Raw genomic sequence first — 54,828 nt, 5'->3', positions numbered from 1 at the left:
CCTTCTCCGGGTCGTACTTCACCGCCGCCACGATGACCAGCAGACCGGCGATGCCGTACGCGACGCCCTTGGCGATGTATCCAGCCATGCCCAGCCGGCGGGCGAGCTGGCGGGTCTTCGGGCTCATCTCGCCGGTCTTGAGGTGCTTCTCGAACTTCTTCAGGGCGCCGTAGATCACCAGACCGATGCCGATCGCGGCGACCACAAGCCCGGCCAGGCCGACCAGCCAGCGGCCACCGCTGGAGGTCATCAGCTTGCCGGTCAACGCCTCCTGCTTGTCGGCGCTGTTCGACCCGGCGTCGGAGAAGACCTTGAAGGCGGTCCAGGCGAAGTAGAGGTAGACGATGGTCCGGCCGGCCGAGGCGAGCCGTTCAGTGATCCGCTCCTTGCCGCGCTCGGCGCGGTGCCCGACCGCCGCCTCCAGCGCCTGCCAGATCGCCATCGCGAGCAGGCCGACAGCGACGGCGATGACCAGGAACTTGCCGAGGGGCTGTGCGGAGAGGGTACGCAGCGCGCCGGACTGGTCGCCGTCGTCGGACGACGTGCCGAACGCGATCTGCAACGCCAACCAGGCGAAGAGGAGGTGGACGATGCCGTAGCCGATGAAGCCGGCCCGGGCGAGAAGTTCCAGCCACCGGCTGTCCGCCGTTCGGGAGGCGGTGGCTTCGGCGCTACGGGTGAGTGACATGGCGTCACAATCTCCGATTCTGAAGATTCCCAAACGTCGGCCACCGCCACCCGCCCAGGTCAGCTGCCCGGGTTGCGCGCTACGCGAACCTTGACCTGTTGGTCGGTCACGCTGTCCAGGGTGACCGCGAAGCCCCCGGCCTCGGCGGCCTGCTGGCCGGTGGTGAGGGTGAGCTGCTCACCGGCGACCTCGACGGTCACCTGGTCACCCTCGGCACCGACCAGCTTGGCCTCGACGCCCAGGATGGTTGCGCTCGCGTCGACACCCCGCTCGAAGGTGACAGTGCAGGCGTCCAGCCCGCAGTCGGTGGAGGCGCCCTGGGAGCTGCACCCGGCGAGCACGGCGAGGCCGAGCGCCAGACCGGCGAAGAGACCGGCGGCGCGGCGGACGGTGGGAATGGGCATGGTGGCGGGTCGGTTCGTCACCCCGCCAAGAGTACGAGACATCCGCGACGTCACCGCCCAACGGTGATCACCTGGCGGCCGACCAGGGTACGAGGAGGACCGGCTAGGGTCCGGGACATGCCGTTCGACATCGCCCGCACCCGGGCCGCCTACCCCGCCCTGACCGAGGGCTTCGTCCACTTCGACGGTGCCGGCGGCACCCAGACCGCGGCCGGTGTGATCGACGCGGTCACCGACGCCATGCGGTCGGCGGTGGGCAATCGCAGCACCGCCAACGTAGCGGGTCGCCGGTCGTTGGAGTTGGTGGCCGAGGCACGCTCGGCGGTGGCCGACCTGCTCGGCGCCGACCCGGCCGGGGTGGTGCTCGGCCCGAGCGCGACAGCGCTGACCTACACCCTGGCCCGCACGCTCGGCGCGGCCTGGCGCCCGGGTGACGAGGTGGTGGTCTCCCGGCTCGACCACGACGCGAACGTGCGGCCGTGGGTGCAGGCCGCCGAGGCGGCCGGCGCGACGGTGCGCTGGGCCGAGGTCGACCGGCACACCGGTGAGCTGCCCGCGGCCCAGTACGCGGACCTGGTGAATGAGCGGACCCGGGTGGTCGCGGTGACCGCCGGCAGCAACGCCATCGGCACCATGCCGGACGTGTCGGCGATCGCCAAGACCGCGCACGCGGTCGGCGCGTTGGTCTACGTCGATGCGGTGCACTCGGTGCCGCACGGGCCGACCGACCTGGCCTCGCTCGGCGCCGACGTGCTGGTCACCAGCGCGTACAAGTGGTCCGGCCCGCACCTGGCGGCGATGGTGGCGGACCCGGCCCGGTGGGCGGCGTTGCGCCCGGCGAAGCTGGTGCCGTCCTCCGACGCGGTGCCGGACCGGTTTGAGTACGGCACGCCGAGCTTTCCGCTGCTGGCCGGCGTGGCCGCCGCCGTGGATCACCTGGCGGGGCTGGACCCGGACGCTGTCGGGGACCGGCGGGCCCGACTGCGGGTCGGGCTGGCCGCCGCCCAGGCGCACGAGGAGGCACTGCTGGACCGGCTGCTCGCCGGGCTGGCGCAGCGGCCGGCGATCACCGTCTACGGCTCGCCGGCGCGGCGCTGCCCGACGGTCTCGTTCCGGGTCGCCGGCATGTCCCCGGCGGCCACCCAGGAGGCGTTGGGCGCCGCCGGGTTCTGCCTCTCCGTCGGCGACTACTACGCCTACGAGTTTTTCCAAATGATGGGTCTGCGCGACAGCGGCGGCGCGGTGCGGGCCAGCATCTACCACTACAACACGGCCGACGAGGTGGACCGGTTGCTCGGCGAACTCGACGCGCTGGCCGAGCGGGCGGGGAGAATGGCCGGATGAGCACCCTGGTCGAGGACAACCCGGCGAAGCACCGCTTCGAGATCCTGGTCGACGACGCGCTGGCCGGCTTCACCGCGTACGTGCCGCGCGGTGAGGTCCTGGTCTTCACCCACACCGAGGTGGACCGGGGCTTTCAGGGCAAGGGGGTGGGCGGCGCGCTGATCCGCGGCACCCTGGACCAGCTCCGGGCACGCGGCACGACACTGGTGCCGCAGTGCCCCTTCATGGCCGCGTTCATCGACAAGCACCCCGAGTACGCCGACCTGGTCGCCGACCTCCCATAGCGCGGGCCGGTCAGCGGGCGCCGGCGAGCACCTCGGCGGCGGCCTGTCCGCTGGCGCGGGTGGCGCCGTGGGTGGCCAGGTGCACCGCCCCGGTGACCAGCTCGGGCACGCCCAACTCGACAACGACGGCGTCCGGCCGGGCGGCCAACGCGCGGTGCACGGCGGCGCGCATCCAGTCGTGCCGGTGCTGGTCGCGGACGACCAGGACCAGAGGGCGGCTGCCCGCACCGGCGCCCGGGTCCGCCGGCACGTCGGGTTCGGCGTAGCGGACCGTGCTGGTGCCGGGCAGCAGCTCGGTCAGTGGTCCGCCGATGCCCCACGGGGTCTCGGCGCCGATGGCGATGTTGCGCAGCGGCTCGAACTCGACGACGTGCGCCGCGCGGGTCAGGGGCAGCGCGACAGTCGTACCGGGGGCGGCGGTGACCCGGACGGCCCGGCGGGCGGCGACCAGCCCGACGTCGGCGGCGGCGCGCCCGCCGGCCGAGCCGGCGCTGCGGGCGGCCACCGTCCAGGCGGCGAGTTGACCGACGCGCTTGGCGGCCTCGGCGAGACGTTCCTCGGGCAGCTCACCGGAGACGACGGCGGCCACGATGGCGTCGCGCAGCTCGCGGGCGGCCTGCTCGTCGGCCCGTTCGCCACCGATGCAGATGGCGTCGGCCCCGGCGGCGAGGGCACGGACTGTCGCACCGGCGAAGCCGTACCTGTCGGCGACCGCGCGCATCTCCACCGCGTCGGTGACCACCACGCCGGAGAAGCCCAGCTCGTCGCGGAGCAACCCGCCCAGGATGCGCTGACTGAGCGTCGCCGGCAGGTGCGGGTCGAGCGCGGGCACCAGCAGGTGGCCGGTCATCACCGCCTGCACCCCGGCGGCCACGGCGGCGCGGAACGGGGCCAGTTCGCAGGCGTCCAGCCGGTCGCGGTCGGCGGTGATCCGGGGCAGGTCGTGGTGTGAGTCGACCCGGGTGTCGCCGTGCCCGGGGAAGTGTTTGGCGCAGGCCGCCACGCCGCCGGCCTGGAGCCCGCGGACCCAGGCGGCGGTGTGCCGCGCTACCAGCACCGGGTCGGCGCCGAAGGAGCGCACGCCGATCACCGGGTTCGCCGGATTGGAGTTGACGTCGGCGTCCGGGGCGTAGTTGAGGGTGACCCCCGCCCTGGCCAGCTCGGCGCCGAGGTCCCGGGCGACGGCCTCGGTCAGCTCCGGGTCGTCGACAGCGCCGAGGGCGAAGTTGCCGGGCCGGGAGCTCCCGTGCACCGACTCGAGCCGGGTGACGTCGCCGGCCTCCTCGTCGATCGCCACGATGACGTCCGGCCGTTCCGCGCGCAGCGTCGCGGTGAGTGCGGCCACCTGCTCGGTGTCGACGACGTTGCGGGCGAAGAGCACCACCGAGCCGAGACCCTCGCCGAGCCAGCGGCACACCCATGGCGGTGGGGTGGTGCCGACGAAGCCGGGTTGCAGGACGGCGGCGGCGAGCGCCGGGAGGTGCTCGTTGGTAGTTGTCACTCCGCCCCCTTGCCGTGATCGACGTCGATCACCGGCGACGGTGCGCCCCCGTCGACCCGCTGGTTGCGCTCGCTCATGCGGCCCCCGTACCCCATCTCTCGCGCGCCCTCGGCGCACCGCCACCGGCAGGCGGTCCTGCCATGGTCACACTGAGCGATTCAATAGTCAATAAACCTTACAGTTGCCTGGCGGCCCGCTCCCCGGGGAGAGTGCGGGGATGGATCCCGTCCTGCTGGCCGACGCGACGAGCCCGGCCGACATCCCCGGCGTACGCCTGCTCGGCCTGGTGGTCGGCGCCCTGCTGCTCCTCGCCGCGATCCGGGCGATGTTCGGTCGACGCTGATCCGCCCCGCATCGACAACCGGTGTGACCGGGCGTCGCCGGGGTACGGCTTCCCCCATCAGCAGGTCCGCGTGCCGAAGGGGTAAGCCATGAAGACCGGATACTTTCTGTCCAGCGAGGAGTTCACGCCGGCCGAGTTGGTGGAGCAGGCGCGCGGTGCCGAACGGGCCGGCTTCGAGGCACTGTGGATCTCCGACCACTACCACCCCTGGGTGGACGCACAGGGTCAGAGCCCATTCGTCTGGTCGATGATCGGCGCGCTCAGCCAGGTCTGTTCACTTCCGGTGACCACTGCGGTGACCTGCCCGACCGTACGGATCCACCCGGCCGTGATCGCGCAGGCGGCGGCGACCAGCGCGGTGCTGCACGGCGGGCGGTTCGTGCTCGGCGTCGGCACCGGCGAGGCGCTCAACGAGCACATCTTCGGCGACGCCTGGCCGCAGGCCGACGTCCGGTTGGAGATGCTGGAGGAGGCCGTCGAGGTGCTGCGCGCGCTGTGGGCCGGCGGCTTCGTCAGCCACCACGGCAAGCACTACACAGTCGAGCAGGCCCGGATCTACACGCTGCCCGACGCTCCCCCGCCGATCTACGTCTCCGGCTTCGGGCCGAAGTCCATCGACCTGGCCGCGCGGATCGGCGACGGCTACGTGAGCACCATGCCCGACGGCGAGATGGTCCGGCGCTTCCGCGAGAACGGCGGCGGCGACAAGCCGTGCCAGGCCGGCTTCAAGGCGGCGTACGCGGACAGCGAGGAGGAGGGGCTGCGCATCGCGTACGAGCGCTGGCCCAACGCGGGGGTGCCGGGTGAGCTGTCCCAGGTGCTGCCCTCGCCGCGGCACTTCGAGCAGGCCGCCGAACTGGTCAGGCCGGAGATGCTGAAGAAGGCGTTCGTCTGCGGCAACAGCGCCGACGCGCACCTGGAGATGATCGACCAGTACGCCAAGACGGGCTTCGACGAGGTCTACGTGGCCAACACCGGCCCGCACTACCAGGGTCTGTTCGACCTCTACCAGCGCGAGGTCCTGCCCCGGCTGCGCTGAGTCGGCGATCAACGAGCTCATGATCGTCCGAACGCGTTTCGACGGTCATGAGCTCGGGTACCTCCGGCCCTCGATGAAACTGTCCACGCACTCGATGACGTTGCGCCGCGCGGCCCGCAGCCTTTTCGGCTGGAAGGCGCTTCGGCCCAACCAACTGGCCGCGATGCGCGCGGTGATGAAGCGCCGCGACGCCCTGGTGGTGTTGCCCACCGGTGCCGGCAAGTCGGCGATCTACCAGATCCCGGCCAGCCTGATACCCGGCCCCACAGTGGTGATCTCCCCACTGCTGGCCCTCCAGCAGGACCAGATCGCCTCCCTCAACGAGCGACAACGCCCGGAGCTGCGGGCGGTGCGGATCAGCTCCAACGAGTCGGCCAGCCAGCAGGCCGAGGCGATCACCGAGATCCGCGAGGGCCGGGCGGAGTTCCTGTTCATCACCCCGGAACAACTCAGCAATCCCGAGCGGATGGCCGAGGTGGCCGCGCTGAAGCCGGCTCTGGTGGCGATCGACGAGGCGCACTGCATCTCCGCGTGGGGGCACGACTTCCGCCCCGACTACCTGGCACTCGGGCACCTCATCGAGGGCATCGGCCGGCCGCCGGTGGTGGCGCTGACCGCCACCGCCTCCCCGCCGGTACGTGACGACATCATCGCCCGGCTGCGGCTGCGCGACCCGGACGTGGTGGTCTCCGGGCTGGACCGGCCCAACCTCTTTCTCGAGGTGGCGCACTGCCCGGACGAGGACTACCGCTGGCGGCGCCTGATGACACTGCTGCGCGACGAGGGCCGGCCGGGGATCATCTACGTGCCGACCCGCCGCGCCGCCGAGGAGTTGGCCACCCGGTTGACCGACGCCGGCTTCCCGGCGCAGTTCTACCACGGTGGGATGCCGATGGGTGCCCGCGCGGAGCTGCACGAGGCGTTCCTCGCCGACCAGGTCCCCATCATGGTGGCGACCTCGGCGTTCGGCATGGGCATCGACAAGCCGAACATCGCCTGGGTGGCGCACATGGCACTGCCCGACTCGCCGGACAGCTACTTCCAGGAGATCGGCCGGGCCGGCCGCGACGGGCAACCGGCCCGGGTGCTGCTGCTCTGGCGGGCCGAGGATGTGGGCCTGCAACGGTTCTTCAGCGGCGGCCTGCCCGACGTCGAGGAGCTGCGCGACCTGGCCGCGCTGCTGCGCAAGAAGGCAGCCACCAAGACCGAACTGCGCGAGACCACCGGCCTGGGGCCGCGCAAGCTGGGCCAGTACCTCTCCCTGTTGGAGCAGGTCGGGGCGGCCGAGCCGCGTGCCCGGCAGCGCATCGGCGCCTCCCGTTACTCCCCGAACCCGACCGACGCCGCCGCGGCGGCGTTGGCCGAGGCGGAGCGCCAGCAGACGGTGACCCGGTCCCGCACCGACATGATGCGGGCCTTCGCCGAGACCCGGGCCTGCCGGGGGCAGACCCTGCTGGCCTACTTCGGCGAGCAGATGACGCAGGTCTGCGGCCACTGCGACAACTGCCACAACGGCACCAGCGTGGCCGACCAGGGTGCGGTCGGGCCGTTCCCGGTGCACAGTCAGGTGCGTCACCCGGAGTGGGGGCCCGGCCTGGTGCTCTCGTACGAGGAGGACAAGATGACGGTCCTCTTCGATGAGGTCGGGTACAAGACGTTGTCGGTGCGCGTGGTGTCCGAACAGGGCCTGCTGACCCTGGACTAGCCTGACCCGGGCGCCCGTTCCGGGCCCGGTGGATCGACCAAGCAGAGCATCGATTGACCAAGCAGAGCAGTGCGGAAGGGGCGTTGTCGTGATCGAGCAGCCGGCGTACACCGGGTTCGGTTTCTCCGACGAGGAGTGGGGGTTGCTGGTCGGCCTGCCGCAGTCGGTGCTGACCGCGGCGAGCGCCGCCGAGTCCGACGGCACCCGCCGGACCATGGCGGAGAACGCGGCCGGACTGGAGACCATCGCCGCCGGCCGGGAGTCGGCCAGCCCGCTGGTCGCCGCCGTGGCCGGCGAGATCGTCACCCGGGTCGGTGACCCGGACACCGGTGAGGAGTTGCCGGCCATCGCGCCCGCCGACCCCGTGGCGTACATCGACGACGTGCTGCTGCGGGCCGGCGAGGCCGGCGCGTTGCTGGCGGCGCGGGTCGACGAGGGTGAGGCCGGCGCGTACAAGCACTGGCTTGTGAAGATCGCCGAGCAGGTGGTGGGCGCCGCGTCCAGCGGTGGGTTGCTGGGCATCGGCGGCGAGTCGGTCAGCGACTCCGAGCGGCGTTTCCGCGACCGGCTCGCGCACGTGCTCATCGACTGACCGACGACAACGAGGTGTCGGCCGGACCGGTCGGCTCGACGGCCGGCGCCGTGGAGTCGGCCGGTCGGACGCCGCGCAGCGCGACCAGCGCGGTGACCGCGCCCAGCAGCATCACCGCCATGGCGGCGTACGCGGCCAGGTGCAGCCCGTCGGTGAACGCGAGCCCGGCGGCGTGCCGCACCGCGTCGGCCAGCTCCGCCGGCAGCCCCTGAGCGACCGCGAGCGCACCGCCGAGGGTCTCCTGGGCCGCGGCGCCGGCGTCGGCGGGCAGCCCGGCCGGCAGGCCGTCGACGATCTCGCGGCGGTAGACCGCCGCCCCCACGCTGCCCAGGATCGCCATTCCCAGCGCACCGCCCAGCTCGCTGCTGGACTCGGTGAGCGCCGACGCGACACCGGCCTGCTCGGGCGGCGCCGCGCCGAGGACCAGCTCGGTGACGAGGGACATCACCATCACCAGGCCACCCGCGTAGACACTGGCGCCGACGAGCAGCAGCCACAGCGGCGTCTCCGGGGTGACCCGGGTCAACACCACGAAGCCGACCACGGCGATTCCGAACCCCGCACCGATCAGGTACGCCCGTTCGACGCGCTGGGCGAGGGCGGCGGCGGCCGGCGCGACTCCGCCCACGGCGAGGGACGGTACGAGGCTCCACAGTGCCGCCCGCAGCGGGCTCAGGCCGAGCACCAGTTGGAGGTGCTGGGTGGTGAAGATGGCGAAGCCGACGATGGCGAACATCGCCAGCAGGTTGACAGCGAGCGACCCGGCGAAACCGCGACGGCGGAACAACGCGAGATCGACCATCGGGTACGCCCGGGTCCGCTGCCGGTGCAGGAAGAGCCCGCCCACCAGCAGACCACCGACGATGGCGAGGAGCCGCGCCGGGCTGAGGCCGTCGCGGGCCATCTCCTTGATGCCGTAGATCACCGGCAGCAGCGCGCCGAGCGACAGTGCCGCGCTGACCAGGTCGAACCGCCCGGTCGCCGGGTTGCGGAACTCTTGCACCAGGAGCGGGACGAGCAGGAGCAGCATCAGCATCGCCGGGATGTTGATCAGGAAGATCGAGCCCCACCAGAAGTGCTCCAGCAGGATGCCGCTGAGCACCGGGCCGATCGCGATGCCGCCGGTGAGGGTGGCGGTCCAGATGCCGATGGCGGTGCCGCGCTGCTTGGCGTCGTGGAACATGTTGCGCACCAGGGCGAGGGTCGAGGGCATCAGGGTGGCCCCACCGATGCCGAGCACGGCACGCGCGGCGATCAGCGTCGCGGTGCTGTCGGCGTACGCGGCCAGCAGCGACGCCGCCCCGAACGCGGCGGCGCCGATCAGCAGGAGTCGGCGTCGACCGATCCGGTCCCCCAGCGCGCCCATGGTGATGAGCAGCCCGGCCAGCACGAAGCCGTAGATGTCGAAGATCCAGAGCTGCTCGGTGGCGCTGGGGCGCAGCTCCGCGCTGATGAACGGGACGGCGAAGTAGAGCACCGACACGTCCATCGAGACCAGGAGCAGCGGCAGCATCAGCACCGTGAGCCCGATCCACTCCCGCCGGCCCGCTCGCGGCGCCGGTGTGGTGGTGACCATCATGATCAGTTTCCCTTCTGTGTATAACGTACGCTGTTATGCGTAGACCATACGCAGAACTAGGATGGCGAAGCAAGGAGGAAAAGTGGCGGCGAAGACAGACGACAGCGGGCCCGTACTCCCGCCGGCCATCGAGAGCGCGTGGGGGCTGCGGGAGCGGCCACCCAAGGGCCCCCGGCCGGGAATGAGCGTGCCCACCATCGTGGACGCCGCCGTACGCGTGGCCGACGCCGACGGTCTGGCGGCCGTCTCGATGAGCCGGGTGGCCAGGGAGTTGGGCGCCGCGACCATGGCCCTCTACCGGTACGTCGGCTCGAAGGACGAGCTGCTGATGCTCATGGTCGACACCGGGTACGGCCCATCCCCCGGGCCGCCCCCGCCCGAGGTCGACTGGCGCGCCGGCCTCACCCGGTGGGCCTGGGCCGAGCACGAGGTGCTGCGGCAACGGTCCTGGCTGCTGCGCGTGCCGATCAGTGGCCCGCCGATCACTCCGCAGCAGCTCGGCTGGATGGAGGACGGGCTGCGTTGCCTCGACGGCACCACCCTCGGCGAGGGCGAGAAGATGTCGGTGCTCCTGCTGATCACCGGGTACGTCCGCAACGAGGCCACCCTCACGTCGCAGATCGCCGAGGGCAGCCGGGCGGCCGGCGTCGAGCCCAGCGAGATGATGCCGGTGTACGGCCGGCTGGTGGCCCGGCTCATCGACCCGGCCCGCTTCCCCGCGCTGCACCGGGTGCTGAGCGCCGGCGTGCTCTACCAGGACGACGACCCCGACGACGAGTTCGTCTTCGGCCTGGACCGGATCCTCGACGGCGTCGAGGCGCTGATCCAGCGTCGAGCGGGCTGAGGGAGCACCGATGTTGCCAAGAGATTCCATCGACACCACGGTCCTGCCACCGGGCGAACGGTTCGGCATGTGGCTGGACCTGGTCGCGCGCACCTCGGCGCCGCTGCGCATCAGCTCCGCGCACAGCGACGACTTCGCCGCCCGCGCCGACTTCGTCGACCTCGGCCCGATCCAACTGGTGCAGTACGAGTACCCGTCGCTGGACGCCACCCGGACCCCGAAGCTCGTCCGTCAGTCCGACCCGGAGCTGTACATCCTCGCCCTCACCACCGGCGGCATCGGCACGTCCAGCCAGGACGGCCGCCGCAGCGAGATCCTGGCCGGCGAGTTCACCTTCTATGACGGGTCCCGACCCCACGACGTGTGCCACCACGCGACCGATCCCGAGCGGGACCAGGCCACCTCGATCATCACGCTGATCCCGCACGCCGCGCTGCCGCTGCCACCACAGCGGATGGCAGCGCTCTACGGCGGTCGGATGTCCGGCAGCGAGGGGATCGGGGCGCTGCTCGCCCAGTTTCTGCTCCAGGTGACCGGGCACCCCGAGCAGTACCATGCCGCCGACGCCAGCCGGCTCGGCGCGGTGGGCCTCGACCTGGCCACCACCATGCTCGGCCGGCACCTCGTCGCCGAGGACGCCGTGCCCACCGAGGTCCGCCGCCGGGCGCTGCTCACCCAGGTGCAGGCGTACGTCCACCGCCACCTCGGCGACGCGGACCTCGGCCCACAGGCCGTCGCCGACGCCCACCACATCTCGGTGCGGTCCCTGCACCGGTTGTTCGAGGCCGAGGACGCCACAGTGGCGTCGTACATCCGGGAGCTGCGGCTGGCCCGGTGCCGGCGCGACCTCACCGACCCGGCGCTGCGCAACCTGCCCGTGCAGACCGTCGCGGCGCGGTGGGGTTTCTCCGACAAGGCCCACTTCAGCCGGGCATTCCGGGCCGCGTACGGCACCACCCCGCAGGAGCACCGCGACAGCGGCTCGGATGTGGCGCGGATCGTCAACCGCCGGGCGTCCACGGTCAACTCGCTGCCGGCAGACTGACACCAACGCGGCCAGCCGTCACCTGGTGGGCCGCCAACGGGGGCCGTGGCGAGGCGCCCGCCGCGCGAGCGGCGGGCGGCCGCCCGGTGGCACCCTGCGCACGCCCGAGGCTCCGGTCCCGTCGCGCTTCCCCCCAGATTCGCCGACGGGGCCGGTCAGGACTTCTGCAGCAGCTCCAGGACGACCCGCTCCGCCTCCTCGCGAGTTGCCTGCGGATCGACCGACGCCACCACCCCGTCGTGGTAGAGGTCGACCACCCGGGGGTCCACGTACGACGCGCGAGCCACCGTCGGCGTGTTGCCCAGCAGATCCGCCACCGCACGCATCACCGCGACCACTGCCCTGCGCCGGGCGGTCACCGAGCGGGCCGGCGCGGCGGTGGCCAGCTCAGTGGCCGCGAGCACCGTGGCGTGCCAGGTACGGAAGTCCTTCGCGGTCATCTCCCCACCGCTGGCGTCGCGCAGGTAGCCGTTCACCTCGTCACTGCGCACGTCGCGCCACTCCCGGCCGTCCCAGTAGCCGAACAGCCGCTCCGCCCGTCGCCGACGACGGCGCAGATTGGCCAGCACCTGGCACAGCTCCGGGTCCTCGATCCGGCGTACCTGCTCGATGCCCCCCTTCGCGGGAAACACGAGCACCACGCAGTCGCCACGGGACCGGGCATGCTCGGGGCGCAGGGTGGCCACCCCGTACGTCGGGTCGTCGCCGGCCGCGTACTGGTCGCTGCCGACCCGGAACATCCCCATGTCCAGCAGTCGGGCCACAGTGGCCAGCACCCGGTCCCGGCCCAGTCCGCGCCCGTCCAGGTCCCGCCCCACCCGTTCGCGCAGCGCCGGCAGCCGCCGGGCCACCTCCAGCACGCGGTCGAACTTCGCCTCGTCCTGCTTCTCCCGCCACCGCGGGTGGTAGACGTACTGCTTGCGTCCGGCCGCGTCGATCCCGATCGCCTGGATGTGCCCGTTCGGGTGCGGCGCGATCCAGACGTCCTGCCAGGCCGGCGGGATGACCAACTCCCGCAGCCGGGCCAGCACGTCCGGATCCCGCACCGGAGCGCCGGACGGGTCGACGAAGAGCCAACCCCGTCCGCGCCGACGCCGTCCGTACCCCGGTCGACCCGGGTCGCTACGCCGCAACCGCACCGGAGACCCGCACCACCCTCTCCACCTCAGCCACGGCGGCCAGCACCTCGTCGAGGCGCAGAGCCGCCATCGTCGGGTGGCTTCCTACCCCATCCCACCTGGGCCAATCCGCCTCGCCGGCCCAGAGCACCCGGTGCCGTGGCCGGTCCGGCGGTGGCCCCCAGTGCGCCGGCGGCACCGGTCCGAAGAGGACCACCGACGGGGTGCCGTACCCGGTGGCCAGGTGGGCGATTCCGGTGTCCCCGCTGACCACCAACCGGGCGTCGGCCACCAGCGCGGCGAGCGCGCCCAGGTCGGTCCGGCCGGCCAGCACCGCGTCCGAGCTCAACCCCGCCGCATCGGCCACCCGGGCCGCCAACGCCCGTTCGTCGGCCGAGCCGGTGAGCAGCACCCGGTGCCCCTGGTCGGTCAGCGCCCGGGCCAGCGCGGCGAACCGCTCGGCCGGCCACCGCTTGGCCGGGATCTTGCTTCCCGGGTGCAGCAGTGTGACACCCTTGGGCAGCTCCGTCGGCCCGGGCCGACGCAGACCGAGGTCGGCGCGGTCGGCCGGGATGTCGTACCAGGACAGCAGCCGACACCACCGGTCCACCTCGTGCTCGTCGACGGCCCAGCGCGGGCCGTCGGCGCAGCCGGCGTCCGGGCTGGCGAAGGCGAGCAGCCGACCGGGCCGGGTGGCCGCGAGCAGCCGGTGCGACTGCGGGCCGCGCCCGTGCAGGTTGACAGCCACCCGCGGGGCCGAGGAGACCCGGAGGGGTCGCTCCAGCCCGGCGGTGTCCACCAGCCGGTCGACGCCACCGACCAGGTCGACCAGCGGGGCCAGCCAGCCGGGCGCGGCGAGCGCCAGCTCCCGCGACGGGTACGCGGCCCGCAGCGCCCGCAGCACGGGCACCGCGGTCACCAGATCGCCGACGCCGAGGGCGCGCAGCACGAGGATCACGGGTACGAGGTCTCCTGCTCGGCGCAGACCACCATCTCGCGCACCGCACAACCGGGCGGTTGGTTGAGCGCGAACATGATCGCGGTGGCGGTGTCGGCGGGCTCGTTGAGGATCGCGTCCGGCCCCGGCTTGTACTGCGGGTCACGTTCGTCGAAGAACGCGGTGCGCATCCCACCCGGGATGAGCAGGGTGACGCCGACCTGACCGGCCAGCTCGGCGGCGAGGGCTCGGGTGAACCCCACCACGCCGAACTTCGCCGCGCAGTACGCGGTGGCGTCGCTGACCGCCTTGACGCCCAGGGTGGACGCGACAGTGACGATGCGGCCGCGGGAGGTCAGCAGGAACGGCAGCGCGGCCCGGATCACCGCCGCGGTGGCCAGCAGGTCCACGGCGACGATCCGGTCCCAGGTCTCCCCCGGCAGGTCGGCGAGTCGGCCCGGCACGTCGGTGCCGGCGGCGGTGACCACCGCGTCCAGGCCACCGGCCTGCTCGGCGAGGTGCTGGGTGGCGACCTCGGCGGCTCGTGTGTCGGCCAGGTCGCACTCGGTCCAGGACACCCCGTCGACCGGCGGCTGCCGGTCCAGCACGAGCGGTCGACCACCGGAGGCGGCCACAGCGGCGACCACAGCGGCGCCGAGGCCACTGGCGCCGCCGGTGACCAGGACGGTGGGCCCGGCACCGGGCCGCGTGGCGGTCATCGGGTCCGCTCCGCAAGTGTGCGGACGATCAGGTCGGTGGTGGACCGACCGTCCAGATAGGGCACCACCACCGTGTTCCCACCCCAGCGGCGCAGGACCTCCGCCTCCGGCAGGGTGGCGCTCGCGTCCCCACCGCCGGTGGCGTAGTCGCCGCCCTTGACCCAGACGTCGGGACGTACCCAGGACAGCGCCGTCTCCGGGGTCGGCTCGTCGAAGATGAGGACGGCGTCGACGCAGCTCAGGGCGGCCAACAGCCGGCTCCGGTCAGCTTCGGACTGCACCGGCCGATCCGGTCCCTTCAACCCGGCCACGCTGGCGTCGGAGTTCAGGCAGACGATCAGGCAGTCGCCGAGCTGCCGGGCCGCCTCCAGGGTGGCCACGTGCCCGGCGTGCAGCAGGTCGAAGCACCCGCCGGTCGCCACCACAGTGCCACCCGCGGCGCGTACCTCACCCAGGAGCGTGGCCACAGCGGCCACCCCCACCCGGTCGGCCACCGCAACACCTCGTGGTGCCGGCTGGAGGGCTCGCCGCCCCGGCGCCCCCCCGGCCCGCACCGCAGGCGCCGACGGGGGCAGCGCCGTGGCCACTCCCCCACCGGCCACGTACGCGGACGCCTCGGCGACCGCCACCTGCACCGCCTCGGAGACCAACGCGCCCTGCGCCAACGCGAGGCTGGCCGCCGCCGCGAACCGGTCGCCGGCACCGCAGGTGTCCCCCTCGGCGCTACCCGGCGTCGGCACCACCAGCGGAGTCGACCCGGCGTGGCAGAGCAGAGCGCCGTCGCCGCCCAGCGTCACAGCGACCGCGCCGGCCCGCCAGCGCCGCCGTAGCCCCTGGGCGCCGCGCGACGCGGCGGCCAGTCGGGAGGCGCCGGGCAGCGCGGGGACCAGCTCGCGCACCTCGGACTCGTTCGGGGTGGCCAGGTGTACGCCGGGCACGGCCGCCGGGCCGCGCGGATGCGGGTCCCACACCACCGGCGCGCGGGTGGCGGCCAACGCGTCGCGCAGCGCGGGCTGCCGGGCCACCCCCCGGCCGTAGTCGCTGACCAGCACCGCCGACGCCGCGGCGATCACCCGGAGCACCTCGTCGGAGGGCTGACCCGGCTCCCCGAACGCGCTGCCCCGGTCGTGGCGCAGCAGCACCCGCCCCCGGGCCCGCAGCCGGATCTTCTCCGGCGTCGCGCCGGCAAGGGCCAGTGGGTACACCTGCACGCCGGCGGCGGCGAGCAGAGCGCTCAGCCGGGCCCCGCCGGCGTCGTCGGCGAGCGCTGTCACCAGCACCACCTCGGCGCCCTGCGCGGCGGCGAACACCGCCGCCAGCCCGGCGCCCCCCGGTCGGTCGGTGGCCGCGGTCTCGTCGAGCACCGGCACTGGGGAATCCGGGCAGAGCCGGTTCACCACACCTTCCACATCCCGGTCGAGCAGGGTGTCCCCGAGCACCACCACCGGTCCCCTCACGCTTGCCTCCTCATCCTCAGGCGTCGACCTGCTGTCCGGCTCACGCGTCGACCTGCTGTCCGGTCCCGCCGTCGAGCACCACCTCGACCCCGGTGCGTACCGGTGCGGCAGGCAGCCGACCGGCCGGTGCGGGCTCCGCTGGCGTGGGGTGGACGACCGCCGGATCGGCGACCGCCGCCTGCGCGGCGGGCAACTCCTGTTCGAGGTACTCGCAGAGCAGATGACTGGTCACCAGGTGCAGCTCCTGGACCACCTGGGTGTCCGGGGACGCGACGGCCAGCACGTCGTCGCAGGCGTCGGCGAGCGGATTGGGGACGGCGCCGGTGAGCGCCCAGGTGGTCACCCCGACGTCGCGGGCCGCCTGCGCGGCGGCGACCAGGTTGGGGCTGGCTCCGCTGGTGCTCAGCAGCAGCAGGATGTCGCCCGGGCGGCCGTGGGCGCGCACCTGGCGGGCGTACACGTCGGTGTAGCCGTAGTCGTTGGCGATGGCGGTGAGCGCGCTCGTCTCGGCGTGCAACGCGATGGCGGACAGCGGCTGACGGTCGTCGTGCAGCTTGCCGACCAGCTCGGCGGTGAGGTGCTGGGCTTCGGCGGCGCTGCCGCCATTGCCGGCCACCAGCAGGCGACCCCCGGCGGCCAGCCGGTGGGCCAGGTCCGCGCCCCAGCGCGCCAGCTGTCGCTCACACCGTCGGTACGGCACCAGCGCCGCCGCGAGATTCGTCAGGTGGGTGTCGAGCAGGCTGCCCGTCGGCATCAGGCCACCACCCGGGTCGGCCGTCGCACGGCGGCCACCTCGCTGTAGACCTCGACCAGCCGCTCGGCGGTGGCCGCCCACGAGTACCGCTCCCGGGCCCGCTCACGCGCCGCCGTCGCGTACGCGAATCGCCTGATCCGGTCGTCGAGCAACCCCTGGATCGCGGTGGCCAACGCGTGCGGGTCCCGGGCCGGCACGAGGTCACCTGTCGTCCCGTCGACCACTGTGTCCCGGATGCCGCCCACGGCCGTGCCGACGACCGGCACCCCACAGGCCATCGCCTCCAGCGGAGTCAACCCGAACGGCTCGTACCAGGGCGCCGCGACCAGCAGGTCCGCCGAGCGGTACCAGCGGCCCATCTCCTCCCGGGGCACCGCGCCGACCAGGTGCACCCGGTCGGCCACCCCGCACGACTCGGCGAGGGCCCGCAGCCGGCGGGCGTACGGGTCGGTCTCCAACAGCCCCTCGGGTGGGCCGCCGACGACCACGCACTCGGCGTCCGGGACCAGCTCCATCGCGCGGATCACGGTCTGGAAGCCCTTACGCTCGACCAGCCGGCCCACCGTGAGGATGCGGGCCCGTCCCGGTTCCCGGTCGGCGGCCGGCCCGAGCGGGGCAAAGGTGGCGAGGTTGACCCCGGAGGGCACCACCGTCATCCGGGACCGGGGCACACCCATCCGGACCAGCTCACCCACCTCGTCGCGGCACTGCGCGACGATCCGGTCAACCGATCGGCCCAGCTCCCGCTCGTAGGAGACCCGTCGGGCCGGGCTGGTGTCCTGCACACCCTGGTAGCGGCGCTTCACAGTGCCCAGCGCGTGGTACGTCTGCACCACCGGCACCCCGGTCTGCCGGCCGGCGGTCAGCCCGGCCAGGCCGCTCATCCAGAAGTGCGCGTGGATGACCTCGGGCACCCAGTCGCCGCCGCGCCAGCGCTCGATCAGCCAGTTGCTGAACTCCCGCATGTGCGGCAGCAGCGCGTCCTTGGCCACCGGCTCGGCCGGGCCGGCCGGCACGTGCACCACGTCGTACCCGTCCGGGCTGCGGACGGTCACCGGCAGGTCGGGCGCGTCGCGGCGGGTGTAGACCCGCACCTCGTGCCCGGCGGCGGCGAGCGCGACGGACAGCTCCGCGACGTGCGTGTTCTGGCCGCCGGCATCCTCCCCTCCGAGGACGGCGAGCGGGCTGGCGTGCTCCGAGATCATCGCGATCCGCATACTTCCTCCTCCAGCAGCCGGTCCCAGTCAGCGAGGAAACGGTCGAGGCCGTACCTGTCGCGCGCGGCGGTTCGCGCCGCCGCTCCGGCCTGCCGCGCGGTCGCCGGTTCGGCGATGAGCCGGCGGGCGGCGTCGAGCAGGGTGTCGGTCCGGGTGGCGAGCGCCCCCGCCTCCGGGGGCACCGCCATCACCGCCTCGGTGGTGGCGAGCGCGACGACCGGCATGCCGATCGCCATCGCCTCGATGAGGCTGAGCCCGAGGGAGGTCCACCGGCACAGGTGCAGGTACGCCCGCCGGCGGGCCAGTTCGGTGTGCATCCGCTCCTGGGGCACGTCGTCGTGGCTGGTCAGCCGGTCGGCGGGCAGCCCGAGGTGGTCGGCGAGGCCGGCGACGCCCATGCCGAACACGTCCAGCGGCGCGATCTCGGCGAACTGGGGCAGCAGGTCTGTGCCGGTGACCCGACCTCGCCGTACCGGCTCGTTGATCACCACGGCGAGCCGGTCCAGCTCGCCGGTGTAGGACGCGGACGGGGCGACGATGCCATGATCGACCACTGTGGTGCGGGTGGCCCCGGTGTCCCAGAAGATCTGGTTGAACCCGGTGACGTGGGCGATGAGCAGGTCGTCGCGGTCGGCCATCGGGTGGCGGGTGTTGGGCACGTCGCCCTTGGGGGTGTTGTGCTCGACGTAGATCGCGGGAAGGTCGCGGCCGGGGCGGCGACGAAGCCACTGCTCGGCCCGGTCGATCTCCTCGGGGCGTTGCAGGATGACCAGGTCGACGTCCGCGCTCGGCAACTCCTCCGGGCTGACCTCGACCGCGCTGTCCGGCCACGGGTAGGTGCGGGCCCGGCCGAGGCCGTACGGGCCGCGGTCGGGTGTGGTGGGAATCAGGTAACGATGGCTCCCGTGCACGAACGACGTGGTCCAGGAGCCGTGCACGTGCCAGAGCAGGATGTTCATCGGCCGCCACCACCGCTGACGGCGAGGGTCCGAAGCGCGTCGACCACGTCGTCCGGTTCGACGCCACTGAGGCAGGGGTGCCCGGGGACCGGGCAACTGGCCGCCCGGGTGTCCCGGCAGGGCGCGGCGGCGTCACCGAGCCGGACGGTGGGCACCCGGTAGGGCCCCCACTGCCCGAACGGGACGGTCGGCGCGAAGAGACTCACCACTGGCACACCGGCGGCGGCCGCCAGGTGCGCGGGCCCGGTGTTGCCGACCACTACCGCGCTGGCGTCCGCGACGATCGCGGCCAGCCCGGCCAGGTCGGTACGGCCGCCCAGGTCGGTGCCGCCGGCCGAGGCGACCCGGGCGGTGACAGCGCGCTCGTCCGGGCCGCCGGTGACCAGCACCCGGTGCCCGGCGTCGGTCAGCGCCCCGACGATCCGGGTCGCCACCTCGGGCGGGCAGGCCCGGCTCGACGCGGCCGACCCGGGGTGCAGCACCACGTACCCGGGCTCACCGAGGTCGGCCGGGCGCGGCGGCACGGCGTCTCGGCGCAGCCGCAGAACCGGTTCGTCGCCGTCGGGCAGCCGGTGACCGGCGGCGGCAGCCAGGGAGAGGGCGCGTTCGGGTTCGGGGACGCCCACCGGCACCCGGTGCCGGACGTCCAGCAGCGAGCCCGGATAGTCGTCGCTGATCGCCGCGATCCGGTCGATCCCCGCCATCCGCAACAGCAGCGCCAGCGGCAGGGCGGACTGGTGGAACGAGGTGAACACCACCGCCTGGTCCGCGCCGACCACGCCCAACCGCGCGGTCAGACTCCGCATGGCCTCCGGGTCGACCGGCCCCGGTGTGTGGTCGATCCAGGGCAGCGGATGCTCGATGATCTCGTCGACGCCGGGCAACAGATTGGCGGCGGCCCGACCGCGCGGCCCGCAGAGCAGCACCACCCGCTCCGCTCCGGCCGCGACGGCGCGGATCGCCGGGCCGGTGACCAGCACGTCACCCGCCGAGTCCGAGCGGACCACCAGCGCCGTCCGCACCGGTCCGGTGGGCGGGGTCGAGGGCTGCACTGCCTGTTGGCGGCGCAGGATCTCCGCCACCGCCGCCGGCAGATCGGTGGCCACCCACCCGGCGGCGGCGACCTCCTCCGGCCGGGTCACCGGGGTGGGCACCAGCACCCCCGCGGCCCCGGCGGCCATGGCGGCGGCGACGTCCCGGCCGATGTCGCCCACCAGTACGCACCGGGACGGCGTCGTTCCCAGCTCGCGGGCGGCGGCGTACACCAGACCGGGCGCCGGCTTGCGGCAGTCACAGCCGTCGACGTCGTCGTGCGGGCAGACCAGCCACGCGTCGAACCGGCCCAGCAGCTCCTCGACGCGGGCGTGCACCGCCCGCATCTGCGCAGCGCTGAAGTAACCCCGGGCCAGGCCCGACTGGTTGGTGACGACAGCCAGCCGCAGCCCGGCCGCGCGCAGCCGGTCCAGCGCCGCCCGCGCGCCCGGCAGCGGCCGCACCTTCTCCGGGTCGCCGTTGTACGGCACGTCCTCGATCAGTGTGCCGTCGCGGTCCAGCAGCACCGCGTCGTAGAGCACCGGTCGGGGGCTTGCGACAGACCCGGAGCTGGCGCGGTCAGCAGCGGCGTACACCTGGGCTGACCTGCGCTGATACGGATCCTCCTGGTCCTGTCGCACAGCCGGCGGGTTCCCTGCGCCCCGAGGAGTAAACGTCGTCGCAGGGCGGTGGGCCAGCGCCGCCGGCGATCCCCCGGGTCGGCCTTACCCGCCGTCGGAGACAAGCTAACCCGGCCGGCCGTTAGGCGGTGCGTGGTGCGGGTATGAAAGTCCTGTGGCGATTGTGGAGAAAGTGATCGACGCTCCCCCGCAGCAGGTGTTCGACGTGCTCGCCGACGGGTGGACGTACAGCGACTGGGTGGTGGGCACCGCACACGTGCGTGATGTGGACGACGCCTGGCCCCGGGTGGGCAGCCAACTGCACCACCGGGCCGGGCCGTGGCCGTTGTCGTTGCAGGACGCGTCGACGGTGCTGGTCTGCGAACCGCCGCACCGGCTCGTGCTGAAGGCCGGGCTCTGGCCGGCTGGCGAGGCGATCGTGGTCTTCACCCTGCAACCGGTGGGCGAGGGCGCCACCCGGGTCCGCATCGGGGAGGACTTCGCCGCCGGACCGCTGCGCTGGGTCCACAACAAGGTCAACGATCTGGTGCTGCACCGGCGTAACCGGGAGACGCTGGCCCGACTCTCCGACATCGCCACTCGGCAGAAGGGGTGACTGTGACCCGGACCGTCGTGGTGACCGCCGCAAGCCTCTGACCAGGGCTTCGACGCCCATGCGCAGTGGGTGGCGAGGGTCCGCAACGCCCGGGAGGGGTGCCTCCCTCGGACCGGATGCGGGAACTGGATACCCTTTCCATGACCCTTGTCCGCGAACCGAGGATGACCGACATGATCAAGCCGGTGCAGTTGCCGTCGCCGTGGCGGGACGCACGCCTGACCGTCGTCGTGCCCACGTACAACGAGGCGGGCAACCTCCCGGCGCTGGTCGAGCGGCTGCTCGCGCTGCCGCTGCCGGGGCTGCGCATCCTCGTCGCCGACGACAACTCCCCCGACGGCACCGGGGAGGTGGCCGACAAGCTGGCCATCGAGCACCCCGACCGGATCGAGGTCGTGCACCGCGCCGGCAAGGAGGGCCTCGGCCGCGCGTACGTGGACGGGATGACCCGGGCGATCGAGGGCGGCGCCGAGTACGTGGCGCAGATGGACGCCGACCTCTCGCACCCGCCCGAGGCGCTGCCGGGGATGCTCGGCGCGCTGCTCTCCACCCAGGCCAGCGTGGTGATCGGTTCCCGGTACGTGCCCGGCGGCGAGCTGGACGAGAACTGGCCGCTCTACCGCCGGGCGCTCAGTGGCTGGGCGAACCTCTACGTGCACACGCTGCTGCGGGTACGCATCCGGGACCTCACCGCCGGCTTCAAGATCTGGCAGGCCGAAGCCCTGCGCGACATCGACCTGGAGCGGGTGCAGTCCAACGGCTACAGCTTCCAGGTGGAGATGCACTACCTCGCCACCAAGCTGGGGCACACCATCCTGGAGGTGCCGATCCGCTTCGAGGAGCGGCGCGACGGCGTGTCCAAGATGACCACCGCGACCAAGGTGGAGAGCGCCCTCATGCCCTTCCGCCTCCGCAGCAAACACCGCAACATCACCCGTGACCCGGCCCCACCCACCCCGCCTGGGTGACCAAGGGTGGGCGGAGGGTCAGGTGGGGTAGATGGCTCGGTGGGCGGTGGAGATGGCTGCGGCGTAGGCGCGGCCGGTGAGCGCGCGGTCGCGGGCCAGCGCCGCGCGGGCGGCGTTCGCGCCCGGCGCGCCGTGCACACCGCCGCCGGGGTGCGCCGACGCGCTGGCCAGAAAGAGCCGGTCCACCGGGGTGTCCGCCCGGCCCAGGCCAGGGATCGGGCGCAGGAAGAGCTGCTGGTACGCGGCGGCGGTACCGCCGCCGAGCGTGCCACCGACGAGGCTCGGGTTGCCCTTCTCCAGGTCGGCCGGCCCGGCCACGTGTCGGCCCACGACCAGGCGCCGGAAACCCGGTGCCGCCGCCTCCAGGACGTCCTCCATCCGCTGCACGTGCCCGGCGACCTCCTCGGCCCGCCAGTTACGCCGGAACGGCAGGTGGGTGTACGACCAGAGCGACTCGGTGCCCGGCGGGGAGTGGCTCGGGTCCGCCACCGACATCTGCCCGACCAGCAGGAACGGGTCGCGGGGCAGCTCGCCGCGGGCCAACTCGCTGGCGTAGTGGGTGAGGCCGTTCAGGTCCGCGCCGAGGTGCACGGTGCCGGCGCCGGCCAGCTGCCGGTTCGTCCAGGGCACCGGCGCGGAGAGCGCCCAGTCCACCTTCAACGTGGAGCCGTCCCACCGGAAGTGCGCCAGGTCCTCCACCAGCCGCGACGGCAGTGCCGCCGCGCCGACCAGGTCGAGGTAGAGCGCCGGCGCCGGCACGTCGGCGAGCACTGCCCGTCGGGCCCGCCACAGCGCCCCGCCGACGGTCCGGACCCCCATCGCCCGGCCCCGGGCGGTGAGCACCCGGTCGGCCCGGGCACCGTAGATGATCGTCCCGCCGCGCCCCTGTAGCCGATCCACCAGCGCGTTGGTGATCTGCTGCGCGCCGCCGTCGGGCACCGGCCAGCCGACCTGCTGGCCGAGCATGGCCAGCAGCCAGCCGTAGACCCCGGAGCCGGCCTCCTCCGGGGAGAGGTCGGTGTGCAGGGCACAGCCGGCCAGCAGGGCCGGCCCGCCGGGGCCGTCGAAGAGTTCGTCGCCCAGTTTGCGGACCGGTACGACGAGCCGACGCGCGAGCCGCAGCGCGCCGGCGACGCGCAATCGGCGCAGCAGGCCCAGCCCCCCGCGTACCGGCGGGAACGGCGAGGTGATCGCCCCCAGCATCGGCTCGGCCACGTCGAGCCAGTCGGTGTACGCGTTGAGCCAGCGCTCACCGTCCCCGGGGGCGAACTGCTCCAGCGACCCGGCCGTGACGTCCGGGTCCCGGTTGATCACGGCGGCTCGACCGTCCGGCAGCAGGTGCGCCAGCACGTCCGGCGAGTGCCGCCAGGACAGCCCGTGTCGACCCAGGTCGAGGCCACCCAGCACCGGTGAGGCGTACCCGAGGGGGTAGAACGAGCTGTAGAGGTCGCTGAGGTAGCCGGGCGCGGTGACCTCGGCGGAGCGGACCGCGCCGCCGGGCACCGCTGTCGCCTCCAGCACCACCACGTCCCAGCCGGCGTCGGCCAGCAGGTTGGCCGCCACCAGTCCGTTGTGCCCGGCGCCGACGACGACGGCGTCCGCGCTCTGCGCGGTGGTGGTTGTCATCGGATCCGCCTACCCGGCGCGCTACCGGGCGAAACGCGTTTGCCTCGTCGAGGCCGGGGCATCCAGCGCCGCATGTACACGGTTGCGCAGTTGGTGGGCGGGGTGTGGGGTGCGGGCGGCGACGGCGGCGAACTGGTCGTGCGTGATCCGGCGGACGACGCGCCGGTGAGCACGGTGCCGGTGGCCACCGCCGACGAGGTGGGCAAGGCGACCCAGGCGGCCCGCAACGCGGCGGCCCAGTGGGCGGCAACCGCGCCGGCGGAACGGGCGGCGGCGCTGCACCGGGCCGCGGACGCTGTGGAGGCGGTCATCGAGGAGTTGGCGGCGGCGGTCACCGCGGAGATGGGCAAGCCGTTGGCGGACGCCCGCGGCGGCGTCGAGGCGGGGATCGGCACCCTGCGACAGTATGCGGAACTGGCTCCGCTGCGCGGCGGCCGCACGCTGAACGGCGACACCGGCGCGCTGGACTTCCTGACCCCGCAACCACGCGGGGTGGTCGCGGCGATCACCCCCTGGAACGACCCGGTAGCGGTCTCCTGTGGACTGCTCGGCGCGGCCCTGGTGACCGGGAACGTGGTGCTCTACAAGCCGAGCGAACGGACACCGGCGACGGGTTGGCTGCTGGCCCGGGCACTGGATCAGGCGCTGCCGGCCGGAGTGTTGTCGCTGCTCACTGGCGGTCCGGAGGTGGGTGCGGCGCTGGCGGCGCAGGAGGTCGACGTGGTGGCCCATGTGGGTTCCACAGCGACCGGGCGGGCGATCGCCGCCGCCGCGGCCCGTACCGGCGCGAAGGTGCTCCTGGAGAACGGCGGCAGTGACCCGTTGATCGTGGACGCGGGCGTCGACCCGGAGTGGGCGGCGGAGCAGGCCGCGCTCGGCGCGTTCGCGAACGCCGGGCAGATCTGCGTGGCGGTGGAGCGGCTCTACGTGCACCGGGAGGTGGCGGACGATTTCGTGGCCGCGCTGGTACGACGCGCCGGAGCGCTGCGGGTCGGGCCGGGCCGGGAGCCGGGCACCGAGCTGGGTCCGCTGGTCGACCGGCGGCACCGGGACCACGTGCACGGACAGGTGGCTGCCGCAGTGGCGGACGGCGCCCGGGTGCGGGTGGGCGGCGAGGTGCCGGACGGGCCGGGGGCGTTCTACCCGGCCACCGTCGTCACTGACTGCCGCCACGACATGCCACTGGTCCGGGAGGAGACCTTCGGGCCGGTAGCCCCGGTGGTGGTCGTCGACTCGTTCGACGAGGCGCTGCAGTGCGCGGCGGACTCCCCGTACGGGCTGGCCGCCACGGTGTTGACTCCGTCGATGAGTCACGCGCAGCGGGCCTGGCGGGAGCTGCCGGTGGGCACGGTCAAGGTCAACGCGGTGTTCGGGGGTGCGCCGGGGGGTGCCGCGCACCCGCGCCGGGCCAGCGGGCAGGGCTTCGGGTACGGCCCGGAGTTGCTGGACGAGTTCACCGCCACGAAGGCGGTGCACATCGAGGCGCCGGGCGGCGGGCACTGGTGAACGGCGCGGGCGGACGCAGGGGTGGCGCGTCCGCCCGTACCGCGTCTGTTGTGCTGTGGTGCGGCGCCGTCAGTCGCCGCGGGCCTTGCGGGTGGCGCGGTCGTTGGCCTTCTCGATGGCCGTGACCAGCTCCGGTTTGGTCATGCTGGACCGCCCGGGCACGTCGAGTTTGCGGGCCACCGACATCAGGTGGTCCTTGGTGGCGTTGGCGTCCACGCCACCGGCGGTGGGAGCCCGTCGTTCCGGCCCGCCACCGGCGGCCTGCTGGTCGCTGGGGCCCTTGCGGCCCTTCGGCTCCCAGTGGTCGCCCACCTTCTCGAACTGGTGCTTCACGGCGGCAAAGGCGGTGCGGTGCGACCGCTCCCCCTCGCCGTAGGTCTCGACCGCCGAGTCGTGCGTCTTTTCCCAGGTGCGCTGCGCCTTCTCCGGGGAGCGTCGCAGCGTGCTGGGCAGGTCCTCGCGCCCGGGCATCTCGTCCTCCTCCGTGTCGACAGAATCACCGTGACCGTTCCCCGGTGACGGGGCGGCAAACCGTGGCGGCGTCGGCCGGGTGCGGGGTGGGTTTGTCGATTTCCCCATCCGGGTATCGCCGGGCCAGGCCAGACCGGACGACCGGTCATCCGGCGGCCGGGGCGCAGGGAGCGGGCATGACGACCACGGAGCCCGGTACGACCCTCGACGGCACACCGGGCACCCGGGTGCCCCGACGGATGCGGCAGCTGAGCTGGCGGACCTGGCGCGGTGTGCTGGTGCGCAGCGTGCAGAACTTCGTCAACGACAACTGCTCCGACTGGGCCGCCGCGCTGACCTACTACGGCGTCCTGGCGCTCTTTCCGTCCGCCATCGTGGTGGTGGCCCTCGTCGGTCTGGTCTCCGACGGAGAGCGGACCCTGGACACTGTGGTCGACCTGGCCAACCAGGTGGGAGCCGGGTCGGTGCTGAAGAAGGACGAGGGCGGCGTCGTAGGGGTGATCCGGACCGTGGTGCTCGACCAGAGCAACCCCAAGCTGCTGCTGAGTTTCGGCCTGCTCGGCGCGCTCTGGTCCGCGTCGGGCTTCATCGGCGCGTTCACCCGGGCCTCCAACGCCGTCTACGGGGTGCAGGAGGGGCGGCCGGTGTGGAAGCTGCGCCCGTTGCAGATCGGCATGGCGGCTCTGTCGCTGGTGCTGCTCGCGGTGGTCGCCCTCGGCCTGATCGTCAGTGGTCCGGTCACCGACGCGGTCGGCGACCTGATCAACGCCGGAGGTCTGGCGCGCACGGTGTGGAGCGTGGCGAAGTGGCCGGCGCTCGCCATGATCATGATGGCGCTGCTGTCCCTGCTGTTCTGGATCGCCCCGAACGTGCGTCAGCCCCGGTTCCGCTGGCTCACCCCGGGCGGCGCCGTGGCACTGGTCTCCTGGGTGGCGGCCTCCTTCGGCTTCGGCCTCTACGTGGCCAACTTCAGCTCGTACGACACCACCTACGGCAGCCTCGGGGCGGCCATCGCGTTCCTGGTCTGGCTCTACCTGTCCAACTCGGCACTGATGCTCGGCGTGCAGATCAACGCCGAGGTGCAGCGCGGGCGAAAGTTGCAGGCCGGCGACCCGGACCCGGACGAGCCGGTGCTGCCGCCGCGGAAGCCAGCCAACGACTGAGCCTCCGTTACCGGCTCGGATGTCCGGTCCGCGGTCGGGCCGAGGGCCGGTTCGTGGCCCGCTGCCGGTTTACCGGACGGGGTGCCGGGTAGCGCAGAAGGCATGGAGCGTGGCAACAGCAAGCACGGACCGAGGATCGACGAACAGATGAGTCAGGAGGTCAGCGGCCTCGTACAGGGGCCGGGGACCGGCGGCTCTCGAGTCGACGAGTCGCGGGTGCCGGAACCGGCTGGCGAGGACCAGCCGGAGACGACCACCGCCCCGGCCGGCGACCTGCGCACCGGCACCCCGCAGGGCATGAGCTCCACGGACGTCGAGCAGCGCAGCCGGCTCGGCCGGTTCATCTCGATGAGCGCGCTGCCGGGCGACCGCCTGGTGCTCATCGCCAGCGCCCGTGAGAACGAGGCGCCGGACGACATCGTGGCGTCGCTGGAACGGCTGCCCGAGGGCACCGTCTACCAGACGGTCTCCGAGGTGTGGGCCGCGCTCGGCAACAAGAACGAGACAACTCGCTGGTGAGAGGGATCGCCCCCGATCCGACAATCCGCCGGCGGCTGAAGGAGGTTCCCCGATGAGTGGCGTTACCGAACATGTTGACGTTTCCGTACCCGTACGCACCGCGTACGACCAGTGGACGCAGTTCGAGGAGTTCCCCCAGTTCATGGAGGGTGTGCAGGAGGTCCGGCAGCTCTCCGACACCATGACCCACTGGACGGTGGACATCGCCGGGGTGAAGCGCGAGTTCGACGCGGAGATCACCGAACAGCTCCCCGACGAGCGGGTCGCCTGGCGTTCGACCGATGGCACCCAGCAGGCCGGCGTGGTGACCTTCCACCGACTGGACCAGGACAAGACCCGGGTCACCCTGCAGCTCGAGTTCGAGCCGCACGGTGTGGTCGAGCAGGCCGGCGACAAGCTCGGCATCGTCGACCGGCGGGCCAAGGGCGACCTGGAACGGTTCAAGACCTACATCGAGCGGCGTGGTCAGGAGACTGGCGCCTGGCGCGGACAGGTGGACCGTCCACAGCCGTGACACTGAGCAGTGACCTGAGATGGCCGCCGGAATCCCGGCGGCCATCGCCGTGTCCGGGACCGTTTGCGATCATCAGGTCCGGGTACGGCTGAAGGTATGACCGACGACAACATCAGGGTGTGGCGGGACGAGGAGCGGCTTCCGTTGGAGGAGTTGGAGCGTGCCGTGTCGGGCTCCAGCCTCGACGGGCAGGCTGACGACGTGACGGGCAACGACGCCGGCGAGGAGGCCGCGTTCGGGCACGGGCCGGCCGCGTCGGATCGAGACGGTGCCGTCCGGGGCAACAGCCGGGAGGACACCGACCCCCAGCGCGCCTACCGCCCGTCCACCACCGGCAGGACCGGCCCGGACGTCTGAGGATCGCTCCCGGGCTGGGCGGGCACCGCCGGCACTGGTGGCCCGGCGACAGGTCGGCGCGCGCCCCACTCGTAGAGAGCGATCAGCGCCAGCGCGAGCACCAGCAGAGCCGAGCCCAGCACCTGCACCGAGGTGTTGCCGATCAGCACGCCCAGCCCGGCCGGAACGAGCGCCGCGCCGACGCCCGAGGCGCCGATCTGGAGGCCGATGGCGCGGTCCACGTGCGCCGCGCCGACCCGCTCGGCGGTGGTGAGAGTGAGCAGAGGAAACACCGGTGCGGCGGCGAAACCGACAACGACCAGGCCGAGCACCGCCAGGACGGCCGGCCCGGGAATGGCGATCAGCGCCGCGCCGACGGCCATCCCGGCCAGGCTGGCGCGCAACACCATCCCCGCCCCCAGGCGCTCGGCCACCAGGCCCTGCACGACCCGGCCGACGAAGAGACTGCCCCAGTACGCGGAGACGCAGCCGCCGGCCAGCGCAGCGCTGAGCCCGCGCCCCTCGGTCAGCAGCAGGAACGCCCACAGCCCGGCGGACACCTCGATGGCCACGTACAGCGCGAAGGCGAGCAGCCCCGACCAGACGGCCGGCAACCGCAGCGTGTCCCGGACCGGGACCCCGAGGATCGGTGCGGCGGGCGTGGCCTGGACCGGTGCGCCCGCCTCGGTGGGCGCGCCGGCACCGACGCTGGCCGGGACACCGCGGTGCCAGGCCCGCATGGTGAGCACGAACGCCACGGCGAGGACGAGTTGGGCGGCGGCCACGATGCCGTACCCCCAGCGCCAGGCGAGCCCGGCGCTGAGCACTGCGGTCATGATCAGTGGCCCGATGGCCACGCCGAGGCCGAAGAAGGCGTGCAACCAGTTCATGTGCCGCGGCCCGAAGGCCCCGGCGGCGTACGCGTTGAGCCCGGAGTCGACAGCGCCGGAGCCGAGCCCGAGCAGCAGCGCACAGCCCACCAGCACCGCCAGCACGGGGCTCACCGAGTAGCCGGTCAGCGCCAGGCTGGCCAGCACCGTGCTGCCGGCGAGGAGGGCGCCCACGCCGACCCGCGCCAGCGTGAAGCCGGCCAGCACGCTGGAGGTGAGATAGCCGACGGTGCCGGCGGTGAGCACCCACCCGACCGCCTCGGTCGGCACGTCGAAGTCGCCCCGGATCGAGGGCCAGCTGACGCCGAGCAGGCCGTCGGGCAGGCCGAGACTGACGAACGCGAGGTAGGCCAGCAGGAGCAGCAGGGCGCGGGGGCGCGCGGGCGGGGTGGACACGAGGCACCATCCTGCCGCAGGGGCACTCTAGCGCCGTCGGCAGCCAGGTGCCCTCGGCGCAAAGAAGTAGTGTCCGTAAGGTCGAGAAAACGGACAGCTTATCCAGAATCGGCCGATCGGAGGACGGCAACCCGGCCCGTTCGCGTAAGAATTTCGGAATGCATCAAGGCTCCGGAATCCTCTCCACGCGTCAGCGCCGGCTCGCCTGGCTCGGCTTCCTGCTCGCCGCGCTCCAGGCGCCCGTGTCCGCCTGGCTCGTCAGCGACGAGTCGTGGCTGTTCAGCCTGTGCGTCGCGCTGATGGTGGCAACCGTGATCATCGCCGACGACGCGGCACGGCGTCGCCCGGCCAACGCGACAAGCGACTAGCCCTCGCCGCCCGGCCGGGCCTCGTGGCCCGGCCGGCCCCGGCTACGGCGGCGTTCCTTCATCTCCGCCTCGTAGAGGTGGCGCCGCCCATCCACCAACTCGTCGCGGGCCTGCTGGTCCAACTCCCGGAACAGCGCGTGGTAGCCGTCGTCGAAGTCCTCGACGATCTGAAACGTCCACCGTCCGGCGATGACGTTGCGGCCGCGCAACTCTGTGGCGATCCGGTCGGCCAGGTGCGGATGCCCGGCGGCGTGAAACTGCTCCACCGCGTCGTCGAGCATCAGGTCGGCATGCCCGATCAACTGGTGCATCGAGTAGAGGTGCCCCCGGGCCCGCTCCACGCACTCCAGCGCCTCACTGAGCTTGCCGAGCGCGGCGACCGTCGCGTCGCTGACGCCGTCCGGCCGCCGGTGCCGCTCGTCGGGTCCGTCCGCCTGCTGTCCCATCCGTGCCTCCGTGCCAGGTGCCGTCATCAGTGGGTGTTCTCCTGCTGCCCCGTCTGTGCCGGATCAATCCCCCAGGTCAGCGGCGGCCGCCCCAGTGGCGCAGCCGACATCCGCCGAGCGGACGAGGTCGACCCGATCACTGGTCGGTTAGCCTCGGTCACCATGCGTGTGCCGTTCAACCGGGTCGCCTCCCGTACCGCCGTCGACTCGGCGCGGTCCACCCTGGCCGCCCTCACCGTCTCCGTGGGCACTGTCGGGCTCGCCGCCGCGGCCGCGCGGCCGGGGCTCCTGGCCCTCCTCGACCAGCACGCGGCGGCCGTCCGGGACAGCCTCGACTCCGACCGCACGCCGCTGACCTCCGCGGCGCTCGCCGGCTACGCCGAGGGGGTGCGCGCCGCGGCCCTGGAGCACGGGTGGACGCCGCCCAGCGGGCCGGTGGACTGGAGCCAGCCGGAGTGGCTGCTCACCCGCCTGGTCGCGGTCTGCGCGCTGGCTCGCGCACTCGACCGGCACTGACACGCGAGGGAGGGCACCCCGCGTCGTACGCGGAACACCCTCCCCACCCGTCGTGCCGTTCCGCCCTCGCTACGAGCGGTACTGCTGGGCTTCGTCCACCCGAGGCATGGCCTGGGTGCGGTCACCCCCGCGGTCGGCCATCTGCCGCTCCACGTCGCTACGCCCGGCCGACGCGGCCTGACGTTGCTGCTGCACCGCCCGAGCCTCCTGGGCAGCCCGGTCCAGCCAGCCGTCCCAGCGCTTCTGCATCGGCTTCACGAGACCACCGCCGACGCCGACGATCAGGATGCCGGCCACCGTGGCGAGCACCGCGATCAGCACCGGAGTGGTCACCGTGGTGGCGATACCCACCTGGTTCAGGGCGGCGATCACACCGAGCGCGATGATGAAGATCGCCGTCAGGTCGGCCAGGACCTTGCCGTACGAGAGCCCTCCCAGCGCCCCGGTGACCAGATCCCGCACAGCGTTGGCGATCGCGGCCGCGATCACCACGATGACGATCGCGATGAAGGCGCGCGGCAGCCAGGAAACCACGCCGCGGATCAGGTCACTGATCGCGTTGGGCCCCCAGACTCCGAAGGCGAACTGCAACGTGAACAGCAGTACGGCGTAGTACGCCAGTCTGGCCAGAATGTCGCTGGCATCGTACTTCGTTCTCTCCAGGGCCCGTTTGATGCCACCACGTTCGACGGCTTCGTCGAAGTGCACCCGTTCCAGCACCGTATCCACGATCTTGAGGACGGCTCTGGCGATGAGCCAGCCGACCACGAGGATGACGATGAAGGCCACTGCCTTCGGGATGAAGAGCAGCACCGACCTCCAGGTGTCGGCGATGGCATCGCCGATGTCGGCCTGCCGGACCGCGAGGGTTTTCAGCATGATGTCCCTCCTGTCGCATGGACTGCGCCGGGCGCATACCCGGCAACCGGTCCGGCACTCCGCGCAGCGCGCGGCGTTTTTCCCGACAGACCGCCGGACAGGGGCCCCGAACTGCCCGAACGGCCACCGCGACGGGCTCTGCGACGGCCCGCCGCCGTGGTCGGATGCCTTTTCCGGTCGGCCGACTAGGCTGCGAACATGCCAGGAACGGTCGGGCGGGTCCCCACGCCACCATCTCCGGGCCCGGGCGCACCCACCGGGTCCGGCCCGGCCGTCGGCGTGCTCGCCCACGACTGGGCCAACACCCCGCTGGGCCCGGCCGACGACTGGGACGTCGCCCTCCAGACCGTGGTGGAGCTGGTCCTCGCCTCGCCGATGCCGATGGCCCTGGCGTACGGCGACGATCTCGTCCTGCTCTACAACGCCGCCTACGCCGAACTGCTGGGCACCAAGCACCCGAGCGCCCTCGGCCGTCCGGCCGCCGAGGTGTTCGCGGAGATCTGGGCGCTGCCCGGCGTCGGTGCGGTGATCGAGCGCTGCTACCGGCAGGGCGAGCCCTTCCTGGAGAAGGAGTCCACCCTGCCGCTGGTCCGTGGGCACTCAGCGACGGTGGAGCAGGCGGTCTTCACCCGGGGCTACTCACCGGTGCGCGACAGCGCCGGGAAGATCGTCGGCGTGTTGACGGTCGCCGCCGAGACCACCCACGTCACCGAGCAGTTGCAGAGCCTCAGCGAGGTGGCCGCGGCGCTCGCCGGCACCCTCACCCTCGACGACGTGGCCCGGGTGGCGCTGCGGTACGCGATCACCACGTTCGACCCCGACCAGGCCTCGTTCGCTGTCGACGAGGGCGGCGGCGGCTGGCGCATGGTGCGTCGGGTCCGTGGCGAGTTGTTGGACGAGGCCGACGAGCGGCTTCCCCCGCTCTGGCGGCGCGCGCCCGCGGACTGGTCGGCCCCGGTGGTGCAGGCGGCCCGCTCCGGCGCCCCGTCGTTCACCCGCGACGGGCAGCCGCTGCGGGACACCGCCGTTGACCGCCACGACCAGAAGATCCAGGCGATGGCGGCCCTGCCGCTGGGCACCTCGGTGGTCCGCGGCGGGCTGGCGGTCGGCTATCAGGTCCCGCACACCTGGTCTCCCGCCGAGCGGGCGCTGCTGGCCGCCTCGGCCGAGCTGATCGGTCAGGCCGCGGAGCGGGCCCGCCGGTTCGAGACCCAGCACGGCACCGCCCAGCTGTTGCAGCGCAGCATGTTGCCGGAGCACCTGCCGGATCTTCCCCGGTTGCGGATCGCGGCCCGCTACGACCCGGGCGTGGACGGCAACGCGGCCGGCGGTGACTTCTACGACGCGTTCCTGCTGCCCAACGGCTCGCTCGGCGTGGTGCTGGGCGACGTCGCCGGGCACGACGTGCAGGCCGCCGCGCGGATGGGGCAGGTCCGGGCCGCGCTGCGCGCCCTGGCCCTGGCCGATCCGACGCCCGCCGCGGTCCTGGGCAGCCTGGACCGGCTGGTGACCAGCCTCGGCGCGGAGGCCGGCACCCACGAGCTGTTCGTCACAGTGGCGTTCGGGGTCATCGACGCGGAGAGGCGGGAGCTGACCCTCTCCAGCGCCGGGCACCCCGCGCCGCTGATCCGCCGCGGCGACCCGGATGGTCGGTTTCACGCCGAGTACGTCGACGTTCCGGCCGGGCCGCCGCTGGGGCTGGGCGGCCGGCCGGGCACCACGACTGTTCCGTTCCGCCCCGGCGACACGGTGCTCCTGTTCAGCGACGGGGTGGTGGAGCGCCGCCGGCAGAGCCTGAGCGCCGGGCTGGCCACCCTGAGCGACGCCATCGCCAAGGCCGGCAGCGGCGACCCCCGAGCGCTCTGCGCGGTGGCCACCGCGGCGGTCCCCGGCGGCACGGAGGACGACGTGGCAGTGCTGGCGGTCGAGCACGCGCTCAAGCCGAGTCGTTCGGCGAGCATGGAGGTGCCCGCCGAGCCGACCGCGCCCAGCCGGGTCCGACACTGGCTGACCGGCCAGCTCACCGAGTGGCAGGTGCCCGAGTCGGTGATCGGGGCGGCGGTGCTCTGCACCAGCGAGCTGACCACCAACGCGTTGCTGCACGCCGGCACGGCCGCCCGGGTGGAGATCGACCTCAGCGCCGAGCGGCTGCTCGTCTCGGTAGCGGATTCCGGCACCCGGGGCACCGTGACCCGGGCCCGTACCGACACGTTGAGCAGTCGCGGGCGCGGCCTCGGCCTGATCGAGGAGCTCAGCGACGCCTGGGGCACCGACCCGTCGGTCCGGGGCTCCACGGTCTGGTTCGAGATCCTCACGCCGCAGCCCGCGCACCCCTGAGCCGCCCGAGGGTAGGAGGACACCCATGGCTACCGACCGGCCCGCCGGGGTCCTCTTCGATGTCGACGGCACCCTGGTCGACACCACCTACCTGCACACGGTGAGCTGGTGGGAGGCGTTACGCCAGACCGATCAGCCGGTGCCGATGGCGGTGGTGCACCGCTCGATCGGGATGGGGTCGGACAAACTCCTGGACCATCTCCTCGGCCCGGAGCGGGACCGCGACGCCGACTCGAAGCTGCGCGACGCGCACGACACCCTCTACGCCGAGTACTGGGAACGACTCACGCCGTTCCCCCGGGCGGCCGACCTGTTGCACGCCTGCGCCGAGCGGGGGTTGCGGGTCGTGCTGGCCACCTCCGCCTCGGAACCCGAGGTGGGCGCGCTGCGTCGGGCGCTGGCCGCCGACGACGTGGTCGACACGATCACCTCCTCCGCGGACGCCCAGCAGAGCAAGCCGGCACCGGACATCCTGGTCGCCGCGTTGGAGCAGTCCGGCTTGACCGCCGAGCGGGTGGTGTTCGTCGGCGACTCGGTGTGGGATGTCGTCGCGGCGGGGAAGTTGAACATCCCGTGTGTGGGCCTGACCTGCGGTGGCACCAGCCGCGGCGAGCTCGCGGGCGCGGGTGCCGTGGCGGTGTACGACGACCCGGCCGCGCTGTTGCACGAGTTGGCGGACTCGCCGCTCACCCGGCCCCGGTGAGGATCACACGGGCCCACCGGCACGGCCGCGCATAGCCGGAGCCCTTGCGGGGCAAGGACGTCACCACCTGCCCGCACCTCGCGGGTGCGGGCAGAAGGGTGGTGCCGTGGAGCCGGTAGATGTGGCGTTCGCGCTGGTGGGCCTGGGCGCTCTGCTCGCGGGCATCCTGCCGCGGGTGCTGGAGCGGCGCCCGCTGTCCATGCCGATCGCCTTCCTCGCCCTCGGCATGCTGGTGTTCCTGCTGCCAGTCGGCCTGCCGTCACCGGACCCCCTGGCCCACCCGGAGCTGACCACCCACCTCACCGAGATCGGGGTGATCGTCGCGCTGATGGGTGCCGGGCTGAAGATCGACCGGCCGTTGAGTTGGCGGCGGTGGTCGTCCACCTGGCGGCTGCTGGCGATCGCGATGCCCCTGTGCATCGCGGCGGTGGCGCTGCTCGGCTGGTGGTGGGCGGGGCTGGTGCCCGCCGCCGCGCTGTTGTTGGGCGCCGCGCTGGCGCCCACCGATCCGGTGCTCGCCGCAGACGTGCAGGTCGGCGAGCCGACCGACGTGGAGGATTCCGAGGACGAGGTTCGCTTCGCGTTGACCTCCGAGGCCGGCCTCAACGACGGGTTGGCGTTCCCGTTCGTCTACGCCGCCATCGCCATCGCCTCGACCAGCCTCGCCCCGGGCGACTGGTTGGCCGAGTGGTTCGCAGTGGACGTGCTCTGGAAGATCGGCGTCGGCGTCGGCGGTGGCCTGCTCATCGGTTGGCTGCTCGGCAAGTTGTTCTTCCGCGCGCCCAGCAAGCTGCGGCTGGCCCGGCACGCCGAGGGCTTCCTGGCGCTGGCCGCCACGTTCCTCGCGTACGGGCTGGTGGAGGTTGTCGGCGGGTACGGCTTCCTGGCGGTGTTCGTGGCCGCCCGGGCCATTCGGGCCGCCGAGCGGACCCACGAGTTCCACTCGGTGCTGCACGACTTCGCCGAGCAGGTCGAACGGCTGCTCACCCTGGTGCTGTTGCTGCTGCTCGGCGGCGCGATAGTGGGTGGCCTGCTGGGCCCGCTGACCTGGCCGGCGGCCGCCGTCGGGCTGGCGCTGGTGTTCCTGGTACGGCCGCTGATCGGCTGGCTGTCGTTGCGCGGCGCTCCGGGACGCCCGGCCGAGCACTGGGTCATCTCGTTGTTCGGCATTCGTGGCGTCGGCTCGTTCTACTACCTCGCGTACGCCACCACCAAGGCCGACTTCCCGCAGGCCGAGCTGCTCTGGGCGATGGTCGGGCTGGTGGTGCTCGTCTCCGTCGTGGTGCACGGCATCACGGCGACCCCGGTCATGCAGCTGCTGGACCGGGAGGGAGAGCGGACCTCCGACCCGGCCGAGCGGAGCGACGACGCGCGGCCCGTCGCGGCAGCCGGGCACGCCTGAGCGGGTGACTCAGCCCAGGCGGGCACGCCTGAGCGGGTGACTCAGCCCAGGCGGGCGGCCAGCGCACGGCCCAGGTCCCGGCCGGAGCGCCAGGCGCTCTGCACCTGGGGCTTGCCGAACGCGTCGCCGGCCAGGCCGATCCCGTCGGCATCGAGGTGGTGGGTGGCGCCGCCTGCATCGCTGGTCGGCTTCGCGTACGTCCAGCGGTGCACGTGCACGTCGACGGCCTGCTCGGGCAGCCCGAGCAGATCCCGGACTGCCTGTTCGATCGCCGGGCCGGCCCCGGTGGGTTGGGCCAGGTGCCTGGCCGCGAACTCCGGCACTGTGTGCGCGACCAGCACCGGCGCGCCGTCTCCGCGCCGGTCACCGTCGTCGCAGACGAGGTTGAGGACCGGATGTTCGTTGACGAACGCGCCCCGGAAGTCCGGCCAGTGCCGGGTCGGGAAGCGCAGCACCGCGGCCAGCGACGGTGACCAGCGCTGCTCCTGCACGACCCGGGTGGCGTCGCTCAGGGCCGGGTCGAGCAGCAGGGCGGCCTGCGGGCCCGGCATGGCCAGGGCGACCGCCGAACATGACTGCCCGTCCACGATCGGACCGGGTTCCACGGTGAGCACCAGCCGGTCGACTGTCACCGGCACCGCGCCGGCCAGGTGTTCGACCAACGAGCGCAGCCCACGGGGGGCGGCGAAGCGCATCGGTCCGGGCACCTCGCGGTTCCCGCTCCGGTCGTACGCCTGGAAGGTGTCGGTCCACTCGCGGACCAGCCCGGCGGCGCGCCACTGCTCGACCAGAGCGGCGAAGTCCGGGTCGGTGGCGGTGAAGTAGGCGGCGCCGATGTCCGCGGGCCGGCCCTGGAAGCGTTTGCTGGCCATCCGGCCACCGCAGACGTGCCCCCGCTCCCGGACCTGCACCGGCACCCCGGCCCGGGTCAGCTCGACCGCACAGGCCATTCCGGCGATGCCCGCCCCGACCACCACCACGCTCGACCGGTCCTCCGTCATCAGATGATCGTAGGTGGCGAACCTGCGCTGGACTTCATCGCCGCCGGAGGGTCATCCCCGTAACGACGAAGACCCCTCAGCCCGATGTTGAGGGGTCTTCTCTGCGTTTCGTCAGGCGCGCTTGGCGAAGCCGAGGAACGCCTTCCAGGTCTGCGGATCGAACGTGAGCGCCGGGCCGGACGGGTCCTTGCTGTCCCGAACGCCGACGATGCCGGAGAGGTTGTCGGCTACCTCCACGCACTGCCCGCCGTTGCCACCACTGCGGCTGCTCTTGCGCCACACGGCTCCGGTAAGGTTACTCATTGCTACGTCTCCTTGGCGATCGTGGCTAATAGGTCTGCCGATCGGTTTGCGTCGAGCGACAGACCTTCGAGCGCTCTCCACCTCACAGAGTACGCCGCAACCTCTGCCGGCTTGTCGAGATATAAGGCACCCGTCAGTGACTCGCTGTAGACGGTCGTGGGCTCGGGGGTGCGAATGCCGATCGTGGGAAATTCCAGCATGACAAAACCGCCGCCAGTCAAGGCGTAGTTGGGCGGCGTGTCTCGGGGCACGATGCGGATGGTCGCAACCTCGGCTGCCACCTGGTTTTGAAGGTGGCCGAGCTGGTCCGCCACGCCTGGGAACGGCCGACGCAGCACGCCCTCGTCCACAATGACCTCCAAGCGCGCCGGCTCCGGCCTTTTTCGCTTGAGGATCCTCTGGCGCTCCATGCGAAGCTCGACGAGGCGTCCAACCTCTCGCTCTGCCAACTCTGGATGCGACCGGAGCAGGTGCTCGGCGTACTGACGCGTCTGGAGCAACCCGGGAAGCGAGTCCGGCTCCCAGTGCCGCAGTCGAGAGGCTGCTGATTCCATCCCGACGTACAGCTCGAACCAGGCCGGCAGGGTATCGCCGTAGGCGTGCCACCAGCCATTTGCCTTGGTTTCGGCGGCCAGCGCGATCAGGGCCGATGTCATCTCGGCGGACATGCCGTACAGCGAGCACATAGCCGCCACGTCGCGCGCCTTGACCGCCGATCCGCCGCCCTCAATCCGATACATCGTGGACCGCGACCATTCCAGCGCCTCGCCGGCAGCCTCCAGGGACAAGCCGGCTTCTTCGCGGCCCCGCTTCAGATATCGCCCGAGCTGCCTGCGCGGTATGGAAGATCCCGCGTGGGTCATGCGGCCCCCTGTCTCAGATTGAAGCAATCCATCCGTCGAGCGCGGGACCGATCCTCGCTGGTTCGCGGGAATGGGACAACCACAGTGACATGTGTCAGCGTAAATCATTGCACCAGCGCGCGCGACGACACAGAGTGTCCATAGTGCAGGTCTTGTGTGACGGCCGAAGGGCCGCGCCGGGTTCTGCCGGGGTCGCTCTGCTCCCCCCATGGCAGGGCGGCCCCACCCCGAGGATTCGGGGTCCGGGTCGTGGAGGGGGGATGGAGTTCGCGGCCCGGATTCCGTGCAGGCAGGAGGGGCGGGATGCTCAACGATGACGACGCCGACTTGGTTCTTCCACGGCACAGGCCGCATCGGTCGAGGCGCTTTCCCGGTGGTCGGAAGTGCGCGTGCCCCTCCTGTCGCACCTTTCGCGGGCGAGACCGGTCAACAACCGCCCCCGCCCAGATTGTCGCCCGGTATGACCCGCTACTGGGCGGCGGCTTCGGGCCGCCCTTGAACCCCCCTTGGAACGCTCCGACGCAAATCAACTGGACGCTAGCCGCCGAGCTGGTGACCTGCAGTCAGGAGATGACGCTATGAGCCTGAGCAGCCAGGCAATACCGCCCCTCACCGGTCCAAGGCCGAACCGCCCTAGACCTCACGGCGAGCAAAAGCCGCACACACCGCTACGCCCGATGTGGTTCTGCCGGGCGGACGGCCAGCCATGGCCTTGCCCCGAGGCCAGACTCCGCCTCAGGCACGAGTTCGAGGAAAACATGCCCGGACTCTCGATCTACCTGACGGGCATGTTCTACGAGGCGACTAAGGATCTTTACCACCTGAACCCGCACGACGGGCCGACCCCGCGAGAGCTGTACGAGCGCTTCGTCGCGTGGGGGCCGTCCCGCAAGCCCGCCGTCGAGCCCTCCGAGGTTGCCGGCCGCGCATAGGTTCGATCGATCCCGAGACGCCCGGCCCGGCCGCCTCCCGTCGAAAGCAGACGGCCAGACCGGGGTGAAGGCACGCCACGGCACGGGGACCGAATCCCCGCACGGCAGTCCACCTGAAAGGAGATCGTCTCATGACGATCGACAGCCCGCTTGACCTGTACTCGGTCGACGCCTCCGGCGTAAACCTGCGGAAGCTCTGCGGCGGCGGCATCACCAACACGATGGAGAGTTGCGTCGCCGCCGCCATCCTGCCCGGCAACCCCGACGCCGTCATCATCGGTGACTCGAAACTGGGTGCCGACTCGCCGAGGCTGCGATTCAGCCGCGTGGAGCTGGACAACTTCGTCGCCGCGTACCAGGCCAACGAGATCTTCTGATCGACCAGGGCTGGCCGCGCGCGATGCGCGGCCAGCCCGCACCCAGGGGGAACAATGGCGCTGGTGAAGCACCACTGGCACGCTTACGATCCGTGGATTGGTCCGCACCAGTTCTTCGGGCGGGAGCACGATCCGGAACGGCGGCCAGGTCCGAGTTCAGGTGACGTCGCAACGGCTGCTCTCATCCGCGCGTCGTCGCCGCCGCTTGAGAACGGCCACTACCTGCTGCGGCGCGACCAGACAGCACGGGAGCGAACATGGACCGACGTGCAGGATGCGCTGGAGTGGCTGACTGACAGGTACGCCCAGCATCCGCCCGATCCGGCGCTCAGCTACGTGGACCAGGCAGCACGCCTCGAGCATTCACGGGCGGGTCTCGAAGGCGGTAGGGACACCATCTGGCACTACACCGCGAGCCTGAGCGCCAACCGGGTCGTCGTTTTCGCGGTGATCTGCTGCCCGCATCGCTTCCACACCACTGCGCCATGTCCCCTCCCACCGAACTGACCTTCGACACTGGGAGAACGCATGTCCCTCGACATGATCCTCGGCCACGAGGCTGCCGCCGCGGTCCTCAGCGAGTGGCCCGAGCGCCCGTACACACTGAAGCTTCCGAACGACAGCCCGATCGGACGGGTGGTCAACGCGCAGGCGATCCGAGGGTTCCTCGACGCCGGCTGCGCACCGAGCAACTACGTGAACGTGTTCCACCGAGGCGAGGGGTTACACCCGGCCCGCTTTACCGCCGATGACCGGGTAGCGCCGGCCTCGGTGCAGCTCCTGCTCGACCACGGTTGCACCATCCAGCTCCGCGAGCTGAATCGTTGGTTCCCGCCCCTGAGCGCGATCTGTGCGAGCATCCAGGCGGAAACCGGCTGCCCGGGGTACGTCACGGCCTTCATCACACCGCCCAGCAGTCAAGGGCTTGACTACCACTGGGATCAATACCTCGGGATCGTGGTGCAACTCCAAGGGACGAAGACCTGGGAGCTGTTCGAGCCCAAGGTCGACGCGCCGTACCGCGACCACCTGATGTCGACGAATCTCTGGCAGGACGACTGGGTCGGCCAGTGGCAGAAGGACGGCCCGGACCAGACCGTCGAGCTGACGCCCGGGGACATCCTCATGCTGCCTCGGGGTTGGGTGCACAATCCGCACTCGCGAAAGTCCGTCGACGCCAGCGTGCACTTGACGTTCGTCCTGAAGGAACGCGTGCCGCTGTGGGTCGCCGAGCGGTTGATTGGCAGCGCAATCAACGATCCCCGCTTCCGGGCCGTCATCCCGCCGTCGATGCTTGATCCCGCGAAGGTGCCAGGAACAGTCGAGGACGTGCGGTCGCTGATGATCGACTACCTCGCTGACCTGGACGTTGAGGAGGTGTCGCGGGCACTGCGGCGTGCTGCTCAACGGGAGACCAGTTATGCCGCGTTGTGACCACCACGCGGCCGGACCGACGTTCTGGCAGGAATGAACAGGGGAGATCGGGGTACTGGCACACCTGTTCGAAGAGAGGATGACGACGATGACGAACCCAGGCGACCACCACGCCGACCCGCGTGGCGCGATCAAGGACCCGGACGAGTGGGTCACCGGTGACGAGCCGCCGACGGCGGCGCAGGAGTCCTACCTGCACACGCTCGCCCGCGAGGCCGACACGGACATCCCCGACGACCTCACCAAGGCCGAGGCGTCCAAGCAGATCGATGAACTCCAAGCCAAAACCGGCCGAGGCCAGTAACCCCACACCCCCGCCCCAAGCCCGAATCCACGCCGCGATCTCGGACCGCTCCCGCGATCTTGCACTTTCTGTAGCGACAAAACGGGTTTATCAGGCGCAAATCGTCAACAGAAAGCGCAAGATCGCCGGGGCGGGGCGGGCGCGCTTGAGGGGCGGGGCTGGCCTCAGGGGCGGGGCAGGTTGTGAAGGTGGACCTCGGTCAGGGTCGCGGCGTGCACCTCGGCGGTGAGGTAGGTGGCGTGGGGTTGGGAGCGGCGGTCGGTGGGTGAGCCGGGGTTGAGCAGGCGCAGCCCGCCGGGCGCCTCGGTGTCCCAGGGGATGTGCGAATGCCCGAAGACCAGCAGGTCGACGTCGGGAAAGCGGGCAGCGCACCGCATCTCCCGACCGGTCCGGGGCCCCGTCTCGTGCACCACCGCGACCCGCAGTCCGTCGAGATCGACCCGGGCCACCTCCGGCAGCCGGGCGCGCAGCGCCGGGCCGTCGTTGTTGCCGTACACACCGATCAGTCGGCGTGATCGGGCGGTCATGGCGTCGAGCAGGGCCTCGTCCACCCAGTCGCCGGCGTGCACCACCACGTCGGCCGCCTCGATCGCCGCCCAGAGGGGCCCGGGTAGGACCCGGGCCCGTTTCGGTACGTGGGTGTCCGCCGTGAGCACCAGCCGCATACCGGCATTGTGCCCCGAGTCCCGGCCGCCCACCCGGGGGACGTGGGTGGACGGCCGGGCTCCGCCTCCGCCGCCCGGCCCCGTGCGTCATCGACGCTCGGGTACGGGTGCCGAGCCGGTCAGGGGGCGGTCACGGCAGGGTCCAGCGTTGCGCACCGGTGCCGTTGCAGGTCCAGATCCGCAGTTGCCGACCGTCGGTGAGATCCGAGTTGGGAATGTCCAGGCAACGCCCGGACTGGGGGTTGCGCAGGCTGCCGTCCGACTGGGCGGCCCACTGCTGGGCCCCGCTGCCGTTGCATTCGTAGAGCTGCACGAGGGTGCCGTCGGTGGTGCCGCTCGCCTGCACGTCCAGGCACTTGGCGAGCCCCCGCACCGTGCCGTCGCCGGGTAGGGTCCAGCGCTGCGCGGCGGTGCCGTTGCAGGTCCAGGTCTGCACCTTGGTGCCGTTCGCGGTCTGGCTGGAGGCGATGTCCGCGCACTTGCCGAGGGCCTTGACCTCACCGGTGCGCGCCCCGCCGGTGCCGACGCCAGGGCCGGTGAAGGTGTAGCTGTCCACGTCCAGCAAGGCCCCGCTGCCGCCGGTGACGACCAGGTACAGGTCGTGGGTGCCGTCGTCGGGCTTGGTCACCGTGGCGCTCAGCTCGGTGTAGTTGTCCCAGCCGCCGGTGTTCGGCACCGCGATCCGGGCGACCTCGGCGCCGGTCGGTGAGTCGTACCGGAAGGAGAGGGTGCCGCCGGGGCCGCCGGAGGAGACGCGGGCCCGGACGCCGGTGATCCCCTTGAGGCTCACCGCGTGGTGCCGGACGTTCTCGCCGTTCTGGACGTCACCCAGCCGCTTGCCGCCCTCGGCCGCCGCCTGGTCGATCACCTTGGGGCCGTTGAGCTGGACGAAGTGCTCGGCCTGCCACTGTTTCGGGTAGAGGCTGATCTCCTGCTCACCGGTGAGGGCGGCCGATCCGGTCGCGCCGCGATCGGTGTAGCTGCCGCGCAGGACGAAGAACAGCACCGAGTCGGGGCCGGCGTGCACCGGGCCGGTGTTGAAGGTGGCGCCGCAGCCGGTCCCCTCCCCCTCCTCGTGGGCGTGCTCCTGGTGGCCGAGCGCGGCCCGGACGACCACCGCCGAGCAGGCCGGCGTGCCGTCCTGCGGGTCACTGGCCGAGGCGCCCACCGCCAGGTTCTGCCCCCAGTCGAAGAGCCCACCGGCGGGCAGGCCGGTCAGCGTGACGGTCGGCCGGTTGTTGCCGACCACCACCGACACCACAGTGGTGGCGCTGCGGCCGGTGCCGTCGTTGACGGTGAGCCGGGCGCTGTAGCTGCCGTTGGCGGAGTACGTGAAGGACGGGTTCGCGGCGGTCGAGTCGGTGCTGCCGTTGTTGGTGAAGTCCCAGGCGTACGTCAGTGGGTCGCCGTCCGGGTCCGAGCTGCCGGCGCTGGAGAAGGTCACCGACAGGGGGGCCAGGCCGCTGTCCCGGTTGACGGTGGCCTTGGCCACCGGCGACCGGCCACCCTGGACATAGTTGATTTTGTAGAGGCCGGCGTCGACCGCGCCGGAGAAGTAGCCGCTGCCGTACTCCAACAGGTAGAGCGAGCCGTCCGGGCCGAACTGCCAGTCAATCGGGTGGACGAGTTTCATGCCGGCGAGCACCGGCTCGATGACGGTGGGCGCACCGGTGGACGGGTTGCCGTTGTCGAACTGGACCTCCTTGATCCAGTTGCGGCAGTAGTCGGAGATCAGCCACTTGTTGTCGTAGTAGGCCGGCCACTTCACGTCCGAGACGAGGTTCGGGTCGTAGTGGTAGACCTCGACGTGGTTGGGCGACCCGCACCCACCCGGGTTGTCCAGCGCAGGCCAGTCCTCACTGCCGCCATGCTGCTCCCAGACCAGCGCCGGTTTCGTCGGTGGAAGTTGCTGGACGCCGGTGTTGCGGGGTGAGTTGTTGACCGGGCCGGTCGAGCCGCCGCAGGGGAACCAGCCGCGCGGGGTGGCGGTGGCGAAGTCCCAGTCGTTGTAGGCGACGTTGGGGCCGCCGCAGTACGGCCAGCCGTAGTTGCCGGGCCCGTTGGCCCGGTTGAACTCGTCGTAGGCCGCCGGGCCACGGTTGGCGAGGTCGGTGCCGGCATCCGGGCCGACCTCACCCCAGTAGAGGGTGTTGTTGGCCTTGCGGTCCACCCAGATCCGGTACGGGTTGCGCACGCCCATCACGTAGATCTCCGGGCGCGTTCGCGCGGTGCCGGCGGCGAAGAGGTTGCCGGCGGGGACTGTGTAGCTGCCGTCGTTCTCCGGGTGGATCCGGTTGATCTTGCCGCGTAGGTCGTTGGTGCTGCCCGAGGTGCGCTGGGCGTCGTACTGCGCGTTGCGGCTCGTCCGCTCGTCGATCGGGGCCATCCCGGCGGAGTCGCCGCCGGAGTTGGTGTTGTCGCCGACGGCGAAGTACAGGTTGCCGGCGGTGTCCCAGCTCATCGAGCCGGCCGAGTGGCAGCAGAGGTCGCGTTCGGTGGGCCACTCGATGAGCACGTCCTCGCTGCCCGGGTCGAGCAGCAGGGTGGACGGGTTGAAGGTGAACCGACTGATCCGGTTGACCAGTGGGGTGACCTTCGGCGAGTAGAAGAGGTAGACCCAGCGGTTGCTCGCGAAGCTCGGGTGCAGGGTGATGCCGATCAGGCCGTCCTCGAAGCGGGCGTCCAGCGCCAGGGTCAGGGCCACAGTGGTGGACCTGGTCGCCGGGTTGTAGAGGCGGACCTGCCCACCGGCGGCACTGGTGCCCCGGTTGATGTAGAAGACCTTGCCGTCGGGGGCGACGGCCAGTTCGATCGGTTCACCCATGGAGAGGCCGCCGTCGAGGGCGACCTTCTCGAAACCGACGGTGGCGGGCGGGGCGAGGGCGGCGGCCTGGGCCGGGGACGCGGCGGCCGGCAGAACGCTTGCCTGCGGGACGAGGCAGAGGGTGACCAGGACGGTGAGCAGGGTGGTGGCGCTGACGAGACGTCGGCGCAGTGTGCGGGACACGAGACCTCCAGCTGTCCGGGGGATCTCGGTGCCGCTCCCGCCGACTGGAGGAGCACCGCAGAGTGTCCCGGACATTAACGTCTTTCACTGGAAAGCGATAGAACTTCGCGTCACCCGTTAGAAAGTTGTCACGATCTCCGCGAAAGTCCGGCTCACTGGCGCACCGGCGAGAAGTACGCCGGCGGCATTCCGCACTGACGCAGCGTCGGGTCCCGCTCGACGTCGGTCAGCACACCGGCGGCGTTGATCAGGCCGATGTGGGAGAACGCCTGAGGAAAGTTGCCCAACTGTTCCCCGGTCAGTGGGTCGATCTGCTCGGCGAACAGGCCGAGGTCATTGACCCGCTCCGCCAGCCCCCGGAACAACTCGTGCGCCCGGTCCCGCTCACCGGCCAGCGCCAGGCAACACACCAACCAGAACGAGCAGATGAGAAATCCGGCCGGGTCGCCGTCCCAGCGCCGCAGCAGGCCGTCGTGGGAGAGCCGCTGCTCCACCGCACGGGTCGTCGAGCGCATCCGCGGGTCGTCGGCCCGCACGAAGCCGACCAGCGGCATCACCAACACCGAGGCGTCCAGGTCGTCGGATTCGAAACTCCCGGTGTACGACTGGAGCCGCTCGTTCCAGCCCCGCTCGAGCACCTCCGCGCGCACCGCGTCACGGGCGGCCGCCCAGCGGGCCACGTCCTGCGGCTCGCCGAGCTTGTCACCGAAGCGGACCGCCCGATCCAGGGCGACCCAGCACTGCACCTTCGAGGACACGTGGTGGTGCTGGACACCGCGCTCCTCCCACATCCCCGCGTCGGGCAACGCCCAGTCCCGCGCGGCCTGGTCGGCGAGCAACCGGAGAACATGTTGCACCTCCGGGTCCAGCGGCTCCAGCTTGTCGCGCATCAACCAGGCGGCATCCAACGCCTCGCCGAAGATGTCGGTCTGCCGCTGCTGCCACGCGTCGTTGCCGATCACCACCGGTGGGCTGTCGCGGTAGCCGCCGAGCTGTTCCAGGCGGTGCTCGGTGAGGTCCCGCTCCCCCAGCACCCCGTACATGATGGGTACCGGCTTGTCGTCGATACGGCCCATCGCCCGGCCCAACCAGGCGAACTGCCGTTGCACCTCGTCCAGGCACGCCGTCCGCCACAGCGCCCGCAGGGTCAGGCTGAAGTCGCGCACCCAGACGTAGCGGTAGTCGTAGTTGCGGTCCCCGCCGAGCTTCTCCGGCAGCGAGGTGGTCACCGAGGCCACCACCGCTCCACTGGGCCGGTATGTCATGCCCTGCACCACCAGCCGGCTGCGCCGCACCTGCTCGGGGTAGAGCCCGTCGTAGGGGTGATCGGCCGCCCAGGAGCGCCAGCCGGCGGCGGTGTCGGCGATGGTCTGGTCGGCGTCCGGCACCTCGGGCAGCGGGGCGTCGTAGGTCGGGGCGTACCCGAGGGTGAAGTTGTGTTTCGTGCCCTCGCGGGCGGTGAACGTCCCGGTGGCCTCGCCGTCGCCGGCGGTCAACCGCTCGCTGCCGCGCAGGGTGAGCCGGGCGGCCCCGGCGATGGCCTCCAGCATGTCCTCCCGCTCGATCAGGTACGCGATGGTACGGCCGTACTCGAAGCGCGGCCGGTAGTGCACCCGCATCGGCACCGAACCGGACAGCCCCTCCACCGAACGGGCCAGCACCTGCGGCGAGTGCAGGCCGATGTCGTGACCGCGTGAGCCGGGCTCGAAGGCGAGCGCGTCGGTCAGCGCGACCTCCCCTTGGGCGGTGCGGAAGACCGTCCGCAGCACCAGGGTGTCGTCGAGGTAGGAGCGTTCGACCCGGTAGTCGCCCTCGGGCTGGATCGACCAGTGCCCGGCGTTGTCGTCGAGCAGCCGCCCGAACACCGACGGGGCGTCGAACCGGCCCGGGCACCACCAGTTCACCGAGCCTGAGGCGTCCACCAGCGCCGCGCTGCGGCCGTCGGCGAGGAACCCGTAGTCGCTGATCTGTCCGCTCTCCACCTGGCTGCCTACCCGGGCAGTCAGCGCCCATTCCCCTCCTGCCGGGTTGCGGAGACCGCGTTACCGGTCGGCCTGGAGGGGAACGCGCGGAGCTGACGAGGGAGGATGCTCATGACGTCAGCTTCGGGGCCGACCGCCGCCTGGCGGTCCGGCACACAGGGTGGCGACCTGCTTCCATCCGGGCCGGCCGGCCGCCTGTCGACACCGACCGGGGACGGCCACGGGCCGGAGGCCGGCCCGCCGACCGTGACGATCGGCTCGTACCCGGACTATCCGACCGCGCAGCGGGTGGTCGACTACCTGGCCGACAACCGCTTCCCGGTGGAACACAGCGCCATCGTCGGCACCAACCTCACCCTGGTGGAGACGGTGCTCGGGCGAATGACCACCGGTCGAGCCGGCCTGCTCGGCGCCGGCACCGGCGCCTGGTTCGGGCTCTTCATCGGCCTGTTGTTCGGCATCTTCACAGTCGGCAACTGGCTGGCGGTGATCCTGGTCGGGCTGGTCGTCGGTGCCATCTGGGGTGCCGTCTTCGGCGCGGTCGCGCACGCCATGACGGGCGGGCAACGCGACTTCACCTCGGCCAGCTCACTGCGCGCCGGCCAGTACGCGGTGACGGTCGACGCACAGCTCTCCGACCAGGCGCGACAGCTGCTCGGTCGGATGCAGATGCCGAATTCGGCAGCGAACGCCCGCTGACCGACGATCGACCGACCGCCCCGGCAACAAGCCGGGGCGGTCGTCGTGGTGCGCCGGGAATCAGGTCGGTGAGCGAAAGCGCTTGCGGCGGGGTAGATCTTGGACACTTTCCGTCTTCACTCAACGGAAACTGTCCAAGATTGGCAGCTGGGGGTGAAGCGGCCTGGGGTGCGTGGGCCATCCGGTCCCTGTCGTTACCGGACATACGCCAACTCGCCGGCCCGCAGCGGCACCTCGACCCGGTTCTCCGGTGGTGCCAGCGGGCAGGCCCAACGGTCGTCGTAGGCGCAGCTCGGGTTGTAGAGGTAGTTGGCGTCCAGCCGGACCCGGTCGCCGGGCAGCAGTTGCACACCCCGGCCGAAGGTGCCCTTCACCGTGTCGGTGAGGTACCGCCCTCCCCCGTAGCTGTCCCGCCCGCAGGTGCCGTCGCGCAGCGGAACGAACAGCCCGCCCCCGTACGCCTCGATCCACCACAGGGTCAGCGGCCCCCAGGACGTCTCGGCAACCGCCACCCGCCGGTACGCGATCACCCCGTCCGGGCCGCCGGTGTCGATGCGCAGCTCACCGCTGGCCGGTCGCAGGGGCGCCTCGACCACGGCCTCGGGATTGGGCGGGAAGTAGCGCACCCCGGCGAAGCCCTGTCGCTCCGCCACCGGGATCGGGCTCTGCGGGTGGGTGGCGAAGAGTTCGTCGCGGCCGGCACGGAAGCCGGCCAGGTCGACGTCGGACAGGTACAGCCGGGCCACCCGCTCGCGCCAGTCGGCCAGCTCCAGGTCGGTCAGCATGCTGGGGACTCCTGTTCGAATGACAGCTCTCCGGACCGGATGGGCTTGCCACACGCCCGGCAGCGCACGTCGGCGACGAAGACCTGGCCGCAGACCGTGTGGATGAAATCGGCCCTGGGCACGTCGCCCTCGCTGTAGGTGTCACCCCAGCGCTTGAGCACGAGGATGACCTGCCCGAGGTCCTTGCCCTTCTGGGTGAGTTCGTACCCCGCGACCTTGCCGTTCTCGGCGGCACGAGCCTGAAGGATGCCGGATTCGGCCAGTTTGCGTAGTCGAGCGGCGAGGACGTCCCTGGGCGCGCCGACGGCGCGAAGGATCTCGGTGTACCGCGAGGCGCCGAATGCGAGCGCACGCACGATGTGCAGCGACCACCTGTCGTTCACTGCGTCCAGCGCCACAGCGAGAGAGTCCCGCTCTGGTTTGGTTTTCAAACCGTCGGTGCTACGGTTCGTTTGGTTGGACATTCAAACCACACTACCCGAGGAAGCGCCCATGACATCGCCATCCGAACCACGTACCGACGGGGCATCACCCGTCGTCACCCAGCGCCGAGCCTGGACAACGCTCGTGATCACCGGGCTGATCATCGGCACGGCGTTCATCGCGCTCTATGTCGGACTGCAACGCAGCCCCCAGCCGAGCCACCTGCCGATCGCCGTGGTCAGCCAGCAACTGGCGAACACCGCAGACGCCGGGTTCGGCGACGCCGTGGCCGTCACCGAGGTCGCGAGCGTTGCGGACGGTGAGGCCCTGGTACGACACGGCGACGCGGTCGCCGTGCTCGGCGCGACCTCCACCACCACGCTGACACTCGACTACGCCGGCGCGAGCGGGTTCAGCGAGAGCGGCGCCGCGCGTCAGCTCGCGGCCGGTCTCGCCAAGAAGGCTGGGGCGACCGTCCAGGAGAACGACATCGTGCCGCTGGCCACCTACGACAGTCGCGGGCTGTCCGCCTTCTACGTGGTGTTCGGCGTCACCCTCTCGTCGTTCGTCCTCGCACAGGGGCTCACCGCGGCCACCGCGAAGGTGCGGCTGCGCCACCGCCTCTACGCGATGGGCGGATTCGCCGTCCTGATCGGTGTGATCGCGGCGACCGTCGCAGGTCCGGTCTACGGATCACTGACGGCCCCGTTCCCGCTGCTCGCGCTCTCGCTCATCCTGCTGTCCGCCGCCAGCGCCTTCACGACCAAGGCACTGGGGGCCTGGCTCGGCCCGGCGGGCATCGCCCTGGCCGTCCTCACTCTCACCACCATCGGCAACGCGACGAGCGGAGCGACGATCGGGGTCGACCTGCTGCCGGAATGGGCACAGGCGATCTCGGGGAAGCTCCCACCGGGCGCGGCCGTACGGGCGGTCAACAACTTCGGCTACTTCGACGGCGCACACACCGTGGCGCCCCTCGTGATCCTCGCCGCCTGGTTCCTGGCCGGCCTCGGATTCGTCCTGCTCCGGCAGCGGGCCGCGCAGCGCCGTCCGGTCACCACCGAGGTGGGGCGGTGACCGCCCGGGTCAGGCACACGCCCGTCCGCTCGGCCGTCAGCGCGACGGCCAGTTGGTGAGGACGGCGTCGAGGGCGTCCAGGGTGCGCGACCAGGAGTCGTCGGTGGGGCGCGGGGTGTGCCGGAAGCCGCCGGTCTTCTCCAGGCTCACGAACCCGTGGAACGTGCTGTGCATCATCCGCACCGCGTCGGTCTGGTCGGGCTCGGAGAGCCGATAGCCGCGCAGGATCGCCCGGGTCATCTCGGCGTGCCGGACGCCCGCGCTCGCGGCGGCGGTCTCCGGGTCGAGGTCGATCTGCATGGCGGCGTAGCGGCCCGGGTGTTCCCGCGCGTAGTCGCGGTACGCGTTGGCGAAGGCCACCAGCGCGTCCTTGCCGGCCCGACCGGCGAGCGCGGCGGCGACCCGGTCGGCCAGCTCCGCCAGTGCCAGCAGGGCGATCCTGACCCGCAGGTCGTGCGCGTTCTTGAGGTGGAAGTAGAGGCTGGCGTCCTTCACCCCGAACTGGCGTGCGAGCGCGGCGACTGTGACGTTCTCCACGCCCACCTCGTCGGCCAGCTCGGCAGCGGCCAGTGTCAGGCGCTCGACGGTCACCCCGGCACGTGCCATGCAGCTCGCTCCAAACCTAGCCGTAATAATGGTTTGCCTAGGAGAGCTAGGCTACTACCTATGTTGGTCCTGACCGAATCCGTCATCCGCGCGTCCTTCGTCAATTGCAGCCGGGGCGAGGCGAAGCGGTTGACCGTGCCTAATGATCTTGGGATGCGCCCCTGGGACGACCTGGACTTTCTCGGCTGGCGGGATCCCTCCGCGCCGCAGCGGGCCTACCTGGTGGCCGAGACCGACGGCAAGCTGGCCGGGGTGGTGCTGCGGGCCGCGACGCACCAGCCGGGGCGCGTACGGCACAGCATGTGCTCGTTCTGCCTGACCACGCACCTCGGCGGCGGCGTCTCGTTGATGACCGCCACCAAGGCCGGCCCGAGCGGACGGCAGGGCGATTCCGTGGGCACGTACCTGTGCTCCGACCTGGCCTGCTCGCTGTATCTGCGGGGGAAGAAGCACGCCGGGCCTCCCGCGCCCGAGCCTCTGCCCCTGCCGGAGAGGATCGACCGCGTCAGGGCCGCCCTCGCGACATTCCTCCGCAAGGTCACCGAGTGACGGTTCGAGGCGATCTGCTCGGCCGGGGCCGAAGCATGTTCGGACCCCGGCCCGCCTCCGGCTAGCGGTCGGTGGCCAGGCGGGCGTGCAGGTGCTCGTCGTAGCGGCGGCCGTCGCCGTACCGGTACGACTCGCGCAGGGTCCCCTCGGCCGGGTAGCCGGCTCGATCGGCGACCCGGCAGGACGCCGGGTTGGCCACCGCGTGACACAGCTCCACCCGGTGCAGCCCGAGATCCGCGAACGCCCAGTCGGTGAGCCGGACGACGGCGCGGACCGCGACCTGCCGCCCCCGTGCCGCGGGCACCGTCCAGTAGCCGATGGACGCGTCGCCGTCGTGGATGCGGTGCAGCGACACCGAACCGAGCAGTGTGCCGTCGGCCGCCGCGGTGACCGCCATCGAGGCATGACCACCGGTGGACCAGTCGGCTCGGCGACGCACCCAGAGCAGCGCGACCTCGTCGTCGATCGGGTCGCGACCCTGCGGGTTCCACTGGGCGATCGCCGGGTCCCGGAGGGCGTCGCGCACCGCCGGGGCGTCCTCGTCTCGCCAGGGGCGCAGCAACAGGTCGGCGGCGGAGAGTTCCACGTGTTTCACGAGGCCGGAGTCTGGCACAACCCGAGGCTCGCGCGCCGCCGGTTTGACGCAGACTTCCTTCAAAGCTGCACGATCCGGCGGCCAGGGCGCGGAGAAGTGACCCAGGCGACGCACAACGACGTTATTTAAATTTTGAAAGAGTGCTATCGTCATGGGCATGACCGAGAGCCTGGACAGCACCCGAGAGGCCGCCTGGCGCGCCTACATCGAGGCCAGCCAGCGTCTCTACACCCAGCTGGAAGAGGATCTACGGGTCAACAGCGACCTCAGCTTCGCCGACTACCACGTGCTGGTCCTGCTCTCCGAGGCACCCGGGCAGCGGCTACGGATGGGCGAGCTGGCCGGCCGGTTGATCTTCTCGCCCAGCCGCCTCACCTACCAGGTCTCCTCCATGCAACGTCGTGGCCTGGTCAGCAAGGAGCCCTGCCCGGACGACCGGCGCGGCAGCGAGGCGGTGCTCACCGCCGCCGGGCTGCTCGCCCTGCGGGAAGCCGCACCCCACCATCTGGCGTCGGTGCGTACCCATTTCATGGACGACCTCGACGATGCCGAGGTCGCCTGCCTCACCCGGGTCTTCGACCGGCTCGGCGAGCGCCTGCGGGCATCGCCGGTCAGCTCGACCACTCCCGCCTCACGCTAGGAGCCTCGACATGCCCGCGATCACCGTCGACAACGTCCTCGTCCTGCCCCGCCTGCCCCGACTCGACGAGGCCACCACGATCCGCCCGGTACGCACGGTGACCACGGCGCCCAGCGGCTTCGAGGGTGAGGGCTTCCCGGTCCGTCGCGCCTTTGCCGGGGTGTCGACCACCGACCTGGACCCGTTCATCCACCTCGACCAGATGGGCGAGGTCGACTACGCGCCGGGCGAGCCCAAGGGCACCCCGTGGCACCCGCACCGCGGCTTCGAGACCGTCACGTACATCATCGACGGCGTCTTCGACCACCAGGACTCCAACGGCGGTGGCGGCACCATCACCGACGGCGACACCCAGTGGATGACGGCGGGCAGCGGCCTGCTGCACATCGAGGCGCCGCCGGAGCACCTGGTGGTGAGCGGCGGGCTCTTCCACGGCACCCAGCTGTGGGTCAACCTGCCCCGCTCGGCCAAGATGAACCCGCCCCGCTACCAGGACATCCGGGGTCGGGAGTCGGCGCTGCTCACCACGCCCGACGGCGGCGCGCTGATCCGGGTGATCGCCGGCGATGTCGCGGGGCAGAGCGGCCCTGGTTCGACCTTCACCCCGATCACCATCACGCACGTCACGGTGCAGCCGGGCGCGCAGGTCGACCTGCCCTGGCGGCCCGATTTCAACGCCCTGGTGTACGTGCTGGGCGGCCGCGGCACGGTCGGCACCGACCGGCGGCCGGTGCGTACCGGCCAGCTCGCGGTGCACGGCCCGGGTGACGCGCTGCGGTTCAGCGCGGACACCGCGCAGGACGGCAACACGCCGGCACTGGACCTCTACATCATGGGCGGTCAGCCGATCCGGGAGCCGGTGGCACAGTACGGCCCGTTCGTGATGAACACCCGCGACGAGCTGCTCAAGGCGTTCGAGGACTTCCAGGCCGGTCGCCTCGGCGTGATCCCCACCGAGCGGCTCCCGCACACCGGCGGCCAGGGCACCCGGCCCTGACCACTGTCGGCCGCTGACTTCGGCGCCGACGCCTCTGGTTCACCCCGGGGGCGTCGGCGCCGCCTCAGGAGACCGCAAAAATCCCGGCGACACCCAGAATCACCATCACCAACACCGCTACCAGCGCACCCCGTTCGCTCTCCACCGCCGGCTCGCGGTTCTCGGTCACGGGATTCGTCGTGTCGCGGGGCATAGTGTGGCCTCCTCGGCTGTTGTCGCGTCGCTTCCGATGGCGTTGGCCAGGTCACCGGTATGTCGGCCTGGCGTGCGGACCCGCGTCGGGGGTCCTACCGTGAGGACGTTGCCGACCTCCAGGGGGGCTGGACGGTGCCGTTGCAGGACTGGTTTCTCACCGCTGAGGAACGCGCCAACCCGGTCTCCGGCATACCCGTCTGGACCACGGGAAACCTCGCCGAGCCGTTGATTCACGGTGCCGCGTACTTCGACCGACTGGTCGACGAGGTCGAGGCCCTGGGCCCCGGCGACCACCTGTTCTTCACCGACTGGCGGGGTGACCCGGACCAGCGGCTGCGCCCGGACGGTCCGACGGTGGCCCAACTCTTCGCGCAGGCCGCGCAGCGCGGTGTGGTGGTCAAGGGGTTGATCTGGCGCTCGCACCTCGACGTCCTGGCGTACAGCGAGGCGGAGAACCGCGACCTGAGTGAGACGATCTCGGCGGCCGGTGGCGAGGTGCTGCTGGACCAGCGGGTCCGGCGCGGCGGCTCGCACCATCAGAAGCTCGTGGTGCTGCGGCACCAGGGCGCGTCCGAGCGGGACGTCGCCTTCGCCGGCGGGATCGACCTGTGCCACAGCCGCCGCGATGACGCCGCGCACCACGGCGACCCCCAGCCGGTGCAGATGTCCCCCCGGTACGGACCCAATCCGCCCTGGCACGACGTGCAGCTCGCGGTGCGCGGTCCGGTGGTGGGCGCGTTGGACACCCTGTTCCGGGAACGCTGGACCGACCCGATGCCACTGGACTCGGAGAACCCGATGGCCTACCTGCGGGATCGGCTGCGCGGCTCGGACCTGCGCCCCGACCCGCTGCCCGAGCAGCCGGCCGATCCGCCGCCCTGCGGTCCGCACCAGATCCAGGTGCTGCGCACCTACCCCGCTGTCCGTCCCCGCTACTCGTTCGCACCCGACGGCGAGCGGACCGTGGCCCGGGGTTACACCAAGGCGGTGCGCCGAGCCCGCCGGCTGATCTACCTGGAGGACCAGTATCTCTGGTCGGCCGAGGTGGCGGACCTGTTCGCGCACGCGCTGCGGGACAACCCGGACCTGCACCTGATCGCCGTCGTTCCCCGCCACCCGGACGTGGACGGCAGGCTGGCGTTGCCGCCGAACATGGTCGGGCGCGAGCAGGCGCTGTCACTGTGTGAGCGGGCCGCACCGGACCGGGTGCACGTGTTCGACGTGGAGAACCACGCCGGCGACCCGGTCTACGTGCACGCGAAGATCTGCGTGATCGACGACGTGTGGGCCAGCGTGGGCAGCGACAACTTCAACCGGCGGTCCTGGACGCACGACAGCGAGTTGTCCTGCGCGGTCCTCGACGACACCCCGGACCAGCGGGAGCCCACCGATCCGGCTGGGCGGGGCGACGGCGCGCGCAGCTTCGCCCGGGACCTGCGACTGCGGCTGTGGCGCGAGCACCTGGACCGCGACCCGGACGGCGCGGACGACGCCGACCTGCTGGACCCGGCGGACGCCGTCGCGGCCGTCACGGCCGCCGCCGACGCGCTCCAGCAG

The 54,828-nt window shown here is 71.9% G+C and carries 59 protein-coding genes (2 of these 59 running past the window's edge); 31 read left to right on the top strand and 28 right to left on the bottom strand.

Annotation, left to right across the window (positions count from 1 at the left end):
* Both ABZS40_RS13360 and ABZS40_RS13355 read right to left on the bottom strand, forming a co-directional pair.
* Positions 1-688 carry the 5' portion of a DUF1206 domain-containing protein gene (locus ABZS40_RS13360; protein ID WP_354943546.1) on the bottom strand. 134 nt of this gene lie to the left of the window's left edge, so only the first 688 of its 822 coding nucleotides appear in the window; the start codon lies at positions 686-688; its stop codon lies off the left edge, out of view.
* 59 nt (positions 689-747) lie between these two features.
* Entirely contained in the window at positions 748-1,113 is a 366-nt protein-coding gene (locus ABZS40_RS13355) for a hypothetical protein (RefSeq protein ID WP_354943545.1), read from the bottom strand.
* A gap of 96 nt (positions 1,114-1,209) precedes the next feature.
* Between ABZS40_RS13355 and ABZS40_RS13350 the strand changes: the two genes are divergently transcribed.
* Together ABZS40_RS13350 and ABZS40_RS13345 are read left to right on the top strand one after the other, a co-directional pair.
* Positions 1,210-2,436, top strand: a complete 1,227-nt coding sequence (locus ABZS40_RS13350; protein ID WP_354943544.1) for a cysteine desulfurase-like protein — start codon at positions 1,210-1,212, stop codon at positions 2,434-2,436.
* A complete protein-coding gene (locus ABZS40_RS13345) occupies positions 2,433-2,720 on the top strand; it encodes a GNAT family N-acetyltransferase (protein ID WP_354943543.1) in 288 nt (95 codons plus the stop codon). Before ABZS40_RS13350 ends, ABZS40_RS13345 begins: the two co-directional genes overlap by 4 nt.
* Positions 2,721-2,730: 10 nt before the next feature.
* Here the strand turns inward: ABZS40_RS13345 and ABZS40_RS13340 are convergent, their stop codons facing one another.
* A complete protein-coding gene (locus ABZS40_RS13340) occupies positions 2,731-4,221 on the bottom strand; it encodes a glycoside hydrolase family 3 N-terminal domain-containing protein (protein ID WP_354943542.1) in 1,491 nt (496 codons plus the stop codon).
* A 217-nt stretch (positions 4,222-4,438) separates the two neighbouring features.
* Here ABZS40_RS13340 and ABZS40_RS13335 point away from each other — a divergent pair, with 217 nt between their 5' ends.
* The 4 genes from ABZS40_RS13335 to ABZS40_RS13320 all read left to right on the top strand — a co-directional run bounded on the left by ABZS40_RS13335 (position 4,439) and on the right by ABZS40_RS13320 (position 7,900).
* Positions 4,439-4,564 (top strand): hypothetical protein, encoded by a 126-nt coding sequence (locus ABZS40_RS13335; RefSeq protein WP_255750123.1) that lies wholly within the window; start codon positions 4,439-4,441, stop codon positions 4,562-4,564.
* An 88-nt stretch (positions 4,565-4,652) separates the two neighbouring features.
* Positions 4,653-5,603, top strand: a complete 951-nt coding sequence (locus ABZS40_RS13330) for a TIGR03557 family F420-dependent LLM class oxidoreductase (RefSeq protein WP_354943541.1) — start codon at positions 4,653-4,655, stop codon at positions 5,601-5,603.
* A gap of 73 nt (positions 5,604-5,676) precedes the next feature.
* Positions 5,677-7,308, top strand: a complete 1,632-nt coding sequence (locus ABZS40_RS13325) for a RecQ family ATP-dependent DNA helicase (RefSeq protein ID WP_354943540.1) — start codon at positions 5,677-5,679, stop codon at positions 7,306-7,308.
* Between the two features lie 88 nt (positions 7,309-7,396).
* On the top strand, positions 7,397-7,900 hold the full coding sequence (locus ABZS40_RS13320; protein ID WP_354943539.1) for a hypothetical protein: 504 nt from the start codon (positions 7,397-7,399) through the stop codon (positions 7,898-7,900).
* On the opposite strand, the gene ABZS40_RS13315 is transcribed toward ABZS40_RS13320, so the two are convergent.
* The gene (locus ABZS40_RS13315) at positions 7,890-9,479 is read right to left on the bottom strand and encodes an MFS transporter (protein ID WP_354943538.1); all 1,590 of its coding nucleotides are present in this window, start codon (positions 9,477-9,479) and stop codon (positions 7,890-7,892) included. The genes ABZS40_RS13320 and ABZS40_RS13315 overlap by 11 nt on opposite strands.
* Before the next feature lie 82 nt (positions 9,480-9,561).
* Between ABZS40_RS13315 and ABZS40_RS13310 the strand changes: the two genes are divergently transcribed.
* Together ABZS40_RS13310 and ABZS40_RS13305 are read left to right on the top strand one after the other, a co-directional pair.
* The gene (locus ABZS40_RS13310; protein WP_354943537.1) at positions 9,562-10,323 is read left to right on the top strand and encodes a TetR/AcrR family transcriptional regulator; all 762 of its coding nucleotides are present in this window, start codon (positions 9,562-9,564) and stop codon (positions 10,321-10,323) included.
* A 10-nt stretch (positions 10,324-10,333) separates the two neighbouring features.
* Entirely contained in the window at positions 10,334-11,368 is a 1,035-nt protein-coding gene (locus tag ABZS40_RS13305; protein WP_354943536.1) for a helix-turn-helix domain-containing protein, read from the top strand.
* A gap of 155 nt (positions 11,369-11,523) precedes the next feature.
* Here the strand turns inward: ABZS40_RS13305 and ABZS40_RS13300 are convergent, their stop codons facing one another.
* From ABZS40_RS13300 to ABZS40_RS13265, 8 genes are read right to left on the bottom strand one after another with little or no spacing between them, the layout of a single operon-like run.
* Positions 11,524-12,507: a DNA topoisomerase IB gene (locus ABZS40_RS13300; RefSeq protein WP_354943535.1), complete on the bottom strand. Its 984-nt coding sequence runs from the start codon at positions 12,505-12,507 to the stop codon at positions 11,524-11,526.
* Positions 12,491-13,444 carry a glycosyltransferase family 9 protein gene (locus ABZS40_RS13295; RefSeq protein ID WP_354943534.1) on the bottom strand — a complete coding sequence of 318 codons (954 nt, stop codon included), beginning with the start codon at positions 13,442-13,444 and terminating at the stop codon, positions 12,491-12,493. Before ABZS40_RS13295 ends, ABZS40_RS13300 begins: the two co-directional genes overlap by 17 nt.
* The gene (locus ABZS40_RS13290; protein WP_354943533.1) at positions 13,441-14,142 is read right to left on the bottom strand and encodes an SDR family oxidoreductase; all 702 of its coding nucleotides are present in this window, start codon (positions 14,140-14,142) and stop codon (positions 13,441-13,443) included. The genes ABZS40_RS13295 and ABZS40_RS13290 overlap by 4 nt, the downstream gene beginning before the upstream one ends.
* Positions 14,139-15,584, bottom strand: a complete 1,446-nt coding sequence (locus ABZS40_RS13285) for a PfkB family carbohydrate kinase (RefSeq protein WP_354943637.1) — start codon at positions 15,582-15,584, stop codon at positions 14,139-14,141. Before ABZS40_RS13285 ends, ABZS40_RS13290 begins: the two co-directional genes overlap by 4 nt.
* Before the next feature lie 55 nt (positions 15,585-15,639).
* Entirely contained in the window at positions 15,640-16,356 is a 717-nt protein-coding gene (locus ABZS40_RS13280; protein ID WP_354943636.1) for an SIS domain-containing protein, read from the bottom strand.
* Entirely contained in the window at positions 16,353-17,570 is a 1,218-nt protein-coding gene (locus tag ABZS40_RS13275; protein WP_354943532.1) for a glycosyltransferase, read from the bottom strand. Before ABZS40_RS13275 ends, ABZS40_RS13280 begins: the two co-directional genes overlap by 4 nt.
* Positions 17,555-18,529, bottom strand: a complete 975-nt coding sequence (locus ABZS40_RS13270) for a glycosyltransferase (protein WP_354943531.1) — start codon at positions 18,527-18,529, stop codon at positions 17,555-17,557. The genes ABZS40_RS13275 and ABZS40_RS13270 overlap by 16 nt, the downstream gene beginning before the upstream one ends.
* On the bottom strand, positions 18,526-20,202 hold the full coding sequence (locus tag ABZS40_RS13265; RefSeq protein ID WP_354943530.1) for an HAD-IIIA family hydrolase: 1,677 nt from the start codon (positions 20,200-20,202) through the stop codon (positions 18,526-18,528). The genes ABZS40_RS13270 and ABZS40_RS13265 overlap by 4 nt, the downstream gene beginning before the upstream one ends.
* Positions 20,203-20,374: 172 nt before the next feature.
* Here ABZS40_RS13265 and ABZS40_RS13260 point away from each other — a divergent pair, with 172 nt between their 5' ends.
* Positions 20,375-20,797 (top strand): SRPBCC family protein, encoded by a 423-nt coding sequence (locus ABZS40_RS13260; RefSeq protein ID WP_354943529.1) that lies wholly within the window; start codon positions 20,375-20,377, stop codon positions 20,795-20,797.
* Between the two features lie 173 nt (positions 20,798-20,970).
* Entirely contained in the window at positions 20,971-21,765 is a 795-nt protein-coding gene (locus ABZS40_RS13255; protein ID WP_354943528.1) for a polyprenol monophosphomannose synthase, read from the top strand.
* Between the two features lie 18 nt (positions 21,766-21,783).
* Here the strand turns inward: ABZS40_RS13255 and ABZS40_RS13250 are convergent, their stop codons facing one another.
* Positions 21,784-23,391 carry an NAD(P)/FAD-dependent oxidoreductase gene (locus tag ABZS40_RS13250; RefSeq protein ID WP_354943527.1) on the bottom strand — a complete coding sequence of 536 codons (1,608 nt, stop codon included), beginning with the start codon at positions 23,389-23,391 and terminating at the stop codon, positions 21,784-21,786.
* Positions 23,392-23,463: 72 nt separating this feature from the next.
* Here ABZS40_RS13250 and ABZS40_RS13245 point away from each other — a divergent pair, with 72 nt between their 5' ends.
* Entirely contained in the window at positions 23,464-24,897 is a 1,434-nt protein-coding gene (locus tag ABZS40_RS13245; protein ID WP_354943526.1) for an aldehyde dehydrogenase family protein, read from the top strand.
* Between the two features lie 69 nt (positions 24,898-24,966).
* On the opposite strand, the gene ABZS40_RS13240 is transcribed toward ABZS40_RS13245, so the two are convergent.
* Positions 24,967-25,368: a ChaB family protein gene (locus tag ABZS40_RS13240; RefSeq protein ID WP_210785235.1), complete on the bottom strand. Its 402-nt coding sequence runs from the start codon at positions 25,366-25,368 to the stop codon at positions 24,967-24,969.
* Between the two features lie 176 nt (positions 25,369-25,544).
* Here ABZS40_RS13240 and ABZS40_RS13235 point away from each other — a divergent pair, with 176 nt between their 5' ends.
* From ABZS40_RS13235 to ABZS40_RS13220, 4 genes are all read left to right on the top strand, one after another.
* On the top strand, positions 25,545-26,531 hold the full coding sequence (locus ABZS40_RS13235; protein ID WP_354943525.1) for a YihY/virulence factor BrkB family protein: 987 nt from the start codon (positions 25,545-25,547) through the stop codon (positions 26,529-26,531).
* Positions 26,532-26,633: 102 nt separating this feature from the next.
* On the top strand, positions 26,634-27,050 hold the full coding sequence (locus tag ABZS40_RS13230; RefSeq protein WP_238682925.1) for a DUF2795 domain-containing protein: 417 nt from the start codon (positions 26,634-26,636) through the stop codon (positions 27,048-27,050).
* 52 nt (positions 27,051-27,102) lie between these two features.
* Positions 27,103-27,564 (top strand): SRPBCC family protein, encoded by a 462-nt coding sequence (locus ABZS40_RS13225; protein ID WP_091401658.1) that lies wholly within the window; start codon positions 27,103-27,105, stop codon positions 27,562-27,564.
* 96 nt (positions 27,565-27,660) lie between these two features.
* Positions 27,661-27,921, top strand: a complete 261-nt coding sequence (locus ABZS40_RS13220) for a hypothetical protein (protein WP_238688458.1) — start codon at positions 27,661-27,663, stop codon at positions 27,919-27,921.
* Here the strand turns inward: ABZS40_RS13220 and ABZS40_RS13215 are convergent.
* On the bottom strand, positions 27,879-29,186 hold the full coding sequence (locus ABZS40_RS13215) for an MFS transporter (protein ID WP_354943524.1): 1,308 nt from the start codon (positions 29,184-29,186) through the stop codon (positions 27,879-27,881). The two genes, ABZS40_RS13220 and ABZS40_RS13215, sit on opposite strands and share 43 nt — an antisense overlap.
* Positions 29,187-29,344: 158 nt before the next feature.
* Between ABZS40_RS13215 and ABZS40_RS13210 the strand changes: the two genes are divergently transcribed.
* Complete coding sequence (locus ABZS40_RS13210) at positions 29,345-29,554, top strand: hypothetical protein (RefSeq protein WP_354943523.1); 210 nt, start codon at positions 29,345-29,347, stop codon at positions 29,552-29,554.
* On the opposite strand, the gene ABZS40_RS13205 is transcribed toward ABZS40_RS13210, so the two are convergent.
* The gene (locus tag ABZS40_RS13205; protein WP_354943522.1) at positions 29,551-30,000 is read right to left on the bottom strand and encodes a hypothetical protein; all 450 of its coding nucleotides are present in this window, start codon (positions 29,998-30,000) and stop codon (positions 29,551-29,553) included. The two genes, ABZS40_RS13210 and ABZS40_RS13205, sit on opposite strands and share 4 nt — an antisense overlap.
* A 162-nt stretch (positions 30,001-30,162) precedes the next feature.
* Here ABZS40_RS13205 and ABZS40_RS13200 point away from each other — a divergent pair, with 162 nt between their 5' ends.
* Positions 30,163-30,516 carry a DUF6401 family natural product biosynthesis protein gene (locus tag ABZS40_RS13200; protein WP_354943521.1) on the top strand — a complete coding sequence of 118 codons (354 nt, stop codon included), beginning with the start codon at positions 30,163-30,165 and terminating at the stop codon, positions 30,514-30,516.
* Positions 30,517-30,585: 69 nt separating this feature from the next.
* Here the strand turns inward: ABZS40_RS13200 and ABZS40_RS13195 are convergent, their stop codons facing one another.
* Positions 30,586-31,395 (bottom strand): hypothetical protein, encoded by an 810-nt coding sequence (locus ABZS40_RS13195; RefSeq protein WP_354943520.1) that lies wholly within the window; start codon positions 31,393-31,395, stop codon positions 30,586-30,588.
* Between the two features lie 198 nt (positions 31,396-31,593).
* Here ABZS40_RS13195 and ABZS40_RS13190 point away from each other — a divergent pair, with 198 nt between their 5' ends.
* From ABZS40_RS13190 to ABZS40_RS13180, 3 genes are all read left to right on the top strand, one after another.
* Entirely contained in the window at positions 31,594-33,732 is a 2,139-nt protein-coding gene (locus tag ABZS40_RS13190) for a SpoIIE family protein phosphatase (RefSeq protein ID WP_354943519.1), read from the top strand.
* A 25-nt stretch (positions 33,733-33,757) separates the two neighbouring features.
* A complete protein-coding gene (locus ABZS40_RS13185) occupies positions 33,758-34,435 on the top strand; it encodes an HAD family hydrolase (RefSeq protein WP_354943518.1) in 678 nt (225 codons plus the stop codon).
* Positions 34,436-34,541: 106 nt separating this feature from the next.
* On the top strand, positions 34,542-35,837 hold the full coding sequence (locus tag ABZS40_RS13180) for a cation:proton antiporter (protein ID WP_354943517.1): 1,296 nt from the start codon (positions 34,542-34,544) through the stop codon (positions 35,835-35,837).
* A gap of 41 nt (positions 35,838-35,878) precedes the next feature.
* On the opposite strand, the gene ABZS40_RS13175 is transcribed toward ABZS40_RS13180, so the two are convergent.
* The 3 genes from ABZS40_RS13175 to ABZS40_RS13165 form a co-directional block, all read right to left on the bottom strand.
* Positions 35,879-36,817, bottom strand: coding sequence for an FAD-dependent oxidoreductase (locus ABZS40_RS13175; protein ID WP_354943635.1), 939 nt, complete (start codon positions 36,815-36,817; stop codon positions 35,879-35,881).
* 132 nt (positions 36,818-36,949) lie between these two features.
* Positions 36,950-37,141 carry a DUF397 domain-containing protein gene (locus ABZS40_RS13170; protein ID WP_354943516.1) on the bottom strand — a complete coding sequence of 64 codons (192 nt, stop codon included), beginning with the start codon at positions 37,139-37,141 and terminating at the stop codon, positions 36,950-36,952.
* Between the two features lie 2 nt (positions 37,142-37,143).
* Positions 37,144-38,004 carry a helix-turn-helix transcriptional regulator gene (locus ABZS40_RS13165; RefSeq protein WP_354943515.1) on the bottom strand — a complete coding sequence of 287 codons (861 nt, stop codon included), beginning with the start codon at positions 38,002-38,004 and terminating at the stop codon, positions 37,144-37,146.
* 578 nt (positions 38,005-38,582) lie between these two features.
* Here ABZS40_RS13165 and ABZS40_RS13160 point away from each other — a divergent pair.
* The 5 genes from ABZS40_RS13160 to ABZS40_RS13140 all read left to right on the top strand — a co-directional run bounded on the left by ABZS40_RS13160 (position 38,583) and on the right by ABZS40_RS13140 (position 41,051).
* Positions 38,583-38,936: a hypothetical protein gene (locus tag ABZS40_RS13160; protein ID WP_354943514.1), complete on the top strand. Its 354-nt coding sequence runs from the start codon at positions 38,583-38,585 to the stop codon at positions 38,934-38,936.
* A 131-nt stretch (positions 38,937-39,067) separates the two neighbouring features.
* A complete protein-coding gene (locus ABZS40_RS13155; protein WP_354943513.1) occupies positions 39,068-39,313 on the top strand; it encodes a DUF397 domain-containing protein in 246 nt (81 codons plus the stop codon).
* A 54-nt stretch (positions 39,314-39,367) separates the two neighbouring features.
* Positions 39,368-39,820: a hypothetical protein gene (locus tag ABZS40_RS13150; protein WP_354943512.1), complete on the top strand. Its 453-nt coding sequence runs from the start codon at positions 39,368-39,370 to the stop codon at positions 39,818-39,820.
* Positions 39,821-39,841: 21 nt separating this feature from the next.
* On the top strand, positions 39,842-40,747 hold the full coding sequence (locus ABZS40_RS13145; RefSeq protein WP_354943511.1) for a cupin domain-containing protein: 906 nt from the start codon (positions 39,842-39,844) through the stop codon (positions 40,745-40,747).
* Positions 40,748-40,835: 88 nt separating this feature from the next.
* Positions 40,836-41,051, top strand: coding sequence for a DUF3072 domain-containing protein (locus ABZS40_RS13140; protein WP_354943510.1), 216 nt, complete (start codon positions 40,836-40,838; stop codon positions 41,049-41,051).
* Positions 41,052-41,215: 164 nt separating this feature from the next.
* On the opposite strand, the gene ABZS40_RS13135 is transcribed toward ABZS40_RS13140, so the two are convergent.
* The 3 genes from ABZS40_RS13135 to ABZS40_RS13125 all read right to left on the bottom strand — a co-directional run bounded on the left by ABZS40_RS13135 (position 41,216) and on the right by ABZS40_RS13125 (position 46,705).
* Complete coding sequence (locus tag ABZS40_RS13135) at positions 41,216-41,716, bottom strand: YfcE family phosphodiesterase (RefSeq protein WP_354943509.1); 501 nt, start codon at positions 41,714-41,716, stop codon at positions 41,216-41,218.
* Between the two features lie 130 nt (positions 41,717-41,846).
* Complete coding sequence (locus tag ABZS40_RS13130) at positions 41,847-44,723, bottom strand: ricin-type beta-trefoil lectin domain protein (protein ID WP_354943508.1); 2,877 nt, start codon at positions 44,721-44,723, stop codon at positions 41,847-41,849.
* Between the two features lie 152 nt (positions 44,724-44,875).
* Positions 44,876-46,705 carry a glycoside hydrolase family 15 protein gene (locus ABZS40_RS13125; protein ID WP_354943507.1) on the bottom strand — a complete coding sequence of 610 codons (1,830 nt, stop codon included), beginning with the start codon at positions 46,703-46,705 and terminating at the stop codon, positions 44,876-44,878.
* 111 nt (positions 46,706-46,816) lie between these two features.
* On the opposite strand from ABZS40_RS13125, the gene ABZS40_RS13120 reads away from it, so the two are divergent.
* Positions 46,817-47,404: a general stress protein gene (locus tag ABZS40_RS13120; RefSeq protein WP_354943506.1), complete on the top strand. Its 588-nt coding sequence runs from the start codon at positions 46,817-46,819 to the stop codon at positions 47,402-47,404.
* 194 nt (positions 47,405-47,598) lie between these two features.
* Here ABZS40_RS13120 and ABZS40_RS13115 read toward each other — a convergent pair whose 3' ends face one another.
* The gene (locus ABZS40_RS13115; RefSeq protein ID WP_354943634.1) at positions 47,599-48,186 is read right to left on the bottom strand and encodes a DUF1684 domain-containing protein; all 588 of its coding nucleotides are present in this window, start codon (positions 48,184-48,186) and stop codon (positions 47,599-47,601) included.
* Positions 48,183-48,587, bottom strand: coding sequence for a helix-turn-helix domain-containing protein (locus ABZS40_RS13110; protein WP_354943505.1), 405 nt, complete (start codon positions 48,585-48,587; stop codon positions 48,183-48,185). Before ABZS40_RS13110 ends, ABZS40_RS13115 begins: the two co-directional genes overlap by 4 nt.
* Positions 48,588-48,681: 94 nt before the next feature.
* Between ABZS40_RS13110 and ABZS40_RS13105 the strand changes: the two genes are divergently transcribed.
* Complete coding sequence (locus ABZS40_RS13105) at positions 48,682-49,689, top strand: hypothetical protein (RefSeq protein WP_354943504.1); 1,008 nt, start codon at positions 48,682-48,684, stop codon at positions 49,687-49,689.
* A gap of 36 nt (positions 49,690-49,725) precedes the next feature.
* On the opposite strand, the gene ABZS40_RS13100 is transcribed toward ABZS40_RS13105, so the two are convergent.
* A complete protein-coding gene (locus ABZS40_RS13100; RefSeq protein WP_354943503.1) occupies positions 49,726-50,295 on the bottom strand; it encodes a WHG domain-containing protein in 570 nt (189 codons plus the stop codon).
* Positions 50,296-50,355: 60 nt separating this feature from the next.
* Between ABZS40_RS13100 and ABZS40_RS13095 the strand changes: the two genes are divergently transcribed.
* On the top strand, positions 50,356-50,844 hold the full coding sequence (locus ABZS40_RS13095; protein ID WP_354943502.1) for an FBP domain-containing protein: 489 nt from the start codon (positions 50,356-50,358) through the stop codon (positions 50,842-50,844).
* A 61-nt stretch (positions 50,845-50,905) separates the two neighbouring features.
* On the opposite strand, the gene ABZS40_RS13090 is transcribed toward ABZS40_RS13095, so the two are convergent.
* Positions 50,906-51,439 (bottom strand): GNAT family protein, encoded by a 534-nt coding sequence (locus ABZS40_RS13090; protein WP_354943501.1) that lies wholly within the window; start codon positions 51,437-51,439, stop codon positions 50,906-50,908.
* 157 nt (positions 51,440-51,596) lie between these two features.
* On the opposite strand from ABZS40_RS13090, the gene ABZS40_RS13085 reads away from it, so the two are divergent.
* Positions 51,597-52,079, top strand: coding sequence for a MarR family transcriptional regulator (locus tag ABZS40_RS13085; RefSeq protein WP_354943500.1), 483 nt, complete (start codon positions 51,597-51,599; stop codon positions 52,077-52,079).
* Between the two features lie 10 nt (positions 52,080-52,089).
* Positions 52,090-53,076: a pirin family protein gene (locus ABZS40_RS13080; protein ID WP_354943499.1), complete on the top strand. Its 987-nt coding sequence runs from the start codon at positions 52,090-52,092 to the stop codon at positions 53,074-53,076.
* A gap of 64 nt (positions 53,077-53,140) precedes the next feature.
* Here ABZS40_RS13080 and ABZS40_RS13075 read toward each other — a convergent pair whose 3' ends face one another.
* On the bottom strand, positions 53,141-53,269 hold the full coding sequence (locus tag ABZS40_RS13075) for a hypothetical protein (RefSeq protein ID WP_256441970.1): 129 nt from the start codon (positions 53,267-53,269) through the stop codon (positions 53,141-53,143).
* A gap of 134 nt (positions 53,270-53,403) precedes the next feature.
* Here ABZS40_RS13075 and ABZS40_RS13070 point away from each other — a divergent pair, with 134 nt between their 5' ends.
* On the top strand, positions 53,404-54,828 hold the 5' portion of the coding sequence (locus tag ABZS40_RS13070) for a phospholipase D-like domain-containing protein (protein WP_354943633.1). The gene runs 165 nt beyond the window's last position; 1,425 of the gene's 1,590 nt are visible here — the first part of the coding sequence; it begins with the start codon at positions 53,404-53,406; its stop codon lies beyond the right edge, outside the window.

Origin of the sequence: Micromonospora sp. NPDC005324, assembly GCF_040607155.1 — a bacterium.
GTDB classification, from domain to species: domain Bacteria; phylum Actinomycetota; class Actinomycetes; order Mycobacteriales; family Micromonosporaceae; genus Micromonospora; species Micromonospora trifolii.
The sequence above is the reverse complement of the archived record's forward strand: the minus strand, read 5'-3'. Positions and strand labels throughout refer to the sequence as shown.

Bases quoted from the DNA above. Each gene is read 5' to 3' on its own strand.
- ABZS40_RS13170 (WP_354943516.1), bottom strand. From the start codon at position 37,141: ATGAGTAACCTTACCGGAGCCGTGTGGCGCAAGAGCAGCCGCAGTGGT.
- ABZS40_RS13255 (WP_354943528.1), top strand. From the start codon at position 20,971: ATGATCAAGCCGGTGCAGTTGCCGTCGCCGTGGCGGGACGCACGCCTG.
- ABZS40_RS13135 (WP_354943509.1), bottom strand. From the start codon at position 41,716: ATGCGGCTGGTGCTCACGGCGGACACCCACGTACCGAAACGGGCCCGG.
- ABZS40_RS13120 (WP_354943506.1), top strand. From the start codon at position 46,817: ATGACGTCAGCTTCGGGGCCGACCGCCGCCTGGCGGTCCGGCACACAG.
- ABZS40_RS13240 (WP_210785235.1), bottom strand. From the start codon at position 25,368: ATGCCCGGGCGCGAGGACCTGCCCAGCACGCTGCGACGCTCCCCGGAG.
- ABZS40_RS13145 (WP_354943511.1), top strand. From the start codon at position 39,842: ATGTCCCTCGACATGATCCTCGGCCACGAGGCTGCCGCCGCGGTCCTC.
- ABZS40_RS13305 (WP_354943536.1), top strand. From the start codon at position 10,334: ATGTTGCCAAGAGATTCCATCGACACCACGGTCCTGCCACCGGGCGAA.
- ABZS40_RS13335 (WP_255750123.1), top strand. From the start codon at position 4,439: ATGGATCCCGTCCTGCTGGCCGACGCGACGAGCCCGGCCGACATCCCC.
- ABZS40_RS13325 (WP_354943540.1), top strand. From the start codon at position 5,677: ATGAAACTGTCCACGCACTCGATGACGTTGCGCCGCGCGGCCCGCAGC.
- ABZS40_RS13140 (WP_354943510.1), top strand. From the start codon at position 40,836: ATGACGAACCCAGGCGACCACCACGCCGACCCGCGTGGCGCGATCAAG.
- ABZS40_RS13330 (WP_354943541.1), top strand. From the start codon at position 4,653: ATGAAGACCGGATACTTTCTGTCCAGCGAGGAGTTCACGCCGGCCGAG.
- ABZS40_RS13150 (WP_354943512.1), top strand. From the start codon at position 39,368: ATGGCGCTGGTGAAGCACCACTGGCACGCTTACGATCCGTGGATTGGT.
- ABZS40_RS13105 (WP_354943504.1), top strand. From the start codon at position 48,682: ATGACATCGCCATCCGAACCACGTACCGACGGGGCATCACCCGTCGTC.
- ABZS40_RS13095 (WP_354943502.1), top strand. From the start codon at position 50,356: ATGTTGGTCCTGACCGAATCCGTCATCCGCGCGTCCTTCGTCAATTGC.
- ABZS40_RS13245 (WP_354943526.1), top strand. From the start codon at position 23,464: ATGTACACGGTTGCGCAGTTGGTGGGCGGGGTGTGGGGTGCGGGCGGC.
- ABZS40_RS13195 (WP_354943520.1), bottom strand. From the start codon at position 31,395: ATGCTGAAAACCCTCGCGGTCCGGCAGGCCGACATCGGCGATGCCATC.
- ABZS40_RS13080 (WP_354943499.1), top strand. From the start codon at position 52,090: ATGCCCGCGATCACCGTCGACAACGTCCTCGTCCTGCCCCGCCTGCCC.
- ABZS40_RS13350 (WP_354943544.1), top strand. From the start codon at position 1,210: ATGCCGTTCGACATCGCCCGCACCCGGGCCGCCTACCCCGCCCTGACC.
- ABZS40_RS13100 (WP_354943503.1), bottom strand. From the start codon at position 50,295: ATGGCACGTGCCGGGGTGACCGTCGAGCGCCTGACACTGGCCGCTGCC.
- ABZS40_RS13345 (WP_354943543.1), top strand. From the start codon at position 2,433: ATGAGCACCCTGGTCGAGGACAACCCGGCGAAGCACCGCTTCGAGATC.
- ABZS40_RS13250 (WP_354943527.1), bottom strand. From the start codon at position 23,391: ATGACAACCACCACCGCGCAGAGCGCGGACGCCGTCGTCGTCGGCGCC.
- ABZS40_RS13270 (WP_354943531.1), bottom strand. From the start codon at position 18,529: ATGAACATCCTGCTCTGGCACGTGCACGGCTCCTGGACCACGTCGTTC.
- ABZS40_RS13075 (WP_256441970.1), bottom strand. From the start codon at position 53,269: ATGCCCCGCGACACGACGAATCCCGTGACCGAGAACCGCGAGCCGGCG.
- ABZS40_RS13225 (WP_091401658.1), top strand. From the start codon at position 27,103: ATGAGTGGCGTTACCGAACATGTTGACGTTTCCGTACCCGTACGCACC.
- ABZS40_RS13290 (WP_354943533.1), bottom strand. From the start codon at position 14,142: ATGACCGCCACGCGGCCCGGTGCCGGGCCCACCGTCCTGGTCACCGGC.
- ABZS40_RS13085 (WP_354943500.1), top strand. From the start codon at position 51,597: ATGACCGAGAGCCTGGACAGCACCCGAGAGGCCGCCTGGCGCGCCTAC.
- ABZS40_RS13185 (WP_354943518.1), top strand. From the start codon at position 33,758: ATGGCTACCGACCGGCCCGCCGGGGTCCTCTTCGATGTCGACGGCACC.
- ABZS40_RS13160 (WP_354943514.1), top strand. From the start codon at position 38,583: ATGAGCCTGAGCAGCCAGGCAATACCGCCCCTCACCGGTCCAAGGCCG.
- ABZS40_RS13165 (WP_354943515.1), bottom strand. From the start codon at position 38,004: ATGACCCACGCGGGATCTTCCATACCGCGCAGGCAGCTCGGGCGATAT.
- ABZS40_RS13220 (WP_238688458.1), top strand. From the start codon at position 27,661: ATGACCGACGACAACATCAGGGTGTGGCGGGACGAGGAGCGGCTTCCG.
- ABZS40_RS13200 (WP_354943521.1), top strand. From the start codon at position 30,163: ATGCGTGTGCCGTTCAACCGGGTCGCCTCCCGTACCGCCGTCGACTCG.
- ABZS40_RS13155 (WP_354943513.1), top strand. From the start codon at position 39,068: ATGACGATCGACAGCCCGCTTGACCTGTACTCGGTCGACGCCTCCGGC.
- ABZS40_RS13315 (WP_354943538.1), bottom strand. From the start codon at position 9,479: ATGATGGTCACCACCACACCGGCGCCGCGAGCGGGCCGGCGGGAGTGG.
- ABZS40_RS13190 (WP_354943519.1), top strand. From the start codon at position 31,594: ATGCCAGGAACGGTCGGGCGGGTCCCCACGCCACCATCTCCGGGCCCG.
- ABZS40_RS13210 (WP_354943523.1), top strand. From the start codon at position 29,345: ATGCATCAAGGCTCCGGAATCCTCTCCACGCGTCAGCGCCGGCTCGCC.
- ABZS40_RS13235 (WP_354943525.1), top strand. From the start codon at position 25,545: ATGACGACCACGGAGCCCGGTACGACCCTCGACGGCACACCGGGCACC.
- ABZS40_RS13275 (WP_354943532.1), bottom strand. From the start codon at position 17,570: ATGCGGATCGCGATGATCTCGGAGCACGCCAGCCCGCTCGCCGTCCTC.
- ABZS40_RS13230 (WP_238682925.1), top strand. From the start codon at position 26,634: ATGGAGCGTGGCAACAGCAAGCACGGACCGAGGATCGACGAACAGATG.
- ABZS40_RS13205 (WP_354943522.1), bottom strand. From the start codon at position 30,000: ATGGGACAGCAGGCGGACGGACCCGACGAGCGGCACCGGCGGCCGGAC.